Source organism: Streptomyces sp. NPDC006372, from assembly GCF_040612515.1.
GTDB lineage: Bacteria > Actinomycetota > Actinomycetes > Streptomycetales > Streptomycetaceae > Streptomyces.
In genome coordinates this window covers 396708-453598 of record NZ_JBEXQJ010000001.1, presented here as the reverse complement: position 1 = coordinate 453598, position 56891 = coordinate 396708, and the positions used below count along the sequence as shown (strand labels likewise).

Sequence of the window (56891 nt, the reverse complement as noted above, 5' to 3'; positions counted from 1 at the left end):
TGGTGGCCCGGGTCTTCGCGTACTCCTCGATCGCGAGCAGGTCCTCGATCGTGCGGTAGACGAAGCAGCCCTCGGCGTCCTTGTTCGGGACCGGCGGCACGAACGGGTACGAGCCGGTGGCGAGGACGAGCGTGTCGTAGTCGAAGACCTCACCGGACCGGGCGGTGACCTTCTTCGCGTCACGGTCGACGGAGACCGCCGGGTCGCCCACGTACAGCTCGATGCCGTGGTCCTTGATGAACTCCATGTCCGTCATGGACAGGTCGTCCGGCGTCTTGCCCGAGAAGTAGGAGGTGAGGGCGACGCGGTCGTAGGCCGGACGCGGCTCCTCGCAGAGCACGACCACGCGGTGCGTGGCGGTCAGGCCGCGCTCGGCGAGCGCTTCGAGGAAGCGCTGGCCGACCATGCCGTGGCCGACGAGCACGATCGTGGGGGTGGCCCCCAGGGTGGCCGTCATCAGGAGCCTCCATCGTTGGTGAGCAGGTGGAGCAGCGGGCCGCCGTCGGAGGGGAGCGGCTCTGCTCCCTCCCAGGCGCGGGCGAGCGCGCCGACGGTGCCGAGTTCGCCGACGAGGACCCCGCCGACCAGGCGGTCGTCGCGGACGACGACCTTGCGGTAGGTGCCGCGGGTGGCGTCGGTGAGCTGGACGACGTCGTCGCCCGGGAGCGCCTCGGTCTCGCCGAACGCGGCGAGGTCGAAGGGGCTGTCCTGCCCGTTCAGGGTGAGCCGGGTCAGCGAGCGGGTGCCGGTGTAGCGGGCGCTCGCGTCACCGGCGAGCAATTCGGCCAGTGCGTCGGCCTGTTCGAGCGCGGGAGCGGCGAGGCCGTACACGACACCGTCGTGCTGGGCGCAGTCGCCGATCGCGTAGATGTACGGGTCGGAGGTGCGCAGCGCGTCGTCGACGACGACACCCTTGCGGACGTCGAGGCCGGCGGCCTGGGCGAGACCCACCCGGGGGCGGACGCCGCAGGCGACGACCACCAGGTCCGCGTCGAGCGCGTACCCGTCGGCCATCTCCACGGAGCGGACGGCGCCGCCGACGCAGCGCACGTCCCGCACGCGGCACTCGGTGTGCACCTCGACGCCGAGGTCGGTCAGGTGCCGCTTGACGAGCTTCGAGGCGGCCGGGTCGAGCTGGCGCTCCATCAGCCGCTCGGACTGCTGGGCGAGGACGACCTGGGCACCGCGCAGCGCGAGCGCCCGGGCGGCGGAGACCCCGAGGAGCCCGCCGCCGATGACGACCGCCCGGGCGCCCGGCCGGACCGCCTTGGAAAGGCCCAGGCAGTCGTCCATGGTCCGGAAGGCGTGGACGCCCTCCGGCAGGACGTGGTCGGGGGTGAACAGCCCGCGCAGCGGCGGCAGAACGGGGTTGGATCCGGTGGCCAGGACGAGCCGGTCGTATGCGATCACCGTGCCGTCGGCGCAGGTGACGGTCCGCCCGTCGCGGTCGATGCCGGTGACCCGGCCGCGCCGCAGCTCCGCGGGCGCCGGCAGGGCGATCACCTCGGGGCCGTACCGTCCGGCAAGCACCTCGGCGAGCAGCACCCGGTTGTACGGCCGGTGCTCCTCCTCGCCGATCAGCGACGCGGGCGTGCCGAGCTCACCGAGCCGCCGGGCGAGCCGTACGCCCGCGAGGCCGGTGCCGATCACCACCACACGCTCATTCGAGGTCATGCCCTTGAGCGTGCGGTGCCGGTGTTACCCGGCAGCATCACGTCTGTTTCCCACGGGGAACGCTGCCCTCAGCGGGGGAGGGGGCCGGGTGTGAGGGTTCCCGAGGTGAGGTGACAGCGGGCTGTGAGGGGCGCCCTACAGGGCTCGCATAGGGTCTCGATCATGCCCGACATATCACTGACCATGATCGCCCTGCTCTGCCTCGCGGCTCTCGCCGCCGGGTGGATCGACGCCGTGGTCGGTGGCGGCGGGCTGCTCCTGCTGCCGGTGCTGCTGCTCGGACTGCCGTCCGGGACGCCCGCCGCGCACGCCCTCGGCACCAACAAGGCGGTCGCCATCGTCGGCACCACAGGCGCGGCGGTGACGTACGCCCGAAAGGCCCCGGTGGACGTCCGCACCGCCGTGCGCATCGGTCTGGCCGCGCTCGCCGGATCCTCCGCCGGGGCCTTCCTCGCGGCCGGGATGAGCACCGAGGTCCTCAAGCCGGTGATCATGGTGGTGCTGCTCGGGGTCGCGGCCTTCGTGATCCTGCGCCCCGCCTTCGGCACGGCCCCCGCGACCGGCCCGGCCACCCGCCGCCAGATCCTCACGGCGATCGCCCTCGCGGGCCTCGGCATCGGCTTCTACGACGGCCTCATCGGCCCCGGCACCGGCACCTTCCTGGTCCTCGCCCTCACCGCCGTCCTCCACCTCGACCTCGTCACCGCCTCCGCCACCGCCAAGATCGTCAACTGCTGCACCAACGCGGGCGCCCTCGCCACCTTCGCCTGGCAGGGCGCGGTCCTGTGGCAACTGGCCGCCGTGATGGCCGTGTTCAACCTCGCGGGCGGCACCCTGGGCGCCCACACGGCCCTGAAGAAGGGCAGCGGCTTCGTCCGCGTCGTGCTGCTGACGGTGGTGTTCGCGCTGGTGGCGAACATGGCGTACGAGCAGTGGGTGGCCTAGGCGGGCGTCCCCGGCGCCGACTCCAGCAGCTCGACGATCCCCGTGCCGTCCTCGTCCCCGTGCCCCTGCCCGAGCCGCCGCTCCATCAGCGCCATGTACGGCGTCAGCAGTTCCGGGCTCACCCGCTGCTCCTCGGCCGTGCGCAGGAGCGTGGCGTTGCCCGCGACCTGCATCGCGAGGTTGGAGACGACGTTCCTGGTGTAGTCGCCGGTCGCCAGCCCGTCGGCGGTCTGGTGCGCGGCCGGCGCCATCGCGGTCAGCCAGTCGACGAGCAGTGGGGCGAAGTCCTTCGGGGCGATGTCCTCCGGGCGGATCAGGGCGAAGGCGTGGGTGATGCCCGCGAACATGCCGGACATGGCGCTGAGCAGCGCCACGTCGTGCAGTGCGGCGAAGCCCGGGTCGGCGCCGACGTAGCGGGTGCCGGCCGGGGCGGCGAGGGTGTCGCGGTGTTCGGTGAAGAGGTCGGGGGAGCCGCTGTAGAAGACGTACCCGCCGGACTGCGGGACCCCGATCATCGGCGGGACGGCCATGATGCCGCCGTCCAGGTAGCGGGCGCCCCGGGCCTCGGCCCAGGCGGCGCGGGCGCGGGCCTCGGCGGGGGTGCCGGTGGTGAGGTTCACCAGGTCACGGGACGACAGGTCGGTGCCCTCCAGGGCCTCGCCCACGGAGGCGTCGTCGAGCAGGCAGGCGATCACCAGGCGGTTCGCGGTCACCGCCTCGGCGGCGGTCCGGGCGACCGTGGCGCCCTCGGCGGCGAGGGTCTGCGCGCGGGCGGGAGTGCGGTTCCAGACGGTCACCTCGTGCCCGGCGGCGAGCCAGGCACGGGCGAGGGCGCTGCCCATCGCGCCGGTGCCGAGGAGGGTGACGGGAGTACGGGAAGCAACGGGGTTGTCGGTCATGGCGTTTAGGCTCGTCGCAGGGGACCGGCCTGCTCAAGTACGCACTTCGAAGTGGGTGGTTACTCCGGGGGAAGGGTGCAGGCAGCGGCAGGGGAGGGGCTCGGGCATGGGGACGACGGAGCGGCGGCCGGGGGCGTACGTGTGCGGGATCGACGCGGCGATGGACGTCATCGGCGGCAAGTGGAAGGTGCTGATCCTCTGGGCGCTGAACGAGCGGCCCTGCCGTTTCGGGGAACTGCGCCGGGAGGTGCCGGGGATCACCGAGAAGGTGCTCGCCTCGCATCTGCGGGAGATGGAGGCCGACGGGCTGGTGCATCGCGAGGCGTACGACGAGGTCCCGCCCCGCGTCGAGTACTCGCTGACGGCCCGGGGCGTCTCCCTCAACGAGGCCCTGGAGCCGCTGGGCGCCTGGGGGCGGGCCCACGTTCTCGGCGGGTCAGCGGCTGCCGGTCAGATGGGCGAAGACGACCACGTTCCCCTGGTAGCCGGTGGTGCGTGACCAGCCGCCGCCGCAGGTGATGACTCGCAGCTCGGGGCGGCCTGCGGCGCCGTAGACCTGCTCGTCGGGGAAGTCCTGCGCGGCGTACGCCTCGACGGCGTCCACGGTGAACACCGCGACGCCGCCGTCCCGCCGGTCCACCTCGATCGTGCTGCCCTTGGCCAGGGCGCCGAGGTCGTAGAAGACCGCGGGGCCGTCGGCGTTGTCGACGTGACCGGCGACGATCGCGGTGCCCCGTTCACCGGGGGTGGTGCCGGCCTCGTACCAGCCCGCGAGGTTCCTCCGGGCGGCCGGCGGTACGTCGAGACTGCCGGTCTGCGTCAGGCCGAGCCCGGTCAGGGGAGCGTTCACCCGGATCGCCGGGATGCGGATGCGGTCGGGTGGTGAGGGCGGCAGCACGGGCGTGGCGGGCCGCTCCCCGGCACGGCCGTCCTGCCCGTCGTGCCCGCCGCGGGCCTGTGCGGCGGAGGGCTGCGGCGGGGCCTGCGTCTCGGCGCCGTCGCGCAACAGCCACGTCCCGGAGCACAGCGCGAACATGGTGACGGCCGCTATGGCGGCACCGGCCGGATCACCCGGTCTTGTGCCGCGCCTTGGGAACCCGCGCATGGCCGACCCTTTCCTGACGCCCGATCCCCGATACACGCCCGGGTTCCGGCACTGGCGGTTCCCGGCTTTGGCGACCCCGGGCCTTTGGCTTCCGATCTCTGGCCTCCGATCCCTGGTCACCGTCGGTCCCGGGGGCCCGGCTTCCCGCCCCGGCTCCTGGCTCCCGGTCCCGGCCCCTGGCTCACGGCCCCCGCCCCCGGCTTCCGGTCGCGGCTTCCGGCTTCCGGTACCGGCTCCTGTTTCCCGGCCCCGGCGGCCCCGCGGTCCAAGCTCGTGCGGCTTCCGGTACCGGCTCTTGTTTCCCGGCCCCGGCGGCCCCGCGGTCAAGCCCTTGTGGCTTCCGGTCGCGGCTTCCGGCTTCCGGTCCCGGCTCCTGGCTCCCGGCCCCGGGCTCCGGCCCCGGCGGTCCAAGCACCTGCCTCTGGCTCCCGACTCCGGCTCCTGGCTCCGACCCCGGTGTTCCGCCCTCCGTCCCGGCGGAGCCCCACCCCAGGCGGAGCCCCCGCCCGGTGGAGCCCCGCCCCCTCCGGGCCGCGAGGGGCGTCGGACCCGGAGGGGGAGGGACGTGCGGTACCGGCGACGGACAGCGGAGGGTGTCCGTCAGATCCCGTCGCCTCTCGCCCGGCGATGCAGGAGCCAGGTACCGCCCGCGGCGGCGACGGCGAGGGCCGCCACACCGGCCGCGGTCTGTACGGGGTCGGTGCCCAGGGCGCCGCCGACCCCCGTCTTCACACTCCCTCTCGGCTGCACCTGCAGGCTCCCGGCGGTCAGCGTGACCACCAGGTCACCGGTGACCCGCCGGCCGCTTCCGGTGCAGGTCGCGATGATCTCGTACGTTCCCGGCTGCGCGCTCGGCGGCACCTTGAACCGCCCGCTCGCGTCCTGCTCGCCGGGGCCCGGCGCAAGGCTGAGGGAACCGGCTCCGACCGCGTCGGCGTCCCCCGTCGCCGAGCCGCCGTCGCCGCAGGCCGCCGTGCGCACCGAGACCTCGCTGCCCGGCACGACCGAGGCAGGGGACACCTCCAGTTCCCCGGCCGACGCGCCGTACGCGGGGGCGACGGCGAGTGCCGCGGCGGCGACGGCGAGCGCGGTACCGGTCAGCGGCCGGACGGTACGTCGCATCGTGCTCCTTCGAGCTGTTCGGTCCTGCACCTGCCCTTCCGAGGTAACGGGCACCGGGGCGACCGCGCTTTCTGATGGGGCGTCAGAATTGGGGTGAATGGGTGTCAGGAGGAGCCGGTGCGACCGCCCTTCGAGCCCGTTTCGGCAGGTCACAGGCGTTCGCCGGGTGGTGTGCGGAAAACCGCGGAGGGCGCGTGTGAACGGGTGACCGGAGCGCGGCACATAGCGGCGGCTTGACCTCAAGAAAGGTTGAGGTACGAGGCTCTGCGGCATGAACCCAACCCAGACCGACACGCCCAGCGCCGCCCTCACCGAGACCGGCGGCCCCCTCCGAGTGACCCTCGTCGTGGGCAGCAACCGCCACGGCCGCTTCGGCCCTGTCGTGGCCGACTGGCTCCTCGGCCGTCTCCGGGACCGGGACGACATCGTCGCCGACGTCGTGGACGTCGCCGACGCCGAGCTGCCGACCTCCTTCGAACCGACCCCCGAGGCGACCGCCGCGCTGTCCGGCATCACCCCGAAGCTGGCCGGCGCGGACGCCTTCGTGGTCCTCACGCCCGAGTACAACCACTCCTACCCGGCGGGCCTGAAGAACCTCGTCGACTGGCACTACGGCGAGTGGCGGGCCAAACCCGTCGCCCTCGTCTCCTACGGCGGACTGGCCGGTGGTCTGCGCGCCGTGGAGCACCTCCGCCAGGTCTTCGCCGAGCTCCACGCCGTGACGGTCCGCGACACCGTCTCCTTCCACAACGCGGGCGCCTCCTTCGACGACCGGGGCGCCCTGCGGGACCCGGCCGGCCCGGACGCCGCGGCCAAGGCCATGATCGACCAACTGGTCTGGTGGGGAACGGCGTTGAGGGAGGCCAGGGAGAGGCGGGCGTACGCGGGCTGAGGCGCGGTCACCGTCCCGGAACGCCCCGGTCCCACCCCCGCGCCCGCCAGTCCCCGCCCGCGATCGGCCTCCCCCGGGCCCGCAGCCGGGCGGCGACGGCGGGCGCGGCGACGTACACCCAGGCCCGGACCGTCGCCCCGTCCGTCTCCCGTACGACCTTCCGCTCGACGCGCTCGTACAGGCTGCGCGGGTCGCCCGGCACGTACTCCTCCAGCCGGTCGAGCTCGGCGAGCAGCGCGGCGTACGCCTCCGGCGGCGCGGTCACCAGGTCCCCGCTGACCTCGCCGCCGCGCGGCTCCTCGACCGCGTAGGGATAGCCGGGCCCGTCGTACAGCACCGCCCCCACGAGCCGCCCCGGCTCCGCGGAGCGGGTGCGGCCGCGCAGAAAGAGGTCGTGGTTGACCTCGCCGGGACGGAGGGTGCCGTAGACGAAGAAGGGGAGGGTCACAGGAACGATTCTCCACCCTCACACACCTGCACACCGGGCCTATGGACATGGCATGTCCAGGCCGCCTTAACTCGCGGTCAACATCAACGCCGCACCCGGTCGACCCCACGCGACCGGGTGCGCCCGTATGAGGAGACCGATGAGTCGGATACGTCATGTCCGCGGTTCCCGCCTCGCCACCGCCGGTGTGGCCGTCACCGGCACCGCCGCCCTGCTGGCCGCCGTGCTCTCCCCGACCGCCGGCGCGGTCGACGGACCGACCCGGTCGAGCGTGATCGAGGACGCGGAGTCGGTGCTCGCGGACCGGGCCGGGGCTCTCGGCCTCTCCTCGGCCCAGGAGACGAAGGTCCGGGACGTCGTCGTCGACGACGACGGCACCCGGCACGTCCGCTACGACCGCACCTACCGGGGGCTCCCGGTCCTCGGCGGCGACTTCGTCCTCCACCTGAACCCGGACGGCACGTACCGCGGAACCAGCCGGGCGACGAAGTCCGAACTCTCCCTCGCCACCGTCACACCGAAGGTGACCGCCCCGAAGGCCGCCGACCTCGCGGCGGGCCTGCTGCGCGCCGCGCACCTCGGTGAGACCCTGAAGAAGCTGACCGCCAAGCCCCGGCTGGTCGTCGACGCCCTGCACGGCGCCCCCAGGCTGGCCTGGCAGACCGACGCGGTGGCGCACGACGGACTCGGCAACCCGGTCGGGCGCACGGTGCTGACCGACGCGACGACCGGCGACCGAATTGACACCTGGGACACGATGGAATCGGCCTCGGGTGACGGCAAGTCCCTCTACGGCGGGACGGTTCCGCTGGAGACGACGCGGTCCGGGTCGTCGTACCAGCTGAAGGACGCGACGCGCGGCGGCACCTACACCGGCGACGCGGCGAACCAGACGGACAAGTGCCTGCTGACGGTCTGCCTGACCCGCGCCCCCGCGACGCTTTTCACCGACCCCGACAACCAGTGGGGCTCGGGCGAGGCCTCCGACCGCGCCACGGTGGCGGTGGACGCCCAGTACGGCACGGACGTCACCTGGGACTACTACCAGAAGGTCCACGACCGGAACGGCATCGCCGGCGACGGCAAGGGCTCTTTCAACCGCGTCCACTACGGCAAGGACTACAACAACGCCTTCTGGGACGACAACTGCTTCTGCATGACCTACGGCGACGGCGACGGCAAGCAGCTGGGGCCGCTGGTCTCGCTGGACGTGGCCGGGCACGAGATGTCGCACGGCGTGACGTCGAAGACGGCGGCGCTCAGGTACTCGGGCGAGTCCGGAGGCCTGAACGAGGCCACGTCGGACATCTTCGGCACGCTCGTCGAGTTCTACGCCGACAACGCGGAGGACCGGGGCGACTGGCGCATCGGCGAGAAGATCGTCCGCTCGGGCCTCGGCCGGGAGGCACTGCGCTTCATGGACAAGCCGTCGAGGGACGGCAAGTCCGCCGACTGCTGGAGCGAGAAGGTCGGCGACCTGGACGTGCACTACTCCTCGGGCGTCGGCAACCACTTCGCGTACCTGCTCGCGGAGGGCAGCGGCGCGAAGACGATCAACGGCGTCGCCCACGACTCCCCGACCTGCGACGGCTCCACGGTCCAGGGCATCGGCCGGGCCAAGCTGGGCAAGATCTGGTACCGCGCCCTGACGGTCTACATGACGTCCTCCACGGACTACGCGGGCGCGCGCACGGCCACCTTGAACGCGGCCAAGGACCTCTACGGCAGCGACAGCCCGGAGCAGAAGGCGGTGGCCGCGGCCTGGAGCGCGGTCGACGTCGGCTGAGCCGGGCGGTAGCAGTTCATCGGGCGGGTTCGCGTCACGGGGCGCGGGCCCGCCCCCACGTCGTGCGCGCTACTCCCAGACGACGACGTTGCGCCGCACCGGCACGGAGGCGGATCCGGTGGCGAAGAGCTCGGGTGAGTGGGCCCGGATGCGCTCGATGTCGCTGAAGACGGCGCGCAGGTGGGTGCGCATGGCGGTGCGGGCCGACGTGAGGTCCCCGCCCACGACCGCCTCGAAGATCTCCCGGTGCTGGTCGGCGAAGACCGCGGGGGAGACGTTCTCGTGCAGACCGAGACGCCGGGCCCGGTCCAGGTGACCCTTGGCCGCGGCGACCGTGGTCCACACCTCGCCGTGCCCGCTCAGCCGCATCAGGCCCTGGTGGAACGCCTCGTCCAGCTCGAAGAACTCCTCCAGGCCGAGGGGCGCGCGCTGCTGGCGCGCGAGGTTGTCCCGCAGTTCCTCGACGACCGACGCGTCCAGCTCGGGCGGCAGGGCGTCCAGCGAGGCCAGCTCGACGGCCTCGCGCAGGAACTGGGCGTCGGCGACCTGGGCGGGGTCCACCCGGGACACGAAGGAGCCGATCTTGGGGAAGATCTGCACCAGTCCGTCCTGGGCGAGCAGGATCAGGCTCTCCCGCACCGGGGTGCGGCTCACACCGAGGGACGCGGCCAGTTCGTTCTCCGACAGGGCGGCGCCCGGGGGGAGTTCGAGGGTCAGCACCATCTGACGCAGCTTCAGGTAGATGGAGCGACGACTGGTCCGCCGGTTCGTCTGGGGCATGTGCACATCCTACGTATCGCAGCAGGGGTCTTGCTGACCTGTGCGACAGATGCTTGTATACAAGCCCTGCACGACAAGCGTGCAGACAAGCGTGCACGACAAGAGCCGCCCACCGCCGGCCGCCGTAAGGAGAGCTCTCCCGTGAGCAAGATCGAGCGCGTCGAGGTCTTCGTCGCCTCCCCGGGCCGCACGTTCGTCACCCTGCGCATCACCACCACGGACGGCGTCACCGGCCTCGGTGACGCCACCCTCAACGGACGTGAGCTGGCCGTGGCGAGCTATCTGCGCGACCACCTCGCCCCCCTGCTGATCGGCCGCGACCCGGCACGGATCGAGGACATCTGGCAGTACCTCTACAAGGGCGCCTACTGGCGGCGCGGTCCCGTCACCATGACGGCCATCGCGGCCGTCGACACGGCCCTGTGGGACATCAAGGGCAAGACCGCCGGGCTCCCCGTCTACCAGCTGCTCGGCGGCCGGTCCCGCGACGGCGTGCTGGTCTACTCGCACGCCAGCGGCACGGACGTGCCCTCCCTCCTCGACGACGTCGAGCGCTACCTGGAGCTCGGCTACAAGGCCGTCCGCGCCCAGGCGGCGGTGCCGGACGTCGGCGGCACCTACGGCGTCCGCAAGGGCAAGCTGTACGAACCGGCGGCGAGCGACCTGCCCGAGGAACAGCCTTGGGACACCGAGGCCTACCTGGGCTTCGCCCCGGCCTACCTGGAGGCCGTCCGGGAGCGCTTCGGCTTCGGCTTCCACCTCCTGCACGACGTGCACCACCGTCTGACACCGATCGAGGCGGCCCGCTTCGGCAAGAGCGTCGAGGCCTGCCGGCTGTTCTGGATGGAGGACCCCACCCCGGCCGAGAACCAGGACGCGTTCCGGCTCATCCGGCAGCACACCACCACGCCGATCGCCGTCGGCGAGGTGTTCAACTCGATCTGGGACGTCCAGCACCTGATCACCGAGCAGCTCATCGACTACGTACGCACCACCGTGGTGCACGCGGGCGGCATCACCCATCTGCGCCGGATCTTCGACCTCGCCGCGGTGTACCACGTACGCACCGGCTCGCACGGCGCCACCGACCTCTCCCCGGTCAGCATGGCCGCGGCCGTGCACCTCGACATCGCCGTACCCAACTTCGGCATCCAGGAGCACATGGGCCACCCCGACGAGGCCGCCGAGGTGTTCCGCACCGGAGTCACCTTCGCCGACGGCATGCTCCACCCCTCGGACGAGCCGGGCCTGGGGGTCGACTACGACGAGAAGGCCGCCGAACGCTTCCCCTACCAGCGGCGCTACCTCCCGGTCGCACGCCGGCTCGACGGCTCGGTGCACGACTGGTGAGCGGCGTGCACCAGCTGAACCGCGCCGCGCTCGGCGCCCTCCCGCCCGAGTCGCGCCCCCGCGTCGACCCCGCCGACCTGCGCACCCGGATCGTCCACTTCGGCATCGGCGCCTTCCACCGGGCGCACCAGGCCCTCTACACCGAGAACGCCGCCGCGCACTCCGGCGAGCCCTGGGGCACCGCCGCCGTAGCTCCCCGCTCGGCGTCCACGGCCGACGCCCTGCGCGCCCAGGACTGCCTGTACTCGCTCACCGAACGCCGTCCCGAGGGCGGTGTCCCCCGTGTCGTCGGCGCCCTCACCGGCGCCTACGCCCTCGGGCGGGACGCGGCTGAGGTCGACGCCCTGCTCATCGATCCCGGCACGACCGTGGTGACCCTGACCGTCACCGAGAAGGGCTACCACCGCTCACCCGCGACCGGCGGCCTGGACACGACGGACGCCTCCGTCGCGGCCGACCTCGCGACGGCCCGGGAGGGCCGGGCGACGACCGTGATCGGACGCCTGGCCTGCGGGCTGGCGGCGCGGATGCGTTCCGGAGCGGCCCCGATCAGTGTCGTCTCCTGCGACAACATGGCGGACAACGGGGCCGTGCTGAGCCGGGTCGTCCGGGACTTCGTCCAAGCCTCGGACCTGCCGGACCGGGAGCGGATCCTGACCGCGATGGCCGAGACCGTGGCCTTCCCCGCAACGGTCGTGGACCGGATCGTCCCCGCCACCACCCCGGACGACCTCCGGGCCACGGCCGGCGCGCTCGGCGTCCACGACGCGCTGCCCGTGACCGGTGAACCGTACCGGCAGTGGGTGCTCGAGGACCGCTTCACCGCCCCGCGCCCGCCGTGGGAGCGGGACGGCGCCCTCCTCGTCCCCGACGTCGCCCCCTACCAGCTGACCAAGCTGCGGCTGCTCAACGGAGCGCACAGCGCCCTCGCCCACCTCGGCATCGCGGCGGGCCGCACCACCGTCGCCGACGCGATGGCCGACGGCTGGGGCGAGCGGCTGGTCAAGGCCCTGTGCGCCGAGGTCGCGCCCACGCTGCCGGACGGCGGCCCGGACCCCGCCCGGTACGCCGACGACCTCGTCGCCCGCTTCCGCAACCCGGCCATGCGTCATTCGCTGCGGCAGATCGCCTCGGACAGCTCACTCAAGATCACCGAACGCTGGCTGCCCGCCCTGCGGCTCCTGCGCGAACGCGGCGCGGCCACCCCGGTCCTCGAACTCGCCCTAGCGGGCTGGGTGCACCTCACCCGGGACCAGGACATCCCGGATCCCGCGCGCGCCGCGCTCACCACCTGCTGGCAGACCGGCCCGGACGACCGGGCCGTGGTCCGCGCGCTCCTCACCACCGTCGGAGCGCCCGACCTCGCCGACGACTCCGGGCTCGTCACCGCCGTCGTCCGGCACCTCCCCGCCCTGCGCGCCGGCCGCGTGGACCTCTGAGCCGCCCCCCACAGGACCGTCCCCGCTCACGAACAACGGAGTTCACGATGAAGGACACCACGACCACGGCCGAGCAGGCCGGCGCCGTGCGACGCACCACCCGTGACCTGACCAGAGCCGCCGTGTCCGGCTGGCTGGGCACGGCCATGGAGTTCATGGACTTCCAGCTGTACTCGCTGGCGGCCGCGATCGTCTTCAACAAGATCTTCTTCCCGGACGTCAGCCCCGCCATCGGCCTCATCGCCGCGATGGCCACCTACGGCGTCGGCTACGTCGCCCGCCTCGCCGGCGCGGTCTACTTCGGCAGAATGGGCGACCGGCTCGGCCGCAAGAAGGTCCTGACGATCACCATCCTGCTGATGGGCGCCTCGACCACCCTCATCGGCCTCCTGCCCACCTACGCCACCATCGGCATCCTCGCGCCCGTCCTGCTCGTCGTGCTGCGGCTGGCCCAGGGCTTCGGCGCCGGCGCGGAGATCGCGGGCGCGACCGTGATGCTCGCCGAGTACGCCCCGAGGCAGCGGCGCGGACTGGTCTCGTCGCTGGTGTCGCTCGGCACCAACTCGGGGACCCTGGCCGCCTCCGGACTGTGGGCAGTGCTGCTCGCCGTGCTCAGCGAGGAGCAACTGCTGTCCTGGGGCTGGCGGCTGCCCTTCCTGCTGAGCTTCGGCCTGCTGCTGTTCGCGGTGTGGCTGCGGCGCAACCTCAAGGAGAGCCCGGTCTTCGAGGAGCGGCCCGACGTTGTGGACGGTGTCGCGATGAGCCGGCGCGAGGTGGAGTCCGCCGTCACGGAGGGCACCGGCGGCGACACCGGACTGCTGGAGGCGGGCCTGAAGCAGCGCAAGGGCCGGGCGTTCTTCCTGGCGCTCGGGCTGCGCTTCGGGCAGGCCGGCAACTCCGGGCTGATCCAGACGTTCCTCGTCGGCTACATCGCGACCGAGCTCTCGTCGGAACGCTCCGTACCCACCGACGCCATCGTGTACGGGTCACTGCTGGGCTTCCTCACGGTGCCGGCCATCGGCCTGCTCGGCGACCGCTTCGGACGCCGCGCCGTGTATCTGGCGCTCACCTCGCTCACCGCCGTCGCGGCGTTCCCGCTGATGATGCTGATCACCTCGGGCAGCACGCCCGCCCTGATGCTCGGCATGATCCTCGCGCTCAACGTCGGCGTCCTCGGACTGTTCGCGCTGGAGAGCGTGACCATGGCCGAACTCTTCGGCTCCCGCACCCGGTTCACCCAGCTCGCGCTGGCCAAGGAGATCGGCGGTGTCCTCGCCACCGCGATCGGGCCGGTCCTCGCGGCGAGCCTCACCGCCGCCACCGGCAGCTGGTGGCCCATCGCGGCGATGCTCGTCGTGTACTCCCTCATCACCCTCGTCAGCGCGCTGCTCTCACCGGAGACGCGCGGACGCGACCTGGTCCGCCTGGAGGACGCCGTATGACCACCGTCACCTCGCCCGTCACCTCGATGAGGGCCGTCGTCGTGCACGGCGCCGGTGACGTACGGATCGACGAACGGCCCCGGCCCGAGCCCGCGCGGGACGAGGTGCTGCTCGCGATGGAGTGGGGCGGCATCTGCGGCTCCGACGTCGCGTACTGGAGGAAGGGCGCCTCCGGCACCGCCGCCCTCGCCCACCCGCTGGTCCTCGGCCACGAGGTCGCCGGTCGGGTCGCGGCGGTGGGCGCCGGGGTGACCGGGCTGTCCGAGGGGCAGCCGGCGACCGTGCACCCGGCGCAGCTCGTCGGCCCGCTCCCGGAGCGGCTCGCCGGGCGCGCCAACCTCCACGCGCACGTCCGCTACTTCGGCTCGGCGGCCCACACCCCGCACACCGACGGCGGGTTCAGCGAGTTCCGTACGGTGCCAGCGGCCCAGGTCCGGCCGCTGCCCGAGGGCGTGGACACCCTGTCGGGCGCCCTGGCGGAGCCGCTGGCGGTCGCCCTGCACGCCGTGGGCCGGGCCCCGGCGCTGCGCGGCCGTACGGTCCTGGTCAACGGGGCCGGCCCGATCGGGGCGCTGGTCGTCGCCGCCGCCAAGCACCACGGCGCGCATCGGGTGTTCGCCGCCGACCTGTCCGCCGCGTCGCTCGACGTGGCCCGCCGCATGGGCGCGGACGCGACGGTGGACGTCTCCCGGGGCGAGGAACTGCCCCGGGACGTGGACGTGGTCTTCGAGGCGTCCGGCGCACCGGCCGCGCTGGGGGCGGTCCTGCGGGCCACGGCCCGCGGCGGCACCCTGGTGCAGGTCGGCAACCTGCCGGGCACGGCCGAGCCCGCGGTCCTGGGCGACCTCGTCACCCGCGAGATCACCTGGATCGGCTCCTACCGCTTCGTCGACGAGATCGACGACGCCCTGCGCGCCCTGCGCGACGGCCTGGACGTCTCACCGGTCATCAGCCATCGCTTCCCCCTGGACCGGGCCGAACAGGCCCTCGCGGTCGCGGCGAACCCGGCGAGCGCGAGCAGCAAGGTGATGCTGCGGCTCGACGGGGGCATGGTGGCTCCGCAGGGCTGAACGCCCTCCTGCAGAGCGCGTTGCGGGGCGCGGCCGTGTGGTGGGGCTGTGCGGTGTGGCTGTGCGGTGCGACCGTGTGCTGCGACGGTACGGCCCTCCCGCGCGGCGCGACCCCGACGAGCCGGCCCGCCTGCGCGTCGCGCCACAGTACGGCGGCAACGGCCCGCCCCTAGGACGGCACCGCCTCCAGCCGTACCGCGCACGTCTTGAACTCCGGCATCCGGGAGGTCGGGTCGAGCGCCGGGTTGGTGAGGGTGTTGACGCGGCCCTCGCCCGGCCAGTGGAAGGGCATGAAGACGGTGTCGGGGCGGATGGCGGTCGTGATCCGCGCGGGCGCCACGGCCCGGCCCCGCCTGGACACCACGGCAACCGGGTCACCCTCGGCCGCCCCGAGCCGGGCCGCCAGTCGCGGGTGCAGCTCCACGAACGGCCCGGGCGCGGCAGCGTTCAGCTCCGCCACCCGCCGGGTCTGCGCCCCGGACTGGTACTGCGCCACGACCCGCCCGGTGGTCAGCAGCACGGGGTACTCCTCGTCCGGTTCCTCGGCGGTCGGGCGATGCGACACGGGGACGAACCGGGCCCGGCCGTCGGGCGTGGCGAAGCGGTCGAGGAAGAGGCGGGGAGTGCCGGGGTGTGTCCGTTCCGAGGCGTCCGTCGTGACGGCCGGGCGGCCCGGCGCGGGCGGCTCGGGCAGGCCGGGCGCCGGATCCCCCGACCCGGTCACGGGGGAGGATCGGCCCTCCGGCTCCGCCGCCTCGACCGCCGGACAGGGCCAGAACACCCCGTCCTCCTCCGCCAGCCTCCGGTACGTGATCCCCGAGTAGTCCGCCGGGCCGCCCGCGCTCGCCCGGCGGAGTTCCTCGAAGACCTCCTCCGGGTCGGTCGGGAAGCCCTTCTCCACGCCGAGGCGGGCGGCCAGTTCGTGGAGGACCTCCAGGTCGGTGCGGACGCCGTCCGGCGGGGAGATGGCCCGGCGGCGGAGCAGGACCCTGCCCTCCAGGCTGGTCGTCGTGCCGGTCTCCTCGGCCCACTGGGTGACCGGCAGCACCACGTCCGCGAGCGCCGCCGTCTCCGACAGCACCACGTCACAGACGGCCAGGAAGTCCAGTGACCGGATGCGCTCCTCGATGTGCGCGGCACGCGGCGCCGACACCACCGGGTTGGACGCCATCAGCAGCAGGGACCTGATGTCCGTGCCCAGCGCGTCCAGCAGTTCGTACGCGCTGCGCCCCGGACCGGGCAGTGCGTCCGGGTCCACGCCCCACACCTCGGCGACATGCCGCCGGGCGGCCGGATCGTCGAGCTTGCGGTAGCCCGGCAACTGGTCGGCCTTCTGCCCGTGTTCGCGTCCGCCCTGCCCGTTGCCCTGCCCGGTCAGGCAGCCGTACCCGGACAGTGGCCGGCCCGCGCGGCCGGTCGCCAGGCACAGGTTGATCCACGCGCCCACCGTGTCGGTGCCCTTGGACTGCTGCTCCGGTCCCCGGGCGGTGAGGACCATCGCCGACTCCGGCTCGCAGAACAGCCGTACCGTCTCCCGCAGTTGGGGAACGGACACCCCCGTGATCCGCTCCACGTGCTCCGGCCAGTGCGCCATCGCGGCGGCCCGGGCGTCCTCCCAGCCCACGGTCCGCTCCTGGACGTACTCCTCGTCGACCCGTCCTTCGGCGATCACCAGGTGCAGCAGGCCCAGCGCCAGCGCGAGGTCCGTGCCCGGCCGGGGCGCCAGATGCAGGTCCGCCTGTTCGGCGGTCTTCGTGCGGCGCGGGTCGATGACGATCAGCGTCCCGCCGTTCTCCTTCAGCTCGGTGAGGAAGCGCAGGGACGGCGGCATGGTCTCCGCGAGGTTCGAGCCGACCAGGATCACGCAGCCCGTCCTCGGGATGTCCTCGAGGGGGAAGGGCAGCCCGCGGTCGAGGCCGAAGGCCTTGATGCCGGCCGCCGCGGCCGACGACATGCAGAAACGGCCGTTGTAGTCGATCTGGGAGGTGCCGAGCACGACCCGCGCGAACTTGCCGAGCGTGTACGCCTTCTCGTTCGTCAGACCGCCCCCGCCGAACACCCCCACCCCGTCCGGTCCGTAACCCTCGCGCGTACGGCGCAGCCCCGCGGCGACCCGGTCCAGCGCCTCGTCCCAGGAGGCGGGCACCAGCGCGTCACCGGACCGCACCAACGGTGAGGTCAGGCGCACGTTCGAGGCCAGCACCGCCGGCGCCGTACGGCCCTTGCCGCACAGCGCGCCCCGGTTCACCGGGAAGTCCGCACGTTCGCTCACCTCGACGGTCCCGTCCGGCGCGGGAGTGAGGTTCATCCCGCACTGCAGGGCGCAGTACGGGCAGTGCGTGGGCGTCGCGGTGGTCTGCATACCGTTCAGCGTGCTTCGGCCGTGTTACGCGCGGCACGGTTCCCTGTTACGCCGCCGGGACGCACACCTCCCCGCCGCCGAGCCTCCGACGTGAGGGCACAGTCCCGCCCACCTTCAGGTCGTCGCCGACCTGCACTCACGTTGCCCTTGTGACGAAAAACGCCACATGTGGCTCATTGCGTTCCTTTCTTGTCCGATCCGACCTCGTTGAGAGTTGAATCAGCCGCACTACGCTCTCGCTACGCGTAGCGCTCGCACGACTCCGCACGGCGTTCGACAACCGGGCATGCCCGCCGCTCACGGCTGCATCCACCGCGGCTCCACCGCTGTGGCAATCCGACTCTCGAAACAGCCAGGAGGCCACTCGATCATGCCTCTGCGCCACTTGACCCCCCAGGACCGGCACCTGTTCCGGCAGTACGGCCGGGGCCCCACCGTCCCCGTCCCCGACCCGCTCCTGCACCACGCCGTCACCCGGCACGCCCTGGCCGCCCCGCACGCCGTGGCCGCCGAACACCAGGGCGCGTGCCTCACCTACGGCGAGCTCGACCGGTACGCCGACGCCCTCGCCGCCCGCCTGGTCCGCGAGGGCGTACGGCCCGGCGACCACGTCGGCCTGTTCGTCCGCCGCTCGCTCCCGATGCTCGTCGGCCTGCTCGGCATCCTGAAGGCCGGTGCCGCCTACGTCCCGCAGGACATCGGCCTCGCGCCCCCGGCCCAGCTCACGCACGTCATCCGCACCGCCCGGACCCGGGTCGTCCTCACGGTCGCCGAGCACGCCCACCGGGTACCGCTCCCGGACGGCCATCTGCTGATCCCGCTCGACGAGCCGCAGCCGTACTCCCCGGCCCCGCGCCCGCGCGTCACGGGCGACGACGGCGCCTACGTCCTGTTCACCTCCGGCACCACCGGCCGCCCCAACGGTGTGAAGGTCACCCACCGCAACGTCGCCAACCTCCTGCTCACCGAGCCGGGCGGCCTGGGCGTGCGTCCCGGCGACCGTGTCGCCCAGCTCCTCAACATCGCCTTCGACATGGCGGCCTGGGAGATCCTCGGCTGCCTCACCCACGGCGGCACTCTCGTCGTCCGGGGCAGGGACATCGCGGCGGCGGCCCGCACCGCCGACGTGCTGATCGCCACCCCTACCGTGCTGTCCGGGCTCGACCCCGCGGCCTGCCCGCGGGTGCGCACGGTCGCCGTCGCGGGGGAGCCGTGCCCGCGCTCCCTCGCCGACCGATGGGCCGGGCAGGCCGCCTTCCACAACTGCTGCGGCCCCACGGAAACGACCATCGTCAACACGATGAGCCGCCACGACCCGGCCGCCCCGCGGCTCACCATCGGCCGCCCCACCCCCAACAACACGGTCTACGTCCTCGACGCCGACCGCCGCCCCCTGCCCGTCGGCGAGACCGGCGAGATGTGGGCGGGCGGCGACTGCGTCTCCGCGGGCTACCTCGGCGACGACGCCCTCAACGCCGAGCGCTACGCCCCCGACCCGTTCCTCGGCGGCACCCGCCGCATGTTCCGCACCCGGGACCTCGGCCGCTGGACCCCCGACGGCGAACTGGAGCACCTCGGCCGCACCGACGACCAGGTCAAGGTGCGCGGCTTCCGTGTGGAGCTGGACTCCGTCTCCTCGGTCCTGGAGTCGTCCGCCGGCTGCACCCGCGCCGTCACCCTGAGACGCGACGCCCGCACCCTGGTGTCCTTCGTCTGCCCGGCGGACGTCGACCCGGACGCGGCCCGCCGCGCGGTCGCGGACGCCCTGCCGTACTACTGCGTCCCCGACCAGGTCCTGCCGCTCGCCCTCCTCCCCGAGACCGACCGCGGCAAGGTCGACAAGCAGGCGCTGCTGGGCATGCTCGATCAGCGCGTGGCGGTGGCTCGATGACCACCTCACCCCCGAGGGCGCCGGCGGACGCGGGCGAACTCCCGCCGCTCCTGCCCGCCCCCCGCCGCCTGCTCAAACACCCCCGCCTGATGCACTACAACCGCCTCGCGGCCCTGGTGTTCGCGGCCAACGCGGCGTTCCTCTGGGCCGGTTGGCCCCTGGCCACCCGGACCCTCGGGCACGCCGCCCTCGCCAACCTCGCCCTCGCCGTGCTCGTACGCCAGCAGTACGTCGTCAACCTCCTCTTCCGGCTGGCGACCTCGGCCCCGACGCACTGGCCGCTGAAGGTCCGCTGGACGCTCGGGAAGGTGTACCACTTCGGCGGGCTGCACGTGGGCGGGGCGCTGGCGGGAACGGCCTGGTTCCTGGCGCTGACGATCACGACCCCGAACGGCCCGCCCAGAACCGTCGGCTGGGCCCTGCTGACCCTCCTCGCACTGATCGTCGCCACCGCCCTGCCGCCCTTCCGCTCCCGGCACCACGACCACTTCGAGAAGATCCACCGCTTCGGAGGCTGGGCGGCTCTGGCCCTGTTCTGGACGCGCACGCTGCTGTCGTCGCCGGGCCCCCTGGAGGTCGGGGTGCTCGCGCTGGTCACCTTCAGCGTGGCCCTGCCCTGGCTACGGCTGCGCAAGGTCGGCGTGCGCCTCGAACGCCCCTCCTCCCACGTCGTGCTGGCCCGCTTCGACCACGGCGAGACGCCCTTCGCCGGTTCCTCCACCGCGATCAGCCGCAGCCCGCTCAGGGAGTGGCACTCGTTCGCCAACGTCCCCGCCCCCGGCGAGTCCGGCTTCCGGCTCACCATCTCCCGGGCCGGCGACTGGACGGGCTCCTTCATCGACGACCTGCCCGACCGGGTGTGGGTGAAGGGCATCACCACGGCAGGCGTCGCCAACATCGAGGTCCTGTTCCGCAAGGTGGTCTACGTGGCGACCGGCAGCGGCATCGGCCCCTGCCTGCCCCACCTGCTCGCCGCCGAGGTCCCCTCCCGCCTGGTCTGGGCGACCCGCGACCCACGGGCCACCTACGGCGACGCGCTCGTCGACGAGATCCTCGCCGTCCAGCCCCACGCCCTCGTCTGGGACACCTCCCGGCACGGCAAGCCCGACATGGTGCGGCTCGCCCACGACGCCTGGCGGGACTTCGGCGCCGAGGCGGTCATCTGCATCTCCAACAAGCGGCTGACCTGGCAGGTGGTGCACGGACTTGAGCGACGGGGGATTCCGGCGTACGGCGCGATCTGGGACTCGTGACGCCGCTTCCAGGGAACGCACAGGGAGGAAAGATGAACCATCTGAAAGTCGAACGGGACGGCCGCGTGGTGACCGTCCGCCTGCACCGGCCGCACGTCCTCAACGCGCTCAGCGGTGAGCTCCTCGCCGAACTCCTGGGTGTGCTCCGCCCGTTGGACGCCGACCCGGAGACCGGGTGCTTCGTCGTCACCGGCTCGGAGAAGGTGTTCGCGGCCGGCGCCGACATCAAGGAGATGGCGGGGAAGTCGGCCGTCGACATGATGGCCGAGGACTACTTCGCCGCCTGGGAGGAGTTCGCGGACCTCCGCACCCCGAAGATCGCCGCCGTCAACGGTCCCGCCCTGGGCGGCGGTTGCGAGCTGGCGATGATGTGCGACCTGGTCGTCGCGGGGGAGTCGGCCGTCTTCGGCCAGCCCGAGATCAGGCTGGGCGTCATCCCCGGCATCGGCGGCACCCAGCGGCTGACCCGTCTGGTCGGCCGGGCGAAGGCGCTGGACCTGATTCTCACCGGCCGCACCATGGACGCACGGGAGGCTGGAAGCTGCGGTCTCGTCTCCCGAGTGGTCCCGGACGACCGGGTCCTGCCCGAGGCCCTCGACGCGGCGGCGACGATCGCCGCGTACGGCCGCACGGCGGTCAGGGCGGCCCGTGAGTGCGTCGACCGGGCCCTGGAGTCCGGCCTGCGCGACGGCGTCCGCTTCGAACGCCGTGTCTTCCACGGCCTGTTCGCCACCACCGACCAGAAGGAGGGGATGGCGGCGTTCCTGGAGAAGCGCCCGCCGCGCTTCCAGGAACACTGACCTACAGGGCCGGGGACAGGAGCACGCTGACCGCGCTCCCGCCCCCGGCTCAGCTCAGGCGCCGTGTCTGGTCAGGACACGGCCCCGGTCAGCACTCGTACGCGTAGTACGGCTCGTCCCCCACGTCCAGACCGATCCTTCCGACCCCACCGGGGCCGATCTGGATGCACGACGGGTCCCAGCCGTCGACTTCCACGCTGGCGGAGATGGTGTGCCCGCACACGTTGTGGATGTCCGCCCACCACTGGCCGTAGGCGCCGAGCTTCGCGCAGCCCGGCTCCGGGGCCTTGACCGCCGCGGCGGCCACGGGTGCCGCCGAGGCGGTCCCCATGGCGGCCGGTACGGCCAGCAGCGCGCCCGCGGCGGCCATCACCAGCGCGGAGCGAAGTCGAGTCATCAGGTGTCCTTTCCCCCAGTTCGCGACGGCGGCCCGATCCGCCGCCGCACGGCGTAGACACTAAGCGTGATCGCGCGAACACGGAGAGCGTCCAGAGTGGTTTTCACGCTCCTGTGTGAAATGCGCGCGTCAAACCCGCCCGTGGAGAAAGTCCGGATCCGTCCGAGAGGCTATTCGGCTGTGGCCAACGCCCGTTGCACGCCCGGCTCTTGAGGACCGAGGAACCGGGGGTCCGGCCGGAACGCCGCGTCCAGAGCGGCCTTCCCGGCGGCGAGGATCTCCCGGGCACCCCCGTAGTACCAGGTCGCGTCGTGCACGGCGTCCACCCCCACCCCGTACGAATCGACACCCGCCGCCTGACACAGCGCCACCGCCCGCCGGATGTGGAACCCCTGGCTGATCAGCACGGCCTCGTCCACGCCGAAGATCTTCTTCGCGCGCACGCAGGAGTCCCAGGTGTCGAACCCCGCGTAGTCGCTGACGATCCGCCCGTCGGGCACCCCGTGCCGCGTCAGGTACGCGCGCATCGCGTCCGGCTCGTCGTAGTCCTCGCGGCTGTTGTCCCCGGTGACGAGCACCACCTCGACCCGCCCCTCCCGGTACAGCCCGGCCGCCGCCTCCAGCCGGTGCGCGAGGTACGGCGAGGGCTCCCCGTCCCACAACCCCGCACCGAACACCACGGCGACATCGGTACGCGGCACCTCCGCCGCCGTCCGCAGCCGATCACCCGCCACCGCGTACATCCAGGTCGCCGGGAGCAGCGCGAGCACACACCCGCCCATCACGGCCTGCACCAGCCGCCGCTGCCCCTTCCGGGTGCGCGGCAGCCTCGGTCTGCGGACCTTCGGACGACGCATCGGACGGTCCCTCCCCGGCTCGGCCCTCGACAGTCAGGGACGTCCAGCCGGGCCGCCCGGTTCATCCCCCCGCGCGTGACCAGCTTCACTCCCGGCGGGGAAACCCCAGGCCAGGGCTGCTCACACCCCACCCGTCCCGCATCGTGAACCGCCGGAAAACACCCGTGACACCCCGGCAACGGGAAGGCAACGTGGCGCCGCGACCATCGATCCATGCCCAGCCAGCTCAGCCTCGTCCCGCCGGCCGCCGCACGTCGCCCGGCGCCGCCCGCCCTCGTCGTCGTGGCGCACGGCAGCCGCGACCCCCGCGCGCTGAGCACGGTACGCGCACTCCTCGACCGGGTCCGGGCACTGCGCCCCGGTCTGCCGGTGCACCTGGGGCACATCGAGCTGAACGAGCCCCTGCTCCCCGACACCCTCGCCGCCCTGGGGGACACGGAGGCGGTCCTGATCCCCCTCCTCCTCAGCCGCGGCTACCACGTCAAGCGGGACATCCCCGAGATGGCCGCGGCGGCCCCGGCCCGCACGCACCTGGCGGCGCCCCTGGGCCCGCACCCGCTCCTGGTCGACGCCCTCCAGGCCCGGCTGACGGAGGCCGGCTGGGGCGGAACGCCCCGCCGCACCAGCGCGGTGGTGCTCGCCGCGGCGGGCTCCCGCGACCCGGACGCCAAGGCGGACACCGCCCGCACGGCCCACCTCCTCGCGGCCCGCCTCGGCGTCCCCGTCGTCCCGGCCTACGCCTCCGCCGCGACCCCGACGGTCGAAGCGGCCGTCCGCACGCTCCTGGCAAGGGGCCGCCGCCACATAGCCCTGGCGTCCTACTTCACGGCCCCCGGCCGCTTCGCCACGGAGTGCACCCAGAAGGCCCCCTGGATAGCAGCGGCCCCCCTGGGCACCCACCCGTCGATGGCCAAGCTCCTCCTGCACCGCTACGAGGAGGCACTGGCGAGGCCGACAGCGGCACGGGAACTGGCCTCGGCGTGACGCCCTGAAGGGGCGCGGGGCTGTATCGACATGCGGCTCCGCCGCGTGGGCGCGACCAGCCCAGAACAACCCGCAGACGCCCGAAAACAGAACCCGGCACACGAACAGGCGCTTACTGTCGTCACATGGACGGCACCGCACAACACCCCCCGGCCTACGACCCGACGTCAGTCGACCGCTGGGCCCCGGAACCCGACAAACGCCCCGGCCGCACCGCCTTCCAGCGCGACCGGGCCCGAGTCCTGCACTCCGCCGCCCTGCGCCGCCTCGCCGGCAAGACCCAGGTGGTGACCCCCGGCACCATGGGCCCGGCCTGGGACGCCAGCCCCCGCACCCGCCTCACCCACTCCCTCGAATGCGCCCAGGTCGGCCGCGAACTGGGCGCGGCCCTCGGCTGTGACCCCGACCTCGTGGAAGCCGCCTGCCTCTCCCACGACCTCGGCCACCCGCCCTTCGGCCACAACGGCGAACAGGCCCTCAACGAGTTCGCGGCGGACTGCGGCGGCTTCGAGGGCAACGCCCAGTCCCTCAGACTCCTCACCCGCATCGAACCCAAACGGTTCACCCCGGAGGGCTCCGTCGGCCTCAACCTCACCCGCGCCACCCTCGACGCCGCCACCAAGTACCCCTGGCCCCGCGGCGCCCACCCCACCGACCCGGCCTCGCACAAGTTCGGCGTCTACGAGGACGACCGCCCCGTCTTCGACTGGCTCCGCAAGGACGCCCCCGGCACCCGCACCTGCTTCGAGGCACAGGTCATGGACTGGTCCGACGACGTGGCCTACTCGGTGCACGACGTGGAGGACGGCCTGCACGCCGGCCACATCGACCCGAACTGCCTGCACGCCGAGACGGAACGGCAGGACGTCTTCCGGGTAGCCCTCGGCCGCTACGTACCCGCCGACACCGACCCCGCCGAACTCGCCGAGGCCCTGGACCGGCTCCTCGCGCAGGAGTGGTGGCCGCACGGCTACGACGGCACCGCCGTCGCCCAGGCCCGGCTGAAAGACGCCACCAGCCAGCTCATCGGCCGCTTCTGCCTGGCCGCCGAGACCGCGACCCGTACCGCATGGGGGTACCGCCCAGGCCGTTCAGGCACTGGGGGAGGTGCCGGGCGGCTCACCCGGTACGCCGCCGAACTGGTCGTGCCGCGCGGGACCCGCATGGAGTGCGCCGTCCTCAAGGCCGTCGCCGACCGGTACGTCATGCAGCGCGCCGAGCAGGAACGCCTGCGCGCCGACCAGCGCGTCGTCGTCGCCGAACTGGCCGAGGCGCTCACCGCCCGCGCGCCGGAAGGCCTGGACCCGCAGTTCCGCGCCCTGTTCGACCGGGCGGGTGACGACCGGTCCCGCAAACGGGTGATCGTCGACCAGATCGCCTCCCTCACCGACGCCTCGGCCCGCTCGCTTCACGCCCGTCTGACGGGGCAGGCATGAGACTGACGGGACACAAGGGAGTCGAGCGCACCCGAAGGTGACCCTCCGTGGCCTGATCGGGTCACTCCCTCTTCCCGCATCACGCTCCGTGCGGGACGCTCGCAAGGGGCGACATCGTCACGAGGAGGCATCAAGTGGTCGACGCGGATCAGACTTTCGTCATCGTCGGAGGCGGACTGGCCGGCGCCAAGGCGGCCGAGACGCTCCGCGCGGAGCGCTTCACCGGCCGCGTGATACTGATCTGCGACGAACGCGACCACCCCTACGAGCGCCCGCCCCTGTCCAAGGGCTACCTCCTCGGCAAGGAGGAACGCGACAGCGTCTTCGTGCACGAGCCCGCCTGGTACGCGGCCAACGACATCGAGCTCCACCTCGGCCAGACCGTCGACGCGATCGACCGCACGGCGAAGACGGTCCGCTTCGGCGAGGACGGCACCGTCGTCCGCTACGACAAGCTGCTCCTGGCCACCGGCGCCGAGCCCCGCCGCCTCGACATCCCGGGCACGGACCTGGCCGGTGTGCACCACCTGCGCCGCCTCGCCCACGCCGAGCGCCTCAAACACGTCCTGACCAACCTCGGCCGCGACAACGGCCACCTCGTGATCGCGGGCGCCGGCTGGATCGGCCTGGAGGTCGCGGCGGCCGCCCGCGAGTACGGGGCGGAGGTCACCGTCGTCGAGCACGGGCCGACCCCGCTGCACGGTGTGCTCGGCCCGGAGCTCGGCGCGCTCTTCGCCGAGCTGCACCGCGCGCACGGAGTGCGTTTCCACTTCGGCAGGCGGCTGACGGAGATCGTCGGCCAGGACGGCATGGTCCTCGCGGCCCGCACCGACGACGGCGAGGAACACCCGGCGCACGACGTCCTGGCCGCGATCGGTGCGGCCCCGCGCGTCGCCCTGGCGGAGGCGGCCGGGCTGGAGATCGCCGACCGGGCGCAGGGCGGTGGCGTCGTGGTCGACGAGCGGCTGCGCACCTCCGACCCCGACATCTACGCGGCCGGCGACGTGGCCTCCTTCCACCACGCCCTCTTCGAGACGAGCCTGCGGGTGGAGCACTGGGCCAACGCGCTGAACGGCGGACCGGCCGCCGCGCGCTCCATGCTGGACCACGACGTGACCTACGACCGGGTGCCCTACTTCTTCTCCGACCAGTACGACCTGGGCATGGAGTACTCCGGCTGGGCACCGGCGGGCACCTACGACCAGGTGGTGATCCGCGGGGACGCCGGGAAGCGCGAGTTCATCGCGTTCTGGGTGAAGGACGGCAGGGTGCTGGCCGGTATGAACGTGAACGTGTGGGGCGTCACGGACAAGATCCAGCAGCTGATCCGCGCGAAGGCACAGGTGAACACGGAGTCCCTGGCGGACCCGCACGTGCCGCTGGAAAGCCTCGCACCGTGAGTGTCGGCGGGGCCCCGTGCCGTAATCCCCGGGGGCAACCCCCGGACCCCCGGCCGGAAAGCCGTCTCGCCTCAGGAGTGTCAGTTCGGCCCCGTAGAATCACCTCGTGGCTGGACGGATCAACGACGAGGACGTGAAGGCGGTACGGGACGCGGTCCCGATCGACGCCGTGGTGTCCGAGTACCTCCAGCTGCGGAACGCGGGCGGGGGCAACCTCAAGGGCCTCTGCCCGTTCCACGACGAGAAGTCGCCGTCCTTCCAGGTCAGCCCGAGCAAGGGCTTCTTCCACTGCTTCGGCTGCCAGGAGGGCGGCGACACCATCACGTTCGTGATGAAGATCGACCACCTCACCTTCTCGGAGGCGGTCGAGCGCCTGGCAGGCCAGGCGGGCATCACCCTGCGCTACGAGGAGGGCGGCTACAACCCCTCCCACCAGCGCGGCGAACGGATCCGTCTGGTCGAGGCCCACAAGATCGCCGCGGAGTGGTACGCGGAGCAGCTCGCCACGTCCCCCGAGGCCGACACCGGCCGGGTCTTCCTCGCCGAGCGCGGTTTCGACCAGGCCGCCGCCGTCCACTTCGGCGTCGGCTACAGCCCCCAGGGCTGGGACCACCTCACGCGGTATCTGCGCGGCAAGGGCTTCACCGACAAGGAGCTCGTCCTCTCCGGCCTCTCCCAGGAGGGCCGCCGCGGCCCGATCGACCGCTTCCGGGGCCGTCTGATGTGGCCCATCCGGGACATCGGCGGAGACGTCGTCGGCTTCGGCGCCCGCAAGCTGTACGAGGCGGACAACGGCCCCAAGTACCTCAACACGCCCGAGACGGCGATCTACAAGAAGTCCCAGGTCCTCTACGGCATCGACCTGGCGAAGAAGGACATCGCCAAGGCGTCCCGCGCGGTCGTCGTCGAGGGCTACACGGACGTCATGGCCTGCCACCTCGCCGGGGTCACCACCGCCATCGCCACCTGCGGCACGGCGTTCGGAGGCGACCACATCAAGATCCTCCGCCGTCTCCTCATGGACAACGGCTCGGCCCGCGTCATCTTCACCTTCGACGGCGACGCCGCCGGCCAGAAGGCGGCCCTGCGCGCCTTCGAGGACGACCAGAAGTTCGCCGCCGAGACGTACATCGCCATCGCCCCCGACGGCATGGACCCCTGCGACCTGCGCCTCGCCAAGGGCGACGAAGCGGTGGCCGACCTGGTCGAACCGCGCACCCCGCTCTTCGAGTTCGCGCTCCGCCAGATCGTGAGCCGCTACGACCTCGACACCCCCGCCGGCCGCGCCGCCGCCCTGGACGAGGCGGCCCCGATCGTCGCCCGCATCAAGAACAGCGGCGCCCAGCACGAGGTCGCCGTCCAGCTCGCCGGCATGCTCGGCATCCTCGACACCCAGTTCGTGGTCAAGCGCGTGGCCCAGCTCGCCCGCTGGGCCCGTGAACGCGGCGGCAAGGGCCCGGCCCCGGACCGGCACCAGCACGCGTCGCAGCAGTACGCCGCCGCCCAGCCGTCCGCCGCCCCCCGCGGCCCCGCCCTCAACCTCCGCAACCCCGTCTACGCCACCGAACGCGAACTCCTCAAACTCGCCCTCCAGCGCCCCGAGCTGGTCTCACCGGCCTTCGACGCGTACGGCATCGACGAGTTCACCGCCCCGCCCTACGCCGCCGTACGCCAGGCCATCCTCGACGCGGGCGGCGCCGAACCGGGCGTCGAGGACCCCCAGGGCTACCTGGTCAAGGTCCGCGAGGCCGCCCCCGACGACGCGGTCCGCGCGATGGTGACGGAGCTGGCCGTCGAGGCGATCCTGCTGCACAAGGGCACGAAGGGGGTCGACGAGGTGTACGCGGGCGCCCAGTTGGTCACCGTCCGCCGCCGCGCCGTCGAACGCCGCATCCGCGACATCCAGAGCCAGCTCACCCGCCTCGGCACCCACGGCGACCCGGCCCAGCTGGCCGCCGTCCAGAACGAACTCTGGGTCCTCCAGCAGTACGACCAGACCCTCCGGGTACACGGCGCCGCCGCGCTCTGACGTCACCGCGCGGTCACGGGCCGGACGCAAAAAGTCATCGCACGCCCCTCGTGGGGACTGTGTGTCTTACCCCACACTGGGTTGCGGTGCCTGAGTCCTCGGAGCGCGGCCGATCCGTCACCGACGGGTCCCACACCCCCGCCGTTCCGCTCATCGCGTACGGGACGGACAGCGGCGAGGCCGCCGACTCCGCCCCCGAAGTACCGCTGCCCCCCGCCTTGGCAGCGATCATCCTGGAGGTCGCCCCCGTGCAGACCCAGACCCTCACCCAGACCGACGCCCGTGCCGCCGTCGGCGCCGACGACCCCGTGCCGGACGCGGAGGCCGACGTCCTCTCCGCCGTCCCGGCCCAGAGCCGCGTCATGCTCCACCCCGAGACGGACGGGGAGACGGAACCGGAGCCGGAGGAGCCACCCGCCGGGACCGCCGGGACGGCCGAAGCCCCCGAAGCCGCCGAACCCCCCGAAGCGGTCGAACCCCCACCGGCCCGCACCGACACCGGCAGCCCCTCCTCGGACCTGTTCCGCCAGTACCTGCGGGAGATCGGCCGCATCCCCCTGCTGACCGCCGCCGAGGAGGTCGAACTCGCCCGCCGTGTCGAGGCCGGCCTGTTCGCCGAGGAGAAACTGCGGCTCACCCCCGACCTGGACAGCCAGCTGGCGCTGGACCTCGACCGGCTCGTCGTCATGGGCCGGATGGCCAAGCGCCGCCTGATCGAGGCCAACCTGCGGCTCGTCGTCTCCGTGGCCAAGCGCTACGTGGGCCGCGGCCTGACGATGCTCGACCTCGTCCAGGAGGGCAACCTCGGACTCATCCGGGCCGTGGAGAAGTTCGACTACGCCCGCGGCTACAAGTTCTCCACCTACGCCACCTGGTGGATCCGCCAGGCCATGTCCCGCGCCCTGGCCGACCAGGCCCGCACCATCCGGGTCCCGGTCCACGTCGTGGAGCTCATCAACCGCGTCGTCCGCGTCCAGCGCCGCATGCTCCAGGAACGCGGCTACGAGCCCACCCCCGAGGAAGTCGCCGCGCACCTGGAACTGCCCCCGGAGCGCGTCGGCGAGGTGCTCCGCCTCGCCCAGGAGCCGGTGTCGCTGCACGCGCCGGTGGGGGAGGAGGACGATGTCGCGCTGGGCGACCTCATAGAGGACGGCGACGCGGCATCGCCGGTGGAGTCGGCGGCGTTCCTGCTGCTCAGGGAGCACCTTGAGGCGGTCCTGTCCACCCTCGGTGAGCGGGAGCGGAAGGTGGTCCAACTGAGGTACGGCCTGGCCGACGGGCGCCCGCGCACGCTGGAGGAGATCGGCCGCATCTTCGGAGTGACGCGGGAACGCATACGGCAGATCGAGTCCAAGACCCTCAACAAGCTGCGGGACCACGCCTTCGCGGACCAGCTGAGGGGTTATCTGGACTGACGCCGACGTGCCGCCCCAGCTGCGGGCAGTCGTGCCGCTGGGGCGGCACGGGTGGGCGCAGCGGCACCCCGCCGCGCCGGGTTGCGCACCCACCCGAGCCCAGCCCCAGCGCCGGGCGACGACTCAGTCCACTTCAGCCACGGCCTGCGCGAACTGCGCCTTGTACAGCCGCGCATAAGCCCCGTCCGCCGCCAGCAACTCCCCGTGCGCCCCCTGCTCCACGATCGCCCCGTTCTCCATCACCAGAATCGCGTCCGCGTCCCGGATCGTCGACAGCCGGTGCGCGATCACGAACGACGTCCGCCCGTGCGCCAGCTTCGCCATGGCCTTCTGGATCAGCACCTCGGTCCGGGTGTCGACCGAACTCGTCGCCTCGTCCAGCACCAGGATCACCGGGTCCGACAGAAACGCCCGAGCGATCGTGATCAGCTGCTTCTCACCCGCACTGACCCCCGTCCCCTCGTCGTCGATCACCGTGTCGTACCCGTCCGGCAGCGTCCGGATGAACCGGTCCGCGTGCGCCGCCCGGGCCGCCTCCTCGATCTCGCCCCGGGTCACGTCACGGGCGGCCCCGTACGCGATGTTCTCCGCGATCGTCCCGCCGAACAGCCACGTGTCCTGCAGCACCATGCCGATCCCGGCCCGCAGTTCGTCCCGGGACATCCGCGCGATGTCGACCCCGTCGAGGGTGATACGCCCGCCGGTGACGTCGTAGAACCGCATCAGCAGATTGACGAGCGTCGTCTTGCCCGCGCCCGTAGGGCCGACGATGGCCACCGTCTGCCCGGGCTCCACCTTCAGCGACAGATCCTCGATCAGCGGCTTCTCGGGGTCGTACCGGAACGACACGTTCTCCAGCGCCACCCGCCCGCGCAGCTCCTCGGGCCGCACGCCCGGCACCGCATCGGCGCTCTGCTCCTCCGCGTCCAGCAGCTCGAAGACCCGCTCCGCCGAGGCGACACCCGACTGCACCAGGTTCGCCATGGACGCGACCTGCGTCAGCGGCATGGAGAACTGCCGCGAGTACTGGATGAAGGCCTGCACATCACCGATGGACAGCGAGCCGGAGGCGACCCGCAGCCCGCCGACGACCGCCACCAGCACGTAGTTCAGGTTCGACACGCACATCATCAGCGGCTGCATGATCCCGCTGTTGAACTGCGCCCTGAACCCGGCCTCGTACAGCTCCTCGTTCTGCTCGGCGAACTGCCGTGCCGACTCCTCCTGCCGCCCGAACACCTTCACCAGGGTGTGCCCGGTGTACATCTCCTCGATGTGCGCGTTCAGCTTGCCCGTCGTACGCCACTGCTGCACGAAGTGCGGCTGCGACCGCTTGCCCACGCGAGTCGCGACGACGAACGACAGCGGCACGGTCACCAGCGCGACCAGCGCCAGGATCCAGGAGACCCAGAACATCATGGCGAGGACGCCGATGATGGTCAGCACCGAGTTGATGAGCTGCCCCATCGACTGCTGGAGCGTCTGCCCGATGTTGTCGATGTCGTTCGTGGCGCGCGACAGCACCTCACCGCGCTGGCGTTTGTCGAAGTACGACAGCGGCAGCCGCGACAGCTTCGTCTGCACGTCCTCGCGCATCCGGAACATGGTGCGGTTGACGGCCCGGTTGACCAGCCGCGTCGCCACCGCCATCAGCAGCCCGGCCACCGTGAACACGCCGAGCGCGAGCAGCAGCACGTGCCCGACGGCGGTGAAGTCGATGCCCTCGCCCGGGGTGAAGTCGGTGCTGCGCAGCATGTCGGCGATGTCACCGTCCCCGCGCTGCCGCATCGACTCCAGGACCTGCTCCTTGCTCGCCCCCTCCGGCATGCCCCGCCCGACGATCCCCGCGAAGACCAGGTCGGTCGCCTTCCCGAGGATCTTCGGACCGACCACGCTGAGGCCGACGCTCAGCACCACGCACAGCAGCAGCACGTAGATGGTCAGCCGCTCCGGCCGGAACTGCGCGACGAGCCGTTTGCCGGACCCCTTGAAGTCCAGCGAGCGCTGGTCGGGGCCGCCCCCGGCCATCATCCGCCCCATCGGACCGGCCATCAGGCAGCCTCCGCTTCCGTGAGCTGGGAGAGCACGATCTCCCGGTAGGTCTCGTTGTCCGCCATCAGCTCGTGGTGCCGTCCGGTGCCGACGACCCGGCCCTCGTCCAGGACGACGATCCGGTCGGCGTCCCGGATGGTCGCCACCCGCTGGGCGACGATCACCACGGTGGCCTCCGAGGTCTCCTCCGCGAGCGCCGCCCGCAGCGCCGCGTCCGTCGCGTAGTCGAGCGCGGAGAAGGAGTCGTCGAAGAGGTAGATCTCGGGACGCTGCACGAGGGTCCGGGCGATCGCGAGCCGCTGCCGCTGACCACCGGAGACGTTCGTCCCGCCCTGCGCGATCGGCGCGTCGAGACCGCCCTCCAGCCGCTCCACGAAGTCCTTGCCCTGCGCCACCTCCAGCGCGTGCCACAGCTCCTCGTCGGTGGCGTCCGGGTTGCCGTACCGCAGGTTGGTCGCCACCGTGCCCGCGAAGAGATACGGCTTCTGCGGGACCAGCCCGACGGTCCTCGCGAGCAGTCGCGGATCGATGTCCGCCACCTCGACACCGTCCACGAGCACCTGTCCGTCGGTCACGTCGAACAGCCGCGGGACCAGCCCCAGCAGCGTCGACTTGCCGCTGCCCGTCGAGCCGATGACGGCGGTCGTCTCGCCCGGCCGGGCGACCAGGTCCACGGCCCGCAGCACCGGCTCCTCGGCGCCCGGGTAGCGGAAGCCCGCGCCGCGGATCTCCAGATGCCCGTGCCGGCGCAGCTCCGTGACGGGCGCGGACGGCGGCACGACGCTCGAGTCGGTGTCCAGCACCTCCTCGATGCGCTCGGCGCACACCTCCGCGCGCGGCACCATCATGAACATGAAGGTGGCCATCATCACGGACATCACGATCTGCATCAGATAGGCGAGGAACGCGGTCAGGTCGCCGATCTGCATCCCACCGCTGTCGATCCGGTGCGCACCGAACCACACCACCGCGATCGACGACAGGTTCACCACCGTCATGACGATCGGGAACATCAGCGCGAGCAGGTTGCCGGTGCCCAGCGCGAAGTCCGTGAGGTCGGTGTTGGCCTTCCGGAAGCGCTGCTGCTCGTACTCGTCGCGGACGAAGGCACGGATCACCCGGTTGCCGGTGATCTGCTCGCGCAGCACCCGGTTCACCGTGTCCAGCCGCTCCTGCATGGCCCGGAACAGCGGCCGCAGCCGCCGCACGATCAGGGTCACGCAGATGCCCAGCACCGGCACGACCGCCACCAGCACGCCCGACAGCGGCACGTCCAGACCGAGCGCCAGCACGATGCCGCCCACGCACATGATCGGCGCCGACACCATCAGCGTGAACGTCATCAGCGCCAGCATCTGCACCTGCTGGACGTCGTTCGTCGTACGGGTGATCAGCGACGGAGCCCCGAAGTGACCGACCTCACGCGCCGAGAACGACTGCACCCGGTCGAACACGGCGGCGCGCACGTCCCGCCCGAGCGCCGACGCCGTACGGGCGCCGTAGTACACGGCTCCGATGTTGCAGACGACCTGGGCCAGCGAGATGCCGATCATCAGAGCGCCGTGGCCGAGGATGTAGCCGGTGTCCCCGTTCACGACACCCCGGTCGATGATGTCCGCGTTCAGCGTGGGCAGGTAGAGCGTGGCGCAGGTCTGCAGGAACTGCAGCAGCACCAGCAGGGTGATGGGTCTCTTGTAGGGCCTGAGATAGGTCCGCAGAAGTCGTATGAGCACGCTGCTTCTCTCGGAGTGGGCGACGGAGGCGGTTGGTTGCCCCTGGCCCCTATCGTCGAACACTCCACCCGCGTTACCTCAACCGAATTAACCCAACAGGCGGTCAAGACGCCCCGGCGAGCACCGGATCTCCACGACCGGCCGCTAGGGCCGCAGCGCCCCCGGGTGGGTCTGCTCCCGCACCGCCACGAACTGCTGCCGCACCGCCTGCCCCACGGCCAGTTCCTCCCCGGGCTCCAGCACCTGAGCGACCGCGCCCTGCCAGGCAGGCGGGTTGCGCGAGTCGAGCGTGCCCTGCGACGCGCCGAGCGCCCAGGCCGCCTGCCGGGCGGCGCCGACCGCCGCGTAGTCGGCCGGCTGGGGCACGACGACCTGCGTCCCGAACAGCGACGGCGCGGCGGCCTGCACGGCGGGCAGTTCGGCGGCCGGCCCGAGCAGGAACACCCGCCGTACCTCCACGCCCCGGCCACGCAGCACGTCCAGCGCGTCCGCGAGCCCGCACAGCATGCCCTCGAACGCGGCCCGCGCCAGGTGCTCCGGCTTCATCGACTCGCGCCGCAGCCCCGCCAGGGTCCCGGCGGTGTGCGGCAGGTTCGGCGTCCGCTCACCCTCCAGATAGGGCAGCAGCACCAGACCGTGCGACCCCGGCGTCGACTTCATCGCCAGCTCCGACAGGCTCTCCAGATCGGGCAGCCCCAGCAGCTCGGCGGCCCCGCGCAGCGTCCGTACCGCGTTCAGCGTGGTGACGACGGGCAGGTGCATGCCGGTCGCGTCCGCCAGGGCGGTGATCATGCCGGAGCCGTCGACGAGCGCCTCGGGGTGCACGGCCATCACGGAGCCGGACGCGCCCAGCGACACGACCGCGTCCCCGAGGCCGATGCCCAGTCCGAACGCCGCCGCCATGGTCTCGCCGGTCCCGACGGAGATCAGCAGCCCCTCCGGCGTCGTACCGGCCGCGTCCGCCGGGCCGATCACCTCCGGCAGCATCACCTGGTGCCCGAGCGCCAGCTCGACGAGGTCGGGCCGGTAGGCGCCGGTCGCCGCCGACCAGTACCCGGTGCCGGACGCCCCGCCCCGGTCGGTCGTTCTGCGCACCGGCCGGCCCAGCAGCTGCCACACCAGCCAGTCGTGCGCCTGGAGGAGGATCGCCGTGCGCTGCGCGTTCTCCGGCTCGGTGCGGGCCAGCCAGCGCAGCTTCGTCACCGGCTGCGCGGCCTGCGGCACACACCCCACGGCCTGTGCCCACGCCTCGCGACCGCCGAGCGCGTCGACCAGATCGGCCGCGGCGACCTGCGTCCGCTTGTCGCCGCCGACCATGGCCGGACGCACCGTGTTCCCCTGCGCGTCGAGCGGCACGACGGCGTTCTGCTGCGCCGACACGCCGATCGCCTGCACACCCTCGAGGAGACCGCCGCCGGCGGCCTCGCCGAGGGACAGCAGCCACGCCTGCGGATCGACGTCGGACGGCCGGCCGCCGCCCTCGGGGCTCTCCACCGGATGCGGTGCATATCCCTGCCTGAGCACGGCTCCGGAGTCCGTGTCACAGACGACGATACGAGTGAAATCGGGTGAACTGTCCAACCCGGCGACTATCCCCATGGCCAAAATTCTGCCGCACGCTCCGCTTGGGTTGAGCAGGGGAGACCGTGCGGGGTGCGCGCCGAGTTCCGGGTGCGGCGGTGTCGTGGCTGGTCGCGCAGTTCCCCGCGCCCCTGAGGGGTGATGGGCGCACCCGGCGCCTGAGAAGGAACTGTTACGTGTTGCTGGTCCCCCAGTCGTCCTCGCCGCCGTTGTGGGTGGCCCGGTCGCGGAGGTGGCGGACCCGGTCAGCCACCGACTCGGGCACCCGGTCCCCGACCTTGTCGCTGACCACGTGGTACGCCTTGCCCGCGAACTCACGGCCCTGGTGGGCTGCGGTCTCCGCGGTGTTGCGTACGGCGGGGTTCTGCGCGAACTGCTGGGCCGTCCTCTTGAGCTGTTCGTAGCGCTCGCGTCCGGCCCTCGTGCCCAGCACGTAACCCAGGACGGCTCCGGCGACGAACGTGAGCCGGTAACGCATGGCGACCACCCTTTCCTTGCGTAGGTCTCCGGTGCGGCGTCGGCGCCGGGGAGTACCGATTGGCAAAGCACCCCCCTGCTTGCGCTAATGTATGTGTCGCAGCGAGCGCGCGCCCCCTGGCGGATACCCAGGTAGGTACGTTCGATGCAACGAGACCTTCCTCGGTAGCTCAATTGGCAGAGCAGCCGGCTGTTAACCGGCAGGTTACTGGTTCGAGTCCAGTCCGGGGAGCTCGGTCCTCCGTAGCTCAATTGGCAGAGCAGCCGGCTGTTAACCGGCAGGTTACTGGTTCGAGTCCAGTCGGGGGAGCATGGTGAACGAGGACCCCTCAACGGGGTCCTTTTTCATGTCCGTTCCCAGTTCCTGGGAACCGCGCGGCACCGGGCGCAGTCCTCATGGTCACGAAGGCCGTGCGAAGCCGCCCAGCCGAAGCAGGAGATCGTATGAGCGGCTATGCTGCGGCAGACGGCGCGCACACATGTACGCGACACGCCGCTATGGGGCGGTAGCTCAGCCGGTTAGAGCAGCGGACTCATAATCCGTCGGCCGTGGGTTCGAGTCCCACCCGCCCCACTCCGAGCGCCACCCGGCAGGAACGTTCTCACCTGCTGCGGAGCCGGATCCCTCGCCACGCCGAGGGGGTCGCCCGACCGGTCCAAGATCGTCAGCTCGCCCCCCGCTCGCCCGCTCGCGTGATTCCACGGTGGATGACACCCGCTGTCCGGGGCCAGAGCGAGCCGTTCGCCTCCACCGTGCAGGATCAACGATGTCTCGAGGTCTCCGTGCCCGGAGGGGAGCCCGTGCGATCTTGCCGACGGTAGTGGCGGCGGGGGTGCCCGCCGTGGGCCGGGTGGCTGAGAGCGGCCACCGCCAGGACGGTCAGGACGGCCGTTCCCGCCGTCTCGACGTACAGGGTCGGGCGGACCAGCTCCGCGTCGATCGACTCGGTGAAGTCGAACAGGCCCGTGGTGAGGCTCAGGACCAGTGCGCCCAGTGTGCCGGCCGTGAACAGCGCGGTGACGGCGGCGACCGTGCCGAGCCGGCGCACGGGGGTGGCGAGCAGCGCCACCGTGAGCAGGATGCCGACGACGCCGTTGAGCAGGAAGAGCGGGCCGATGGTGGCGAGGTACTGGTAGCCCTCGGCCCACAGGCGCAGATGGATCGCGGCCATCGCCGCCGTCAGGCCCGCGCCGGCCACGCGCAGGACGAGCCGGGCGGCCGTTCCTCTAGTAGCCATTGTTGTTCGACGTGTTGGTGCCGGACGAGGCCGGGGCTCCGCCGACGGTGATGCTCGTCTTCATGCCGAGGTCCTGGTGCCCGTCGACCGGACAGAACACCTTGTACGAGCCGGACTTCAGCGTCACCGTGAGGGTCGTGGACTGACCCGGATCCAGCGTCTTGCTGCGGTTCTCGCCGCCGGGCCCCTGGATCTCCAGGGCGTGTTCGTGCTGCCCCATGTTCTTCGCGGTGAAGGTGTACCGGCCGGGCTGGAACGTCCCCGTCGAGAGCTTGATGTGAAAGTCGGTCAACTGCGCCGTGACCTGGGTCCCCGAGCCGGCGGACTTCGGCGGGGGCGCGGTCGAGGCACTGCCTGTGCTGTTGCCGTAGCTACCGCCTCCACAGGCGGCGAGCACTGCCGTCAGGCCGCCGGCGGCCACACCGAGGAGGAGCACGGGTCGGCGGGTGTGCGCAATGGTCATGAGTCGGTCCTCCGGATCGTCCCCCCGCAAGAGGTACGGCGTGGACGGGCCGAGGGATTGCGGCCGGCGGGGTCGCGCCGGCGGAGAATGGGGTGAGGCAATCCATTCCGGGCGACGGAACGTATCCCTGACATGTGGCGCACGGGCCTTTCCCTCGGGCGGATACCCGACGAGGCACTGCTCACCGGTCTGACGACGGGCGACCCCGAGCTCGCCGTGGCGTTCGTACGCCGTTTCCAGCGCACCGTCTTCGGCGTGGCCCTCGCCGTCCTCGGCGACCCCCAGCTCGCCGAGGACGTGGCCCAGCAGACCTTCGAACGGGCCTGGCGGCACGCACAGGTGTACGACCCCCGGCGCGGTTCGGTACGGGCCTGGCTGACGGCCATCGCGCACAACCTGGCGATCGACGCCGTACGGGCGCGGCGGGCGAGCCCCGCCGCCCCGGAGGACCTGGACGCGCTGCTCGGCATCGTGACCGAGACACCCGAGCGGCGGGCCCTCGCCGACGACAGCGCGGAGCGGGTCCGGCGGGCGGTGGCGGAGCTGCCGAGGGAACAGGCGCGGGCCCTGGTGATGGCCGGGATCTACGGGATGACGGCGCGGGAGGTCGCGGACGCCGAGGAGGTCCCGCTGGGGACGGCGAAGACCCGGATCCGGACCGGGACGATCAAGGTGCGGGCCCTCCTCGAGGCGGAGGAGAAGCGGTGAGCGGCATGGAGTGCGAGCGGCTGCGGGACCTGGGCGCCGAGCTGGCGCTCGGGGTCCTGCCGGCCCGCGAGCGGGCCGAGGCGGTCGCCCATCTGGACCGCTGCCCGGACTGCCGGGAGCACGTCGAGCGGCTCACGGCGGTCGGTGACGGTCTGCTCGCGCTGCTGCCCGGCGCCGAGCCGCCGGTCGGTTTCGAGAGCCGGGTCGTCCGGGCCCTTGGCGCGGCGCCCGCGCGGAAGCCCCGCAGGCGCCGGCTACGGCTGGCGGCGGCCGCTGTGGTCGCTGCCCTGGCCTGCGGTTTCGGCGGGTGGGCGGTCGGCACGGTGGTCGAGGGCGCGCCGCCGACTGCCTCGCAGCGGACGGACGACCGCCTGCGGGAGGCGGCCCTGGTCTCCGACGGCCATGAGGTGGGCCGCATCTTCGCCCACACCGCCGGCGAGGGGACCGGGGGCAGGGGCTGGGTGTACATGTCCGTCGAACTCGACGGGGCCGGCCGGGGCCCGGCGCGGTGTCTGCTCGTACACGCCGACGGGTCGACGGTCCCGGTGGGTTCGTTCCCGCTCAAGGGCGGCTACGGGTCCTGGGGGTCGTCGGCCGAGGTCGATCCGGCGACGGTGACCGGCGCCCGTCTCGTCGCCCCGGACGGCAGCGTCCTGGCCACGGCGCACTTCCCGACGAGCTGATCACCGCCCCGAGCCGGGGGGGCCACCCGGCGGGGCGTCACGTGATCCTGCGTGCTCGACCTGCGCCGCCCCGAGGCGAAGGTACCCGCCGACGCCACCGAAGCAGCCGCCGTGTCCGTCCCGATCGGAGCCGTGCCGTGAGCCTTACCGACCGTCCGTCGGCGCGGTGCCGTGGCGGCGCTGGCGGTGGGTGTACGTGGTGATGGCCTGCCACAGGTGGCGGCGGTCGACGTCGGGCCAGAGCTCCGGGGTGAAGTGCAGCTCCGCGTAGGCCGTGTGCCAGGGCAGGAAGTTGGAGGTCCGCTGTTCGTTGCCGGTGCGCCAGAGCAGGTCGACGTCCGGCATGTCGGGGTGGGGCAGGTGGCGGGCGAAGTCCTCCTCGGTGATGAGGTCGGGGTCCAGACGGCCGGCTCGGGCCCGGCGGGCGAGGGCGGCGGCGGTGCGGGTGAGTTCGTCGCGGCCGCCGTAGTCGATGCACATCGTCAGCGTCAGGCCGGTGCGCGTGCGGGTGGCGCGCTCCCGCAGGTGGAGGAGGTCGACCAGGTCGGGCGGCAGGCGGTGGGCGCGGCCGTGCCAGCGCAGCCGGACGTCGAGGTCGCGGAACGGGTCGTCGGCCACTTCGCGGCGCAGCAGTCCGAGGATCGCGTCGACCTCCTGCGCGCCGCGGTTCCAGTTCTCGGTGGAGAAGGTGTAGAGCGTCAGGTGCCGCAGCCCGATGTCCAGGGCGCCGTGCACCACTTCGCGGACGGCGTCGGCGCCGGCGCGGTGGCCCTCGTGCCGGGGCAGGCCGCGGCGCTGGGCCCAGCGGCCGTTGCCGTCCATGATCACGGCGACGTGGGTGGGGAGCTGACCCGGGGGGACCGGTGGGGGCTGCCGGCCGCTGGGGTGGGGCGGTGGGCGACGGAAGACCATGGTGGGGGCCGGGCGGTCGGTCAGGGGCGGGATGGCGTGGTCGTCGCGCCGGGCCGGTGGCACCGTGAGCGGGGTCAGGCTCCAGGCCACGGAGGCGCGGACCCGGGCGGGGGCGAGAATACGGGCCCGGGTCAGGGGTGCCGGCCGGGGCGGGCGCCGGAGCAGGGCCGGGCCGGCGGAGCCGATGGCGTCCAACTGGGCGCGCAGCAGGGCCGACATGGTGTGCAGGACGGTGGCCGGGCCGGGGTGCAGGCCGCGGCTGAGGCCCTCCTGGGTCACCCACTGGCGGGCCAGTCCCGTCAGGTGGGTGACCAGGGCGGCGACGGCGGGGCTCCAGCGCCGGTGCGCCAGGTCCTGCGCCGCCCCCGGGAAGGACCGCACGGCCTCGTCGGGCAGGAGGAGGTCGCCCTGGGCGAGGTCCGCCGCCAGGTCGGTGAGGATGTCGGTGAGCCGGACGCCGTCGAGGAACTCCTCGTAGGTCTCCCGGGCGTCCAGACGGAGCGCCACGGGCACGCCCGCCCGGTCGAAGAGGGTGCGGACCTGGCCGAACCAGGGCAGCAGGTTGTCCCGGCCCCAGGTGCGCCACGCCGCCCAGTCGTCGAAGCGCCTGCCGCGGGTGTCGTCCTGGACCTGGACCATGGCGCCGCGCAGTTCGGACAGGTCCAGGCGCCAGCGGGCCGCGCTGTCCAGCAGGGCGTGGCGGATCGGGTCCGGGCTGGTGCCGGTGGGCAGTTCGCGGTGCAGCGCGGTGATCCACTCCTCGACCCGGGCGGCGCGCTCGGCCGCGGGAGCGGTCCGCTCGTCACCCAGGTCGTCGAGCGCGTTGGCCGCGGCCCACAGGGCCCAGCACGCCGGGCGCAGCACCGGGGGCACCAGCCGGATCAGCGCGTACTCCGCCGGGTCCTGCTCCCTGGTCCGGCGCCGGCACAGCTCATAGGCCGCCCGCAGCGCCGGATCGTCACCGATCACCGCCCCCGCGGTGGTCGCTCGTCGGGCTGCCGGTCGGGTGTTCGCGCGAGGCACACGACTCCCAACGAGGGCGGCACCCCGAGGTTGTGCGGCGAGCGGGTGGGACCGGCCCCTAGTCGTCGGTGCCCTCGTCCTCGGTGGCGGTGTCGTCGCGGTCGCCCTCGGCCTGGGACGGGGTGTGGTCACTCATGGGATGCCGGCCCCGTCCGGCCCCGCCCCCGGACTCAGCCCCGGCGGCGGGCGATGGCCGTCTGGAGGGCCGTGCGGAGTTCCGGGGGTGGGGGTGGGCCGTCGGTCTCGGCGCTGGCCGTCACCGCGGCCGCCACCTCGCGGAGCTTGGTGTTGGAGAGCTGGGACGTCTCGCGGAGGATGTGCCAGGCCTCGTCGGAGGTGCAGCCGTGGATGGCCATGAGGATGCCGCGGGCCTGGTCGATCACCGGGCGGGAGACGATGGCCTGGCGGAGCTGCTCGACCTCCTCCTGGAGGACGTGCAGGCGCTCCGCGCGCTCCAGGGAGACCACGGAGGAGCCCGGGACCGAAGCCGGGGCGGCGTCGGACGGCTCGGAGCGCAGCGGATCCGTGGTGTCCAGGCCCGCGAGCTCCAGGATCCGGCGCGGCTGGCCGTTCCAGTTCGTGGTCGTGACCGTCACCGAGCGCTGCCGGCCGAAGTCGCCCAGCAGGTCCAGGAACTGCAGGCCCGCCGTGTCCATGAAATGCACGCCCCCCATGTCCAGGTCCACCCGCGTGATGGTGTGCGGCAGCTCGGCCAGTGTCCTGGCCAGGGTTTCCGCGCAGCCGTGCACCAGCTCACCGCGCGGGGTGAGCTCGGCGCGTTCCGCGTCCACGCGACCACTGATGACCAGTGGATTCAGCCCTCCTGTGAGATGTGGTGATGCCGCAGTGGTCATGTCACCGCCTTCTCGGTCCTCGTCTGTCGTGTTCGTCCTCACCGGATCTGCACGACGTCACTCGCCCCCGTGGACGTCGGTGTGAGGTGCGCCTGCCCGCCGTACGGCGTACTACACACAGATGGGGGGAATGAGCTTTCGCCGGGCGGGTACGAGCGGAGTGGTCCAGAACGTGGGGAGAGGGGCGTGGACACTCCGTATCAGGTGCCGGGCGCCGGTCACCGTGGTTCCGTGCCGGGTCTGGCGGTGTTCCCGCTGGCCGGGCGGAGCGGGGTCAGGGCGGCCGGTGAGGTCGGTCTTACGACCCGTGCGATCTGGGAAGGTGTACTGGAAGAGGCCGTTCGCGAGGATGACGACGTGTACTACCTGGAGCTGTCCGACGTGACCTTCGTCGATGTCGCCGGCGCGGGTGCGCTCGCCGAAGCCGCCGGGCGGCTCGCGGACGGTCGGCGTTTCGTCGTGCGGCGGCCTCCGTCGGCCCTGCGGCGCACGCTGGACCTGCTGTGGCCCGACCAGAGGGGGATCGAGGTGGCGACGTCATGACCGCTGCCGTGACCGAACCCTCCGGGTCCCCGGAGCCCTTCGTCCACCCCGCGTTCTTCTACCGGGACGAGCAGGAGTACCTCGGCGGCACCGTCCCCTTCGTACGCGAGGCCCTGGCGGCCGGCGACCCGGTCGCGGTCGCGGTGCCCGGCAAGAACCTCGAACTGATCAGGGACGCCCTGGGCGACGCGGCCGACACCGTGCGGCTCCTGGACATGCGCGAGGCCGGACGCAACCCCGGGCGGATCATCCCCGGCGTGCTGCGCGCCTTCGCCGACGCCCAGCCCCCCGGCAGCCGCGTGCGGATCATCGGTGAGCCCATCTGGGCCGGGCGCTCCGACACCGAGTACGCGGCCTGCGTTCAGCACGAGGCGCTCATCAACGCCTCCTTCCAGGGCCGCACGGTGACCATCCTGTGCCCGTACGACGTCGGGCAGCTGCCCGAGCACGTCCTCGCCGACGCCCGTGCCACCCACCCCGTGGTCATCAGCTCCGGCTCCGACCACGCGGAGGACAGCGAGGCGTACGCGCCCGGCGACATCGTCGCCCGCTACAACGAGCCGCTGCCGCCCGTGCCGGACGCGCTGATGTTCGCCTTCGACTCCGCCTCGCTCTCCCAGGCCCGGCACGTGGCCGTCGGAGAGGGCTCGCGGCACGGCCTCAATGGCGTCAAGCTCGACGACCTGGCCCTCGCCATGGCCGAGCTGACCACCAACAGCGTGGTCCACGGCGGTGGTTCCGGCGTGCTGCGGGTGTGGACCGAGGACGGGTACGTGGTGTGCGAGGTGCGCGACCAGGGCCGCCTCGTGGACCCGCTGGCCGGGCGTCATCCCGTACCCCGCGACCAGCGCGGCGGACGCGGGCTGCTGCTGGTCAACCTGATCGCCGACCTGGTGCGGGTGCACACGGCCGACAGCGGTACGACCGTGCGCTGCTGGTTCGGCCGCTGAGGGGCCGCCCCCCGGCGGCTCACGCGCCCAGCGGATCCAGTGCCAGCGGCTCGATCCGGCCCTCCAGCATCGCGCCGAGGCCCTGGACCGCGCACACGTCCGGGCGCTCCGCGATGTGCACGGGCATGCCCGTCGCCTGCCGCAGCATCTGGTCCAGGCCCGGCAGCAGCGCGCTGCCGCCCACCATCATGATCCCCCGGTCGGCGAGGTCGGCGACCAGGTCGGGCGGGCAGTCCCGCAGCACCTTGCCGATGCCGTCCAGGATCGCGGTGAGCGGCGTCTGGATCGCGTCCCGCACGGCGGCGGTGTCGACCTGGACCGAGCGGGCCAGGCCGGTGGCGACGTCCCGCCCGTGGATCTCCGTCGAGGCCGGACCGTGCGGGGTGAGGCCGTTGCCGGAGAGGGCGAGCTGCAGCGGCCGTACCGACTGACTGGGCAGCATCAACTCGTGCTCGTGGCGCAGGTGCTGCACGATCGCGTGGTCGACGGCCTCGCCGCCCACCGGGATGCGCTCGGCGGTGACGATGGACCCGAGGGACAGCACGGCCACCTGCGTGGCCGCCGCCCCGCACACCATGATCATCGTGGCCTCGGGCTGCTCCACGGGCAGTCCGCAGCCGACGGCCGCGGCGATCAGCGTGTCCACCAGCTCCACCCGCCGGGCACCGAGACCGACCAGCGTCTCGATCGCTGCGCGCTGGGCCAGCGGGTCGGCGTCGTGCGGGGTGCAGGCCGCCGCGCGCAGGATCGGCTTGCGGCGCAGACTGCGGCGCATCTTGTCGCCGAGCAGGTGCCGCAGCATGCGCTGGGCCATCTCGATGTCGACGACGGTGCCGCCGGAGACCGGCCGTACGACCCGGATGTAGTCCGGTGTGCGGCCCGTCATCTTCTCCGCGAGTTCGCCGACCGCGATCAGCGCGCCGGTGCGGGTGTTCACGGCGGCGGCGGACGGCTGGTCGACGACGAGCCCGGCGCCCTTGACGAAGACGCGCGTGCGGGCCGCTCCCAGGTCGACGGCGAAGTGGCAGCGGCGCAACTGCTCCAGACTGGCGGTCATGGCAGGTCCTCCCGAGAGCACAGACCGTGGGGGGCCGCCAGGTGGCGGGCCTCGCAGGCGTGGGGCCGCCGGGCGGCGGTCCTCCCTGGCATCGTGCGCCGCGGGCGCCGGGGCCGCCTTTCGTGGGGGGCCGGGCGGGGCGCCGCCGAACGGGGGGTTCCGCCACCGGCCTACAGGGCGCGGGCGGCCTCCAGGAGCGGGGCCAGGGAGGTGACGGTGGTTTCGCAGCCCGCCTCGCGCAGCTGCCGGCCGGTGGTGGCGTTGCGGGCGAGGCCGATGAAGCGCAGCCCGGCCCGCTGGGCGGCGGCGAGCTCGGCGACCGTGGACCCGACGACCAGGCCCGTGGCTGCGGACCCGGCGCAGGAGTCCAGGGCACGCAGCAGGCAGTCCGGGTGCGGTGTGAGGAGCTCGAGATCCTCGGCGCGGCCGTGGACGCCGGCCAGGGGGAGCGTGCCGTAGGGCCTCAGATAGCGGTGGACTACGTCGGCGCAGGCGTCCGTGACCACGCACACCCGGCGGCCCGGGGCGTGCAGGGCGCGCAGCAGCGGCACGGCGTTGTGCGTCGCCGGGGCGTGGGGCACCGCCCGCAGTTCGAGGTCGTCGAGGCGCTCGCGCAGCACCGGCCCCAGCGGGTCCTGAGCGAAGGCCCGCAGCACGTCCAGCGGATGCGTGAACGTCTCCCGCCACCCTGCGGCCACGGCGTCCGGGCCACGGTGCTCGGCGACGAGGCCGAGCAGGTCGAGCACGGCCTCGTGCGCGGCGTTCGCCGAGAACAGGCGGGCCATGGGCCCGTCGAAGCCGAGCAGCACGGTCTCGGCGTCACCGAGGAGACCGGGCAGCGGTGGCGCCGAGGGGGCCGCGTCCTGGGGCCCGGGCAGCGCCGTGCCCTCGGCGGCCAGCTGCACCGACGCCGTCACCGACAGCCCCGGCACCGGCCACCGCCGCAGCCCGGCGTTGACCGCCCGCTGGGCCGCGCCCGCCCGGCGCAGCGGATGGCGGCGGGTGAGGCGGGCCGCCTCCTCCAGCAGATGATCGAGCAGCGACTCGGACACCCGGCCGGTCCCGGCGCGCACGAAGGCGACCGGGTCGTCCACGTGCCAGGACAGCTCGACCGACGCGGCGAACGCGCCCTTGCCGGAACTCGGCAGGGAGACCCGGTGGTGCGCCTGGTGGGTGGTGAGGTCCACCTCGTAGTACGTCGCGGGCCGGGGCGGCCCGTCGCCGTGCGGCTGGGCGGGGTTGAGGAGGGTCAGCGGGCCGTCGGGCCGCGTGTGGACGACGGCCGTGCGGCCCGGGGCCGGTATGCCGAGCCGGCGCAGGTCCCGTGTGATGAACGGGCCCCGCACCAGGTCACGGGCGGACTCGGGCTCGGGGGCGGCCGTGGCGGGGACCAGCGGGCAGTACCAGGCGACGGGCGGGGTGTCCGGGGCGCCGCCCTCGTAGACCGGCTGGAACCGCTGGGGCCCCTGGGCCGCCGAGCTGGCGGCGAACTCCTCGTACAGGGCCGGGGAGAGGACGACCTGGATGTCGGCGGGCACGGGCGGTGCCTGCGGCGGCGGGGCGGTCCCGTCCCAGAACGTCACCGTGAGGGGCGGCGGGTCCACCAGCCCGGTGAGGACCTCGGGGAGTCCGCGCAGGACCGCGACCAGCACGGGGAGGACGTAGGTGCCGGGCTCGGTGTCGACGACGTAGCCGTTGTCGCGGACCCGGACGTCGAACCGGTGGGCGGCGAGGGCGCCCCGGGAGAGCATCTCGTGCACCGCGTACTCGAGGGTGATGCGGGCCTCGGGCCGGCCGGTGAGGTCCTCGGCCTCGAAGCGGATCGTGGGGGCGGCCCGCCCGGACGACCCCTGGTCCAGTCCGTCCCGCGTGGTCTCCAGGTCCAGTCTGAGGGCGCGCAGGCGGTCCCGGGCGGCCGCGGCGGCGGGTCCCGGGACGCCGTCGAGGGGGTCGCCGTACCAGAGGTCGAGGGCGTGCTGGAGCTCGGCGGGCCCGCGCATGGTCTCGCCGAGGAGTTCCTCGCAGCGGAACGCGTCGACGTAGACGTCCGGTACGTGCAGGGCGTAGGCGTTCTGGAGGGTGATGAGGGCGCCGGGGGGCAGCACCGGCCGCAGCTCCGCGGCCAGGTTCTCGATGCGGGCGGCGGCCTGGCGTTCCGTCGGTGGTTCCTCCCACAGCCCCCGGGCCAGCTCGGAGTGGGACAGCCGCCGTCCGTGGTGGAAGAGCAGCATGCACAGCAGAGCCTGGGCTTCCGGCGAGGGGAGCTCGCGGGGAAACATGGCGTCGCTGATGCGCGGGGGACCGAGCAGCGTGACGTGCAGCGGGGCCGACCACTGGGCCATCGCGGGCAGCGCGGCGGCATAGCGGGCGGCTTCGCCCAGCCTGTGCCCGTCGATCAGGTCGAGCAGCTTCCGGTACTCGACGGGAACCGACAGGCCCCCGGCCAGCTGCTTGAGCAGCCAGCGGAACTCGGCCAAGTCCGACTCGGGGTCCTTGCCCCGCGACTCCTCGCCCAGGGCGACCCGGCTGATCAGCACGGTGCCGTCGGGCCGCAGCAACAGACCCTCGGGTCCGCGCTCCCCACGCACCAGACCGCGGGCGTGGAGGGCTTCGAGGCCGGCCAGGCCCTGGTGGACCAGGCGGACGAACATCCGGAAGGTGACTCCCGAGAGCACTTCGGCCAGCGTCAGCCCGTCCACGAACTCCGTGACCACGTACGGAGTGTCGCCCTCCACCTCGAAGTCGAGCACCCGCACGACATGCGGATCGTCCAGCCCGGCCAGCTCACGCGCCTGGCTCAGGAACCGCTCGTGCGGCGCGGGCTGCTCGCGGTGGCGGCGTACGACCACCTGCCGACCGTCACGGACGTCCACGGCTTTCCACAGGTGACGGTTCGCCCCTCGCAACCCGGTCAGCCGGTACCGCCCGCCGATCAGCCGCTCCGGCGGCGCCCCCTCCCCGCCCAGCCGTCGCACCGTCTCCTCGCTCACCGTCGCGAACGCCCTGCCCGGGTCGCCCTGACCACCCTGGCCGCCGGCCGTCTCGGCCCGGAACTCCCCGGCCGCGAGCCCCGCCCGCTCGTCGATCAGTCCGCCGACCTGTGCGAGGAACTCGTGGGTCCGGCCGCGGGCCGTGCGGGGCAGGGAGCGCAGCAGCAACTCCCGTACGCCGGGCCGGAACTCGTAGGAGCCCGGCGGCCCGGGGACGGAGGTGAGCATGCCGCTGAGGATCACCTCGGCGAGGTGCTGAGGGCGCGGGTCGCGGTCCAGGGTGCGCTGCACGAGACGCATCACCGGGACCGAGGGAACCGCCAGCGCGAGGTGCCCGGCGAGCCGGAAGGCCTCCGGGGACGCGGTCGCGCGGAAGCGCAGCACCAGGTCCTCCGGGGAGGACGAGGCGAGGTCGGGGGCCGGTTCGGCGGGCGGTGCGGGAGCCGGCGGCAGCCAGGCCACCGCGCCGGGTGTGCGGGCGCCGCCCGGGTCGGCGACCAGGGCCGCCCAGTGGGCGAGCCAGGGGGCGCCCGGTTCCAGGACGGGAACCGGGACGGCCTGGTCGGGGGCGGGCGCGTCCTCGTACGGGGTGAAGGCCAGTGTCGCCGAGGGCGCCGCCGTGGACGGCGCGGTGAGCAGGCCGGGTTCGGCGGGGAGCGCCGTGGTGGGCCAGAGGTGCTCCGGGAGGGGCTGGACCACGGCGAGCGGCATGTGGTGGGCCCAGTGCCGCAGGGTGCGGTACCAGCGGTCGCCCGCCTCGCCCGGACGCCACTGCGGGCCCATGCAGTCGCTGAGGACGAGCGTGACGGTGCGGCCGTCGTCGAGGACGGGGACCTGGCGGGCCCGGCCGTCGGGTGTGGCCGGGTGCAGTCCGACCGTGCGGAAGATGCCCGACTGGGCGAGCGCCGCGTGCAGTTCGGTCACGAGCGGGCGCCAGACCGGCATGGTGGGGCCGGTGTCGTGCACGAGGTTGAGGCGCAGCCAGCGGTCGGGAGCCGGGCGCAGCACGGGGAACCACACGTCGGGGTGGGCGCCGAGCCGGGCGATCCGGTCGGCCGTGGCCCGCTCGTCCAGCACCCGGGCGTGCGGGGAGGGCACCTTGCGCTTCAGCGGGCGCAGGGCGCGTTGCAGCGCCAGCGGGTGCGGGAGCATCGGGGGCGCGGGGGCGAGCAGGGGCGATCCGCCGCCGCCCGGGTGGTCGGGCCGGTGGTGCGGGGTGCGGGGGGCGGGCAGGCTGAGGGGAACGCGGCCGGGGTCGGGGCCGGTCGGCTCCGGGGCCTGGCGGGGCGGGTCCGGCTGTGGGGGGACCTGAGCGCCGTTCTCGTCAGCGGCGTCAGTGGCGTCAGTGGCGTCAGCGGTGCTGCCGGAGTCGGCGGGGCCGCCGGACGCGCCGACCCCCGGCGGCGTTTCCTCCGGCCCCTCCTGTGGTGCCAACTGGCCTGCCATCCACAGCAGTTCCGCCAGCTCCCGCGGTGTGGGCGAAGCGCCCGCCGCGGACAGGGCCGCGGCCAGCCGGGCGACCGGCGACGGCCGCCCGGCGCCCGGGTCAGAAACCATCGCCGTCGGCCGTCGCGCTGAGGTACGGCATCAGCTGCTCGGCGAGGTCGTCGCGGGAGTCGGCGTCCAGACCCGCGACGCCGGTGAGGTAGAGGGCGTTCAGCAGCTGGTCGGTGGCCAGTTCACCGCCGGAGGCCCGTTCCAGGAACCGGCTGATCATGCGGTCGGCGTGGCCGTCCGGGGTGTCGAGGTGGGCGCGGACGATGTCGGTGAGCTGCTCCCGGTCGGGGCGGCGCAGCTTCAGCCGGACGCAGCGGCGCAGGAACGCGGGCGGGAACTCGCGTTCGCCGTTGCTGGTCAGCACCACGAACGGGAAGGCCCGGCAGCGCACCCGGCCGCGGTGCACGGTGACCGGGGTGTCCGTGCCGTCCGCGAGAACCTCGGCCGTGCCGCCGCCGGAGTGGCGGGCGGCCCGCACCAGTTCGGGGATCTCGTACTGGCCCTCCTCCAGGACGTTGAGCAGATCGTTCGGCAGGTCGAGGTCGCTCTTGTCGATCTCGTCGACGAGCAGGGCGCGCGGCCGGTCGTAGGGGAGCAGGGCCGTGCCGAGCGGGCCGAGACGGAGGTGGTCCTCGACCTCGGTGGCGGAACGGCCGGAACGGCCGGAACGGTCCTGCCCGTCCCGCCGCTCCCGGGCCGCGTACAGCCGGGACAGCGGGTCGTACTGGTAGAGGCCGTCGGCGAGGGCGCTGCGGCTGGTGATGTTCCAGCGCAGGACCGGACCGAGGCGCAGCTCGCGGGCGACGGCGTAGGCCAGGGAGGACTTGCCGGTGCCGGGCGGGCCGGTGACGAGCAGCGGGCGGCGCAGGCAGAGCGCGGCGTTGACGAGCCGGACGCTCTCGGGGGTCGCCACGTACGACTTCGCCCGGTGCACACGGTCGGGGGAGACGGCCGTCGCGTCGTCGGCGTCGTGCGGCGGGGGCAGGGCGGGCCCGCCGTCGAAGGCACGCCAGGGCGGTGGGGCGGGGAGGTCGTCGATGCCGTCGTGCGGCTCGTTGCTGCCGGTGTAGACCGACCAGTGCGGCATGGGGGTGTGGTCTCCGCTCTCCGTTTTCGTGCGGGTGGTTCTCGGGCGCCGGGCTGCTTCCCGGTGGGTCAGGCCACCGGTGTTCGGGTGTGGGCCGCGGCGACGGCGTGCGGGTCGGTGAAGACGCGCGGGTCGTCCCACAGCAGCTGGATGCCGTGGGCCCAGTGGTCGTCCTCCGTGTCGGCCTCCTCGCGCAGGGCCAGGACGCGGCGGGGGAGTTCGGCGGGCGGTACGCCCGCGACGCAGGAGTCGAGCGCGTCCAGGAAGGCCTTCCCGGTGCAGCCGTCCGCTCCGGAGCAGTCCTCCTGCCCCGAACCGCAGCCGCCGCGCGACCAGACGATCACCGGGGCCGGCGCGGTGAGGGAGGTGTCGAACTGCGGCCGGGTGCGGGAGGCGGCCGGGGCCGTGCCGAACCCGGCGAGGCAGGCGTCGGGCCGCCGCAGCCGCATCCGCAGCCGCCCGGGCTCCTCCGGGCCGCCGCACTCCACCCGGTGCATCCGCGCGCCCGGCAGCGCGTCGAGGCGTTTCCAGGCCCGGGTCAGCACATGCCGGGTGCTGGCCTTGCGACGGGCGTGGTCGGTGACGACCAGCGGGTACACGCAGCCGAGCGGGGTGGCGTCGTCGGGGGCGCTCTCCCAGCGGTCGACGGGCCAGTCCAGCCAGTCCCGGGGCAGCGCGAACGCGACGAGTTCGTCGGCGCCGGGCGTGAGGAACCGGAAGGCCTCCTCGATGCGGTCCCGCACGTACGCGCGCAGCCGGTGCTGCTCTACCGTGCCGGAGTCCACCGGGTGCCGCCGCCCCTCGCTGTACGCGGACACCTCGACGCGGACCAGTCCGTCGCCCGCGCCGCTGTGCCCGAGTTCGACGAGGATGGGCGACCAGTCGGGCGCCTCCGGCTCCACCGCCGGGGTGTGCAGCAGGGCCTCCAGCCGGTCGGCGAACCGGGTCACCGTCGGTGCGGCGCCCGGACCGTCGAGTTCGCACAGCACGAACAGGGCCGCCGACCACAGCGAGTCGAACCCCTCCTCGGGCGGCGGGGGATCGAACGGGTCGGCCGCCGCGGTGTAGAGGCGTACCGGGTCGCAGTCCACGCCCGCGCGGGCCGCCTTCTCGACCAGGGCGCGCAGCCGGGCCCGGTCGGCGCTCGCGTGGTCCGAGGTGGGGACGAGACCCTGGAGTCCGGGCCAGTAGCGGGCCATGACCTCGGTGGGCATCATCCGGCCGTTGCGCACGCCCGGGGCGCCGGCCGCGGCGGTGACCATGCCGACGACCTCGCCGGTGTCGGCCAGGGTGACGGCGGCCCCGCTGAAGCCGGGCGCCAGGGGCTGGCCTCCCGGGTGCCAGGCCTCCAGCTGGATCCACTCCCGTCTGATCAACTGCGCCGCGGTGACGCGGTACTCGGCGAGGGTGCCCTCGTCGAAGCCGGCCGGGAAGCCGTAGACGACGAGCTTGCGGGGGCTCGTGCCGTGCGCCGCGTCGGCCGGGGCCAGGGCTGCCGGGGTCACGGGCATCTCCCGGTCCAGCTCCAGCACGGCGAGGTCCCCGAGGTCGGTGCTGCCGCCGGACCAGCCGCCGTGGGCGACGACCCGGGCGGGCACGGGCGGGGAGCCGGGCAGTTCCGTGAGCGTCACGGCCAGGTCCTCACCGTGCCGCACGACATGGGCGCAGGTCAGCACCGTGCTGGGGGTGACAAGGAAGCCCGCTCCGACCACCTGGCCCCGTAACTCGATCCGGGCGTGCCACTCGGCGCTGTTCATGACGCGCCGCCGGCCTCCGGGGCGGCCGGAGACCAGGAGAGCTTGACCACGAGATGGCCCTCGGCGGTGCCCTTGGCGATGATCGCGCCGGTCTCGGCGGACAGTTTCACCCCGAACTCGATCTCCACCCCGTCGGGCCGCAGCGAGCCGTCCCGGAACACCCGCAGAGCGGACTCCGCCGCCGCGCGCACCCCGTCCAGGGCACCCTCGAAGGTGCGGGCCGCCTGGACCGTGCCGTCGCCGCGGGAGACCAGACGGGAGCCGGAGCGCTCCTCCACCGCCTCGACCGCGACCACCGCACCGTCACCGGTCCTGAACTCGACCACCCCGTCCACGGCACCCCCGTCGTCCTGTTGTCGCGTTGAGCACTCCCATTGTGACGGAAGGTACTTGATGGTGCGTGGGGCATCACCGAACCCTCACGGTCCGACGGTCCCCCGGATCACCCCCAGCTCCACCAGGTCCTGCGGCCGGATCCGCAGCTGGTCCGCCGTCGACTCCACCTCTCGCGGCGGTCGCTTGAGGATGGCCGCCGCGAGCTCCGGCGCGATCACCGAGAAGTAACTGTCGGGAGTGGCCCAGGTGTTGTCCGGTGCGGCCAGGGCCAGTGCCCCTCCGGAGCCGCCCTCGCCGATCACCAGCGTCGTCACCGGGGTGCGGGCGCCCGCCACCGCGCCGAACAGATCGGCGATCGCGGCGCCCGCGCCCTGCCGCTCCGCTTCCGCGTCGTTGGCGGCGCCCGGGGTGTCCACGAGGGTCAGCACCGGGATGCCCAGCCGGTCCGCGAGGCGGATCAGCCGGGCCGCGGTCCGGTAGCCGGCCGGGCGGGTCGCCGTCCCGGTCTGCGCGGCGTACGCGACCGTCCGGCCCTCGTGCGCGCCGAACCCGCACAGCATGCCGTCCGGGTCCGTGCCCCCGCAGCGGTCGCCGCTGATCGCGGCCCGTTCGGTGAAGTAGGCGTCCAAGTACGCGGCGGCGCGCGGGCGGTGGGGTGAGCGGGCCCGCCGGACGGCGTCCCAGCCGGTGGCCGGCAGGACGGCGGTGTCGCCGAGCGGCTCGGGCGGCGGCGCGGGCGTGCCGGACGGGCGGGTCAGCAGCCGCAGCCACCGCCCCAGCGTCTCGCGCAGCTCCTCAGGCCGTACGACGGCGTCCACCGCCCCGGCCGTCACCTGCGCCTCCGCCGTGTACGCCGCCGGGTCCGCGTCGGCCGGCCGCACCCGGGAGCCGGCGAAGCCGACCTGGGCGCCGGGCAGCGCGAGCACCACGTCGGCACCCGCCCCCAGCGTGGCCCAGCCGCCCCCGGTCGTCGGGTCGCGCACCACCGCGACCTGGGCGAGACCGGCCTTTCTGGTCAGCGCCGACTGGCGGGCCACCCGCTGGAGTTGGGTCAGCGCGAGCATGCCCTCCTGCATCCGGCTGCCGCCGGTGGCGACCAGCGGCACGACCGGCAGGCGGTGCTCCCGGGCGTACGTGTACGCCGCCTCCAGCCGGTCGCCGGTGCGCTCGCCCAGGGAGCCGCCGAGGAAGCCGAACTCGAACGCGATCAGCACGGCCCGGACGCCGCCGACCCGGGCGGTGCCGCAGACCACGGACTCCTGCTCGCCGGTGCGTTCGGCGGCACGGGCGCGCGCGGCGTCGTAGCCCGGCCAGGCGAGCGGACCGTCCGGCTTGGCGTCCCGTATCACCGCGGGGAGTTCCGCGAAGGTCGAGTCGTCCGTGACGGCGGCGACGACCTCGCGGGCGGAGAGACGCTCAGCCATGGGGCAGCGCCCGCTTCATGATCTTCCCCATGTCGTTGCGGGGCAGCGCGTCGAGGTGGTGGACGACGCGCGGGCGCTTGTGCGGGGCGAGACGCCCGGCCACATGATCGGCCAACTCGTCGAGGGACGGCGGCGACTCGGGCTCCGCCGGGACGATCCACGCCACGATCCGCTCGCCCAGGTCGTCGTCCGGCTCCCCGGTCACGGCGGCCTCCCGTACCCCCGGGTGCTCCAGCAGCGCGTTCTCGATCTCCCCGGCCCCGATCTTGTAACCACCGCTCTTGATCAGGTCGGTGGCCTTGCGGCCGACGATCCGGACGTAGCCGTCGGGGTCGCGCACCGCCATGTCGCCGGTGCGGAACCAGCCGTCGGCGGTGAACGCGGCGGCGGTGGCGTCGGGCCGGTTCAGGTACTCGGTGAACAGGTTCGGGCCGCGCACCTGGATCTCGCCGACGGTCTCCCCGTCGTACGCGCTCACCTCCGAGCCGTCCTCCTCGACCAGCCGCAACTCCACGCCCGGCAGCGGCACACCGACCGTGCCCGGGCGGGCCTCGCCGTCGGCCCGGACGCTGGTGTTCATCAGCGTCTCCGTCATGCCGTACCGCTCGATCACGCGCCGCCCGGTCGCCGTCGCGATCCGGCCGTGGTCGTGCACGGGCAGCGCGGCGGACCCCGACACCAGCAGCCGCGCCCCGGTCAGCGCCTTCACCAGCTCCGGGTCGCTCGTCACGGCCTCCGCGATGCGGTGGTACATCGTCGGCACGCCGAACAGCATGGTCGCGCCGCCGCTCAGCTCCCGCGCCACGCCCTGGGTGCTGAACCGGCCCAGATGCCGCACCGAACCGCCGCGCCGCAGCGGGCCGAGCGTGCCCAGGACCAGACCGTGCACATGGAACAGCGGCAGCCCGTGGACGAGTACGTCGTCGCCGGTCCACTGCCAGGCGTCGGCCAGCGCGTCCAGGGTCGTGGCGATCGCCCGGCGCGGGATGACGGCACCCTTGGGCGGGCCGGTGGTGCCGGAGGTGTAGACGATCAGCGCCGGGTCGGACTCGCTGGTGTGGTCATCGGGGACGGGGCCGGTGCCGTGCACGTCGACATCGAGGCGGGTCAGGTCCCGTACGGGGGCGGGGAGTTGATCGTCGGGTGCCGTGAGCACCAGTCCGGGCTCGCTGTCGGACAGGATGTGCCCGAGCTCCTTCTCGCCCGACTTCGGGTTGAGCGGCACGGCGGGCACGCCGGCCAGCAGCGCGGCGACCACGGCCACGGCGGTCTCCATGGTGGGCGTCGCCCAGACGGCGACCCGGCGGGCGTCCCGGATGCGCTCGGCGGTCGCACCGGCCGCGGCGGCGAGTTCTCCGTAGGTCAGCGAGCGCTCGCCGAACCGTACGGCCGGCCGGTCGGAGGGGCTGCCGGTCAGGGCCGGGAAGAGGGAGGTCACGCGTCACATCTCCTTAGCTGGTTGCCTGTCCACTGGTCATCGGCCGGCTATCCCCAGCCGGGGACGACCATCACGAGCCACGCCGCCGCGGGGACGACCGCGACCACGATCCCTCCGTACACCATCAGCTGCCGGAAGAAACGCTCGCGGTCGACGTCCGGAGCGGCGGCGAGGACGAGTGCGCCGTTGGTCGAGAACGGGCTGACGTCGACGACGGTCGCCGAGACGGCGAGCGCCGCGACCATGCCGACGGCTCCGATCTCGCCGCGCTCCAGGAACGGCACGGCGAGGGGGATCAGGGCGCCCATGATCCCGACGGAGGAGGCGAAGGCCGAGACCAGTGCGCCGATGTAGCAGAGCAGGACGGCGGCGAGCAGGGGGATGCCGATGTTCCCCACGCCCTCGCCGGCCCAGGTGATGGTGCCCATCTCGTCCAGGACGCCCACGTAGGTGAGGACGCCGCAGATGAGGAGGACGGTGGGCCAGGCGATCTCGCCGACCGCCTTGCGGCTGTCGTCCGGCCAGGCGGTGCTGAGGACGACGGCGAGGGTGATGGCGGTGAGGCCGGCGTCCAGGTCGAAGACCAGGACGGCGACCACCAGGGCGAGGAGGGAGGTGAGGGTGGCTGTGCGGGCGGGGGTGAGGGTGGTTGATTCCAGGCTCAGCTTGGGTGGTGCTGGGGCCGGGTGGGTCCGCAGCTGGGCGGTGCCAGGTGCCTCCCCCAAGCTCTCGGCTTCGCTCGAGCAGGGGGTACCCCCATCGCCCACCCGTGCCGCCCCAGCGGCACGACTGCCCGCAGCGGGGTCAGAGTCGTCCACCGCCCCCTGGGACCACAGCTTCATCCCCCCGCACACCACGAACACCACCGCCGCGATCACGAGGTTCGCCGCGAAGGACGCCAGGAACAGGACCACCTCGTTGCCGGGGAGCTTTTCGCGGTCGACGATGCCGTTGACGATCGAGCCGTAGATGCTGATCGGGGAGAAGCCGCCGGCCTGGGCGCCGTGGACGACCATCGCGCCCATCAGCAGGGGGCTGATCCCGTACCGCGCGGCGAAGCTGAGTGCGATCGGGGCGACGATCGCGACCGCGGCCGGGCTGACCGCGCCGATCGCCGTGAGCGCGCCGGTCAGCGCGAACATCACCCAGGGGATGAGCGCCACCCGCCCCCGCACCAGCCGCACGGCGGCGTGCACCAGCCAGTCGGTGGTGCCGTTGGCGCGGGCGATCGCGAACAGGTACGTGACGCCGACCAGGACGACGAAGAGGTCGCCCGGGAAGCCGGCGAAGATGCCGTCCGCGTCGAGGCCGGCGACGAGCCCGCCGACCCCGAAGGCGGCGGCGAAGGCGAGCGCGCCCATGTTGACGGAACGGGTGGTGGCGATGACGAACACCACGACGAGGACGAGGATCGAGATGAGTTCAGGGGACATACGGGCTCCCGTCTTTGGGCCCCGGAGCTGACTGGGAGCACCTCGTCGAGCAGTGGACGAGTGGCTGAGCCACTTGAGGTGCGTTGGTCGAACAGCGTGGGCGCGGCCCGGGCGCGCGTCAAGGGGTCCGGCGAGAATTGGTTCAGCCACTCGGCCATTGCGGAGGGCCGGTGCTACGCTCCCGGCGAGAGGGGGACTCCGTGACCGACGCCCTGCGCCCCATGACGAAACAGCGGCTCTACGAACAGGTGCTGGAGCGGCTGCGCCAGTACGTCGCCGAGGGCGGCCTGCGCGCCGGCGACCGGTTGCCGCCCGAGCGGGACCTGGCCCAGCGGCTCGGGGTGAGCCGGGCCTCGGTGAAGCAGGCGATCGTGGTGCTGGAGGTCCAGGGCCTGGTGGAGGCCCGGCACGGCGGTGGCACCTACCTCGTCCGGGACAGCCTCGACACCGAGCCCGTCGACCGGATGGTGGAGCGACGCCGCCGCCTCCCGGACGTGCTGGAGGCCCGGGAGGCGCTGGAGACGAAGCTGGCCGAACTGGCGGCCGAGCGGCGCACCGAGGAGGACGTGGCCGCGATGCGCTCGGCGCTCGCCCACATGTCGGAGGAGATCGCGGCGGGCGGTCACGGCGTCGAGGGCGACCGGTTGTTCCACGCGGCCGTGACGGCGGCCGCCCACAGCAGTCTGCTCGCCGAGTTCATGCGGTCCATCGCCGAGCAGATCGCCGAGAGCCGCACCGAGTCCCTCCGCCAGCCCGGCCGTCCGTCCCGCTCCCTCTCCCAGCACCAGGCCATCCTCGACGCGATCGCCGACCAGGAGCCCCGCCGGGCCGCCGCGGCCATGCGGCGTCACGTCGCCACCGTGGCCAAGGTGCGGCTGC

47 protein-coding genes and 3 tRNA genes (2 of these 50 cut by a window edge) are annotated in these 56891 nt (G+C 73.2%); 24 read left to right on the top strand and 26 right to left on the bottom strand.

Annotation, left to right across the window (positions count from 1 at the left end; all coding sequences use genetic code 11):
- Together nirB and ABZ016_RS02045 are read right to left on the bottom strand one after the other, a co-directional pair.
- Positions 1-457: the 5' end (the start) of a nitrite reductase large subunit NirB gene (nirB, locus tag ABZ016_RS02050; protein WP_356914596.1), read on the bottom strand. 2150 nt of this gene lie to the left of the window's left edge; 457 of the gene's 2607 nt are visible here — the first part of the coding sequence; its start codon is at positions 455-457; the stop codon falls past the left edge of the window.
- On the bottom strand, positions 457-1674 hold the full coding sequence (locus ABZ016_RS02045) for an FAD-dependent oxidoreductase (protein WP_356914595.1): 1218 nt from the start codon (positions 1672-1674) through the stop codon (positions 457-459). The genes nirB and ABZ016_RS02045 overlap by 1 nt, the downstream gene beginning before the upstream one ends.
- Positions 1675-1836: 162 nt before the next feature.
- On the opposite strand from ABZ016_RS02045, the gene ABZ016_RS02040 reads away from it, so the two are divergent.
- Positions 1837-2619: a TSUP family transporter gene (locus ABZ016_RS02040; protein ID WP_356914594.1), complete on the top strand. Its 783-nt coding sequence runs from the start codon at positions 1837-1839 to the stop codon at positions 2617-2619.
- Here the strand turns inward: ABZ016_RS02040 and ABZ016_RS02035 are convergent.
- Complete coding sequence (locus ABZ016_RS02035; RefSeq protein ID WP_356914593.1) at positions 2616-3518, bottom strand: NAD(P)-binding domain-containing protein; 903 nt, start codon at positions 3516-3518, stop codon at positions 2616-2618. The two genes, ABZ016_RS02040 and ABZ016_RS02035, sit on opposite strands and share 4 nt — an antisense overlap.
- A 106-nt stretch (positions 3519-3624) precedes the next feature.
- Between ABZ016_RS02035 and ABZ016_RS02030 the strand changes: the two genes are divergently transcribed.
- Positions 3625-4017 carry a helix-turn-helix domain-containing protein gene (locus ABZ016_RS02030; protein ID WP_356914592.1) on the top strand — a complete coding sequence of 131 codons (393 nt, stop codon included), beginning with the start codon at positions 3625-3627 and terminating at the stop codon, positions 4015-4017.
- On the opposite strand, the gene ABZ016_RS02025 is transcribed toward ABZ016_RS02030, so the two are convergent.
- Positions 3955-4623: a class F sortase gene (locus tag ABZ016_RS02025; protein WP_356914591.1), complete on the bottom strand. Its 669-nt coding sequence runs from the start codon at positions 4621-4623 to the stop codon at positions 3955-3957. The genes ABZ016_RS02030 and ABZ016_RS02025 overlap by 63 nt on opposite strands.
- 600 nt (positions 4624-5223) lie before the next feature.
- A complete protein-coding gene (locus tag ABZ016_RS02020; protein WP_356914590.1) occupies positions 5224-5745 on the bottom strand; it encodes a hypothetical protein in 522 nt (173 codons plus the stop codon).
- Between the two features lie 271 nt (positions 5746-6016).
- On the opposite strand from ABZ016_RS02020, the gene ABZ016_RS02015 reads away from it, so the two are divergent.
- Positions 6017-6637: an NAD(P)H-dependent oxidoreductase gene (locus tag ABZ016_RS02015; protein ID WP_356914589.1), complete on the top strand. Its 621-nt coding sequence runs from the start codon at positions 6017-6019 to the stop codon at positions 6635-6637.
- Between the two features lie 7 nt (positions 6638-6644).
- Here the strand turns inward: ABZ016_RS02015 and ABZ016_RS02010 are convergent, their stop codons facing one another.
- Positions 6645-7085, bottom strand: a complete 441-nt coding sequence (locus ABZ016_RS02010) for a gamma-glutamylcyclotransferase family protein (protein WP_356914588.1) — start codon at positions 7083-7085, stop codon at positions 6645-6647.
- Positions 7086-7224: 139 nt separating this feature from the next.
- On the opposite strand from ABZ016_RS02010, the gene ABZ016_RS02005 reads away from it, so the two are divergent.
- A complete protein-coding gene (locus ABZ016_RS02005) occupies positions 7225-8871 on the top strand; it encodes a M4 family metallopeptidase (protein WP_356914587.1) in 1647 nt (548 codons plus the stop codon).
- Positions 8872-8940: 69 nt separating this feature from the next.
- On the opposite strand, the gene ABZ016_RS02000 is transcribed toward ABZ016_RS02005, so the two are convergent.
- On the bottom strand, positions 8941-9651 hold the full coding sequence (locus tag ABZ016_RS02000) for a GntR family transcriptional regulator (RefSeq protein ID WP_356914586.1): 711 nt from the start codon (positions 9649-9651) through the stop codon (positions 8941-8943).
- Positions 9652-9792: 141 nt separating this feature from the next.
- Between ABZ016_RS02000 and manD the strand changes: the two genes are divergently transcribed.
- Genes manD through ABZ016_RS01980 form a run of 4 tightly spaced genes read left to right on the top strand, consistent with a single transcriptional unit; the run spans position 9793 to position 14952 of the window.
- Positions 9793-11001 carry a D-mannonate dehydratase ManD gene (gene manD / locus ABZ016_RS01995; protein WP_356914585.1) on the top strand — a complete coding sequence of 403 codons (1209 nt, stop codon included), beginning with the start codon at positions 9793-9795 and terminating at the stop codon, positions 10999-11001.
- 5 nt (positions 11002-11006) lie between these two features.
- Positions 11007-12440, top strand: coding sequence for a mannitol dehydrogenase family protein (locus tag ABZ016_RS01990; protein ID WP_356914584.1), 1434 nt, complete (start codon positions 11007-11009; stop codon positions 12438-12440).
- A 47-nt stretch (positions 12441-12487) separates the two neighbouring features.
- Positions 12488-13882, top strand: a complete 1395-nt coding sequence (locus ABZ016_RS01985) for an MFS transporter (RefSeq protein WP_356914583.1) — start codon at positions 12488-12490, stop codon at positions 13880-13882.
- Complete coding sequence (locus tag ABZ016_RS01980; protein WP_356914582.1) at positions 13879-14952, top strand: L-idonate 5-dehydrogenase; 1074 nt, start codon at positions 13879-13881, stop codon at positions 14950-14952. Before ABZ016_RS01985 ends, ABZ016_RS01980 begins: the two co-directional genes overlap by 4 nt.
- A 169-nt stretch (positions 14953-15121) precedes the next feature.
- On the opposite strand, the gene ABZ016_RS01975 is transcribed toward ABZ016_RS01980, so the two are convergent.
- On the bottom strand, positions 15122-17314 hold the full coding sequence (locus ABZ016_RS01975) for a molybdopterin oxidoreductase family protein (protein WP_356914581.1): 2193 nt from the start codon (positions 17312-17314) through the stop codon (positions 15122-15124).
- 370 nt (positions 17315-17684) lie between these two features.
- Between ABZ016_RS01975 and ABZ016_RS01970 the strand changes: the two genes are divergently transcribed.
- Genes ABZ016_RS01970 through ABZ016_RS01960 form a run of 3 tightly spaced genes read left to right on the top strand, consistent with a single transcriptional unit; the run spans position 17685 to position 21258 of the window.
- Positions 17685-19205 (top strand): amino acid adenylation domain-containing protein, encoded by a 1521-nt coding sequence (locus ABZ016_RS01970; RefSeq protein WP_356914580.1) that lies wholly within the window; start codon positions 17685-17687, stop codon positions 19203-19205.
- Positions 19202-20458: a hypothetical protein gene (locus tag ABZ016_RS01965; protein WP_356914579.1), complete on the top strand. Its 1257-nt coding sequence runs from the start codon at positions 19202-19204 to the stop codon at positions 20456-20458. The genes ABZ016_RS01970 and ABZ016_RS01965 overlap by 4 nt, the downstream gene beginning before the upstream one ends.
- Positions 20459-20490: 32 nt before the next feature.
- The gene (locus ABZ016_RS01960; RefSeq protein ID WP_356914578.1) at positions 20491-21258 is read left to right on the top strand and encodes an enoyl-CoA hydratase-related protein; all 768 of its coding nucleotides are present in this window, start codon (positions 20491-20493) and stop codon (positions 21256-21258) included.
- Positions 21259-21346: 88 nt separating this feature from the next.
- Here ABZ016_RS01960 and ABZ016_RS01955 read toward each other — a convergent pair whose 3' ends face one another.
- Both ABZ016_RS01955 and ABZ016_RS01950 read right to left on the bottom strand, forming a co-directional pair.
- Positions 21347-21655, bottom strand: coding sequence for a hypothetical protein (locus ABZ016_RS01955; RefSeq protein WP_356914577.1), 309 nt, complete (start codon positions 21653-21655; stop codon positions 21347-21349).
- A 170-nt stretch (positions 21656-21825) separates the two neighbouring features.
- On the bottom strand, positions 21826-22512 hold the full coding sequence (locus ABZ016_RS01950; protein ID WP_356914576.1) for an ElyC/SanA/YdcF family protein: 687 nt from the start codon (positions 22510-22512) through the stop codon (positions 21826-21828).
- Positions 22513-22725: 213 nt separating this feature from the next.
- Here ABZ016_RS01950 and ABZ016_RS01945 point away from each other — a divergent pair, with 213 nt between their 5' ends.
- From ABZ016_RS01945 to ABZ016_RS01925, 5 genes are all read left to right on the top strand, one after another.
- Positions 22726-23496, top strand: coding sequence for a sirohydrochlorin chelatase (locus ABZ016_RS01945; RefSeq protein WP_356914575.1), 771 nt, complete (start codon positions 22726-22728; stop codon positions 23494-23496).
- A 125-nt stretch (positions 23497-23621) separates the two neighbouring features.
- Positions 23622-24932, top strand: coding sequence for a deoxyguanosinetriphosphate triphosphohydrolase (locus ABZ016_RS01940; protein ID WP_356914574.1), 1311 nt, complete (start codon positions 23622-23624; stop codon positions 24930-24932).
- Between the two features lie 134 nt (positions 24933-25066).
- Positions 25067-26332 carry an FAD/NAD(P)-binding oxidoreductase gene (locus tag ABZ016_RS01935; RefSeq protein WP_356914573.1) on the top strand — a complete coding sequence of 422 codons (1266 nt, stop codon included), beginning with the start codon at positions 25067-25069 and terminating at the stop codon, positions 26330-26332.
- A 106-nt stretch (positions 26333-26438) separates the two neighbouring features.
- The gene (gene dnaG / locus ABZ016_RS01930) at positions 26439-28361 is read left to right on the top strand and encodes a DNA primase (RefSeq protein WP_356914572.1); all 1923 of its coding nucleotides are present in this window, start codon (positions 26439-26441) and stop codon (positions 28359-28361) included.
- A gap of 86 nt (positions 28362-28447) precedes the next feature.
- Positions 28448-29776, top strand: coding sequence for a sigma-70 family RNA polymerase sigma factor (locus ABZ016_RS01925; protein WP_356914571.1), 1329 nt, complete (start codon positions 28448-28450; stop codon positions 29774-29776).
- 123 nt (positions 29777-29899) lie between these two features.
- Here ABZ016_RS01925 and ABZ016_RS01920 read toward each other — a convergent pair whose 3' ends face one another.
- The 4 genes from ABZ016_RS01920 to ABZ016_RS01905 all read right to left on the bottom strand — a co-directional run bounded on the left by ABZ016_RS01920 (position 29900) and on the right by ABZ016_RS01905 (position 35620).
- Positions 29900-31828, bottom strand: coding sequence for an ABC transporter ATP-binding protein (locus tag ABZ016_RS01920; RefSeq protein WP_356914570.1), 1929 nt, complete (start codon positions 31826-31828; stop codon positions 29900-29902).
- Positions 31828-33561 carry an ABC transporter ATP-binding protein gene (locus ABZ016_RS01915; protein ID WP_356914569.1) on the bottom strand — a complete coding sequence of 578 codons (1734 nt, stop codon included), beginning with the start codon at positions 33559-33561 and terminating at the stop codon, positions 31828-31830. The genes ABZ016_RS01920 and ABZ016_RS01915 overlap by 1 nt, the downstream gene beginning before the upstream one ends.
- Before the next feature lie 144 nt (positions 33562-33705).
- The gene (locus tag ABZ016_RS01910; RefSeq protein ID WP_356914568.1) at positions 33706-35160 is read right to left on the bottom strand and encodes an FGGY family carbohydrate kinase; all 1455 of its coding nucleotides are present in this window, start codon (positions 35158-35160) and stop codon (positions 33706-33708) included.
- Between the two features lie 154 nt (positions 35161-35314).
- Positions 35315-35620 (bottom strand): YtxH domain-containing protein, encoded by a 306-nt coding sequence (locus tag ABZ016_RS01905; RefSeq protein WP_356914567.1) that lies wholly within the window; start codon positions 35618-35620, stop codon positions 35315-35317.
- Positions 35621-35778: 158 nt separating this feature from the next.
- Between ABZ016_RS01905 and ABZ016_RS01900 the strand changes: the two genes are divergently transcribed.
- From ABZ016_RS01900 to ABZ016_RS01890, 3 genes are all read left to right on the top strand, one after another.
- Positions 35779-35851 (top strand) — tRNA-Asn (locus ABZ016_RS01900).
- A gap of 5 nt (positions 35852-35856) precedes the next feature.
- Positions 35857-35929 (top strand) — tRNA-Asn (locus ABZ016_RS01895).
- A 190-nt stretch (positions 35930-36119) separates the two neighbouring features.
- Positions 36120-36193 (top strand) — tRNA-Ile (locus tag ABZ016_RS01890).
- A gap of 187 nt (positions 36194-36380) precedes the next feature.
- Here ABZ016_RS01890 and ABZ016_RS01885 read toward each other — a convergent pair.
- Both ABZ016_RS01885 and ABZ016_RS01880 read right to left on the bottom strand, forming a co-directional pair.
- Positions 36381-36857, bottom strand: coding sequence for a hypothetical protein (locus ABZ016_RS01885; RefSeq protein ID WP_356914566.1), 477 nt, complete (start codon positions 36855-36857; stop codon positions 36381-36383).
- Positions 36847-37320: a cupredoxin domain-containing protein gene (locus tag ABZ016_RS01880; protein WP_356914565.1), complete on the bottom strand. Its 474-nt coding sequence runs from the start codon at positions 37318-37320 to the stop codon at positions 36847-36849. The genes ABZ016_RS01885 and ABZ016_RS01880 overlap by 11 nt, the downstream gene beginning before the upstream one ends.
- A gap of 132 nt (positions 37321-37452) precedes the next feature.
- Between ABZ016_RS01880 and ABZ016_RS01875 the strand changes: the two genes are divergently transcribed.
- A complete protein-coding gene (locus ABZ016_RS01875; RefSeq protein ID WP_356914564.1) occupies positions 37453-38028 on the top strand; it encodes a sigma-70 family RNA polymerase sigma factor in 576 nt (191 codons plus the stop codon).
- Positions 38029-38033: 5 nt separating this feature from the next.
- Positions 38034-38711 carry a hypothetical protein gene (locus ABZ016_RS01870; RefSeq protein WP_356915032.1) on the top strand — a complete coding sequence of 226 codons (678 nt, stop codon included), beginning with the start codon at positions 38034-38036 and terminating at the stop codon, positions 38709-38711.
- Between the two features lie 144 nt (positions 38712-38855).
- Here the strand turns inward: ABZ016_RS01870 and uppS are convergent, their stop codons facing one another.
- A complete protein-coding gene (gene uppS, locus ABZ016_RS01865) occupies positions 38856-40592 on the bottom strand; it encodes a polyprenyl diphosphate synthase (RefSeq protein ID WP_356914563.1) in 1737 nt (578 codons plus the stop codon).
- Positions 40593-40816: 224 nt separating this feature from the next.
- On the bottom strand, positions 40817-41500 hold the full coding sequence (locus tag ABZ016_RS01860) for an ANTAR domain-containing protein (protein WP_356914562.1): 684 nt from the start codon (positions 41498-41500) through the stop codon (positions 40817-40819).
- Positions 41501-41686: 186 nt separating this feature from the next.
- Between ABZ016_RS01860 and ABZ016_RS01855 the strand changes: the two genes are divergently transcribed.
- Both ABZ016_RS01855 and ABZ016_RS01850 read left to right on the top strand, forming a co-directional pair.
- Positions 41687-42043 carry an STAS domain-containing protein gene (locus ABZ016_RS01855; protein WP_356914561.1) on the top strand — a complete coding sequence of 119 codons (357 nt, stop codon included), beginning with the start codon at positions 41687-41689 and terminating at the stop codon, positions 42041-42043.
- Entirely contained in the window at positions 42040-42993 is a 954-nt protein-coding gene (locus ABZ016_RS01850) for a sensor histidine kinase (RefSeq protein WP_356914560.1), read from the top strand. Before ABZ016_RS01855 ends, ABZ016_RS01850 begins: the two co-directional genes overlap by 4 nt.
- Positions 42994-43012: 19 nt before the next feature.
- Here ABZ016_RS01850 and ABZ016_RS01845 read toward each other — a convergent pair whose 3' ends face one another.
- The 8 genes from ABZ016_RS01845 to ABZ016_RS01810 all read right to left on the bottom strand — a co-directional run bounded on the left by ABZ016_RS01845 (position 43013) and on the right by ABZ016_RS01810 (position 56012).
- Positions 43013-44050, bottom strand: a complete 1038-nt coding sequence (locus ABZ016_RS01845) for a rod shape-determining protein (RefSeq protein WP_356914559.1) — start codon at positions 44048-44050, stop codon at positions 43013-43015.
- A gap of 170 nt (positions 44051-44220) precedes the next feature.
- Positions 44221-48597, bottom strand: a complete 4377-nt coding sequence (locus tag ABZ016_RS01840) for an SAV_2336 N-terminal domain-related protein (RefSeq protein ID WP_356914558.1) — start codon at positions 48595-48597, stop codon at positions 44221-44223.
- Positions 48587-49624: a MoxR family ATPase gene (locus tag ABZ016_RS01835; RefSeq protein ID WP_356914557.1), complete on the bottom strand. Its 1038-nt coding sequence runs from the start codon at positions 49622-49624 to the stop codon at positions 48587-48589. Before ABZ016_RS01835 ends, ABZ016_RS01840 begins: the two co-directional genes overlap by 11 nt.
- A gap of 68 nt (positions 49625-49692) precedes the next feature.
- Positions 49693-51381: a trypsin-like peptidase domain-containing protein gene (locus ABZ016_RS01830; protein ID WP_356914556.1), complete on the bottom strand. Its 1689-nt coding sequence runs from the start codon at positions 51379-51381 to the stop codon at positions 49693-49695.
- Positions 51378-51716, bottom strand: a complete 339-nt coding sequence (locus ABZ016_RS01825) for a CU044_2847 family protein (protein ID WP_356914555.1) — start codon at positions 51714-51716, stop codon at positions 51378-51380. The genes ABZ016_RS01830 and ABZ016_RS01825 overlap by 4 nt, the downstream gene beginning before the upstream one ends.
- An 84-nt stretch (positions 51717-51800) precedes the next feature.
- The gene (locus ABZ016_RS01820; RefSeq protein WP_356914554.1) at positions 51801-53141 is read right to left on the bottom strand and encodes a carboxyl transferase domain-containing protein; all 1341 of its coding nucleotides are present in this window, start codon (positions 53139-53141) and stop codon (positions 51801-51803) included.
- Positions 53134-54579 (bottom strand): acyl-CoA synthetase, encoded by a 1446-nt coding sequence (locus ABZ016_RS01815; RefSeq protein WP_356914553.1) that lies wholly within the window; start codon positions 54577-54579, stop codon positions 53134-53136. The genes ABZ016_RS01820 and ABZ016_RS01815 overlap by 8 nt, the downstream gene beginning before the upstream one ends.
- A 47-nt stretch (positions 54580-54626) precedes the next feature.
- Positions 54627-56012, bottom strand: coding sequence for an SLC13 family permease (locus ABZ016_RS01810; protein WP_356914552.1), 1386 nt, complete (start codon positions 56010-56012; stop codon positions 54627-54629).
- A gap of 200 nt (positions 56013-56212) precedes the next feature.
- Between ABZ016_RS01810 and ABZ016_RS01805 the strand changes: the two genes are divergently transcribed.
- A protein-coding gene (locus ABZ016_RS01805) for a FadR/GntR family transcriptional regulator (RefSeq protein ID WP_356914551.1) crosses the window boundary here: on the top strand, positions 56213-56891 show its 5' portion. The gene runs 29 nt beyond the window's last position; only the first 679 of its 708 coding nucleotides appear in the window; its start codon is at positions 56213-56215; its stop codon lies beyond the right edge, outside the window.

Excerpts from the sequence above, each read along its gene's own strand:
- ABZ016_RS02045 (WP_356914595.1), bottom strand. The coding sequence starts at position 1,674 with ATGACCTCGAATGAGCGTGTGGTGGTGATCGGCACCGGCCTCGCGGGC.
- ABZ016_RS02040 (WP_356914594.1), top strand. The coding sequence starts at position 1,837 with ATGCCCGACATATCACTGACCATGATCGCCCTGCTCTGCCTCGCGGCT.
- ABZ016_RS02035 (WP_356914593.1), bottom strand. The coding sequence starts at position 3,518 with ATGACCGACAACCCCGTTGCTTCCCGTACTCCCGTCACCCTCCTCGGC.
- ABZ016_RS02030 (WP_356914592.1), top strand. The coding sequence starts at position 3,625 with ATGGGGACGACGGAGCGGCGGCCGGGGGCGTACGTGTGCGGGATCGAC.
- ABZ016_RS02025 (WP_356914591.1), bottom strand. The coding sequence starts at position 4,623 with ATGCGCGGGTTCCCAAGGCGCGGCACAAGACCGGGTGATCCGGCCGGT.
- ABZ016_RS02020 (WP_356914590.1), bottom strand. The coding sequence starts at position 5,745 with ATGCGACGTACCGTCCGGCCGCTGACCGGTACCGCGCTCGCCGTCGCC.
- ABZ016_RS02015 (WP_356914589.1), top strand. The coding sequence starts at position 6,017 with ATGAACCCAACCCAGACCGACACGCCCAGCGCCGCCCTCACCGAGACC.
- ABZ016_RS02005 (WP_356914587.1), top strand. The coding sequence starts at position 7,225 with ATGAGTCGGATACGTCATGTCCGCGGTTCCCGCCTCGCCACCGCCGGT.
- ABZ016_RS02000 (WP_356914586.1), bottom strand. The coding sequence starts at position 9,651 with ATGCCCCAGACGAACCGGCGGACCAGTCGTCGCTCCATCTACCTGAAG.
- ABZ016_RS01985 (WP_356914583.1), top strand. The coding sequence starts at position 12,488 with ATGAAGGACACCACGACCACGGCCGAGCAGGCCGGCGCCGTGCGACGC.
- ABZ016_RS01980 (WP_356914582.1), top strand. The coding sequence starts at position 13,879 with ATGACCACCGTCACCTCGCCCGTCACCTCGATGAGGGCCGTCGTCGTG.
- ABZ016_RS01975 (WP_356914581.1), bottom strand. The coding sequence starts at position 17,314 with ATGCAGACCACCGCGACGCCCACGCACTGCCCGTACTGCGCCCTGCAG.
- ABZ016_RS01970 (WP_356914580.1), top strand. The coding sequence starts at position 17,685 with ATGCCTCTGCGCCACTTGACCCCCCAGGACCGGCACCTGTTCCGGCAG.
- ABZ016_RS01965 (WP_356914579.1), top strand. The coding sequence starts at position 19,202 with ATGACCACCTCACCCCCGAGGGCGCCGGCGGACGCGGGCGAACTCCCG.
- ABZ016_RS01960 (WP_356914578.1), top strand. The coding sequence starts at position 20,491 with ATGAACCATCTGAAAGTCGAACGGGACGGCCGCGTGGTGACCGTCCGC.
- ABZ016_RS01955 (WP_356914577.1), bottom strand. The coding sequence starts at position 21,655 with ATGACTCGACTTCGCTCCGCGCTGGTGATGGCCGCCGCGGGCGCGCTG.
- ABZ016_RS01950 (WP_356914576.1), bottom strand. The coding sequence starts at position 22,512 with ATGCGTCGTCCGAAGGTCCGCAGACCGAGGCTGCCGCGCACCCGGAAG.
- ABZ016_RS01945 (WP_356914575.1), top strand. The coding sequence starts at position 22,726 with ATGCCCAGCCAGCTCAGCCTCGTCCCGCCGGCCGCCGCACGTCGCCCG.
- ABZ016_RS01940 (WP_356914574.1), top strand. The coding sequence starts at position 23,622 with ATGGACGGCACCGCACAACACCCCCCGGCCTACGACCCGACGTCAGTC.
- ABZ016_RS01920 (WP_356914570.1), bottom strand. The coding sequence starts at position 31,828 with ATGGCCGGTCCGATGGGGCGGATGATGGCCGGGGGCGGCCCCGACCAG.
- ABZ016_RS01910 (WP_356914568.1), bottom strand. The coding sequence starts at position 35,160 with ATGGGGATAGTCGCCGGGTTGGACAGTTCACCCGATTTCACTCGTATC.
- ABZ016_RS01905 (WP_356914567.1), bottom strand. The coding sequence starts at position 35,620 with ATGCGTTACCGGCTCACGTTCGTCGCCGGAGCCGTCCTGGGTTACGTG.
- ABZ016_RS01885 (WP_356914566.1), bottom strand. The coding sequence starts at position 36,857 with ATGGCTACTAGAGGAACGGCCGCCCGGCTCGTCCTGCGCGTGGCCGGC.
- ABZ016_RS01880 (WP_356914565.1), bottom strand. The coding sequence starts at position 37,320 with ATGACCATTGCGCACACCCGCCGACCCGTGCTCCTCCTCGGTGTGGCC.
- ABZ016_RS01875 (WP_356914564.1), top strand. The coding sequence starts at position 37,453 with ATGTGGCGCACGGGCCTTTCCCTCGGGCGGATACCCGACGAGGCACTG.
- ABZ016_RS01870 (WP_356915032.1), top strand. The coding sequence starts at position 38,034 with ATGGAGTGCGAGCGGCTGCGGGACCTGGGCGCCGAGCTGGCGCTCGGG.
- ABZ016_RS01860 (WP_356914562.1), bottom strand. The coding sequence starts at position 41,500 with ATGACCACTGCGGCATCACCACATCTCACAGGAGGGCTGAATCCACTG.
- ABZ016_RS01850 (WP_356914560.1), top strand. The coding sequence starts at position 42,040 with ATGACCGCTGCCGTGACCGAACCCTCCGGGTCCCCGGAGCCCTTCGTC.
- ABZ016_RS01845 (WP_356914559.1), bottom strand. The coding sequence starts at position 44,050 with ATGACCGCCAGTCTGGAGCAGTTGCGCCGCTGCCACTTCGCCGTCGAC.
- ABZ016_RS01840 (WP_356914558.1), bottom strand. The coding sequence starts at position 48,597 with ATGGTTTCTGACCCGGGCGCCGGGCGGCCGTCGCCGGTCGCCCGGCTG.
- ABZ016_RS01835 (WP_356914557.1), bottom strand. The coding sequence starts at position 49,624 with ATGCCGCACTGGTCGGTCTACACCGGCAGCAACGAGCCGCACGACGGC.
- ABZ016_RS01830 (WP_356914556.1), bottom strand. The coding sequence starts at position 51,381 with ATGAACAGCGCCGAGTGGCACGCCCGGATCGAGTTACGGGGCCAGGTG.
- ABZ016_RS01820 (WP_356914554.1), bottom strand. The coding sequence starts at position 53,141 with ATGGCTGAGCGTCTCTCCGCCCGCGAGGTCGTCGCCGCCGTCACGGAC.
- ABZ016_RS01810 (WP_356914552.1), bottom strand. The coding sequence starts at position 56,012 with ATGTCCCCTGAACTCATCTCGATCCTCGTCCTCGTCGTGGTGTTCGTC.